We start from the raw sequence: 55,338 nt of genomic DNA on the forward strand, positions 1-55,338 counted from the left end.
GCAACACGGAAGAGGCCTTCAAGCGCAACCGCCGCATCGAGCTGAAGCTGACGGAGCGGTAGTGAGCGCGCTCCACATCCGCCCCTACCGCCCCGAGGACGAAGCCGCCTCGATCGACCTGTGGCATCGCACCTGGCAGCAGGCCTATCCGCAGATCGACTTTGCCGCGCGGCTGGAATGGTGGCGCGAGCGTTGGCGCAAGGATCTGGTGCCGAAGGCCCAGGTCGTGGTCGCCGAACAGGGCGGCGTGCTGACCGGCTTCGTCACCATCGACCACGAGGGTTATCTCGACCAGCTCGTGGTCGATCCCGCGCATTGGGGCTCGGATGCGGCGCGGCTGCTGGTGGACGAGGCCAAGCGGCTGTCGCCGTCGGGCGTCACGCTGCTCGTCAACAAGGACAATGCCCGTGCCATCCGCTTCTACGAGCGCAACGGCTTTGCCCATGCCGGCGACGACGTGAACCCGACCTCGGGCCGGCCGGTGCTGAAGATGATGTGGCGGGCGTGAGGCCTGTCACTTAGGGATCCCGCGGCGCCGGTTATTCGTTGTCTCAGGCACGACAAGCCGATGGAGACGATCGATGAAGCTGAACGAGCTGGCGAAGGGCTCCTCGGTGATGCTGGGCGTCATCGTCGCCGGATTTTTATCGACGACCTATGTCGACCAGCACTTTCCAACATCGAGCGCCCCTGCGCAGACGAACGGCGCGGGGACATCAGCCTGCGTGGGCGCGGACGGAAGCTGGAAGAACTGGCCGTGGCCGAACGTGCCGGCGCTGTCGCCGAAGTGCCGGTAAGCCCGCTGGGATGCTCTCCCCGCTGTGGCGCGAAGCTCTCTCCACACGTCATTGCGGGGAGCCCTTGCGACGAAGCAATCAGAATCCCTCCGCAGAGGCATTCTGGATTGCTTCGCTTCGCTCGCAATGACGAGATTGTGGGACGCGCTCGGAACACTCTTACTGTCGCGAGTGCGGTTCCGTTTTGAAGCGCCTCACGCCCCCTCGAACTGCAGCCTCGCCAGCCTCGCATAGAGCCCGTTCGCAGCCACGAGCTCGGCATGCGTGCCCTGCTCGACGATCTTGCCGTGGTCCATCACCAGGATGCGGTCGCAGGACAGGACGGTGGCGAGGCGATGGGCGATCACCAGCGTGGTACGGTGGCGCATCAACTCTTCCAGCGCGGTCTGCACCAGCGTCTCGCTTTCGGCATCGAGCGCGGAGGTGGCTTCATCGAGCAGCAGGAGCGGCGCGTCGCGCAGGATGGCGCGGGCGATCGCGATGCGCTGACGCTGGCCGCCTGACAGCGTCACGCCGCGCTCGCCGAGCGGGGTGTCGAAGCCTTCGGGCAGGCGGCGGATGAATTCGGCGGCGTGCGCGAGTTCGGCGGCGCGCTCGACCTCGGCGTCGGTCGCATCGGGCCGGCCGAAGCGGATGTTCTCGCGGGCGCTTGCGGCGAACACGTTGGATTCCTGCGGCACCAGCGCGATGCGCGAGCGGAAATCGCGGGGATCGGCGGACTTCACCGGCACGCCGTCGAGCGAGATCGCGCCATTGCGCGGATCGTAGAAGCGCAGCAGCAGATGGAAGATCGTGCTCTTGCCGGCGCCGGAGGGACCGACGATCGCGACCTTCTCGCCCGGCCGCACGGTGAACGACACCGCGTCGAGCACGTTGACTTCGGGCCGCGCGGGGTAAGCAAAGCTGACGCGGTCGAAGCCGACCTCGCCGCGCGGCGGCACCGGCAAAGCGCGCGGTGCAGCGGGCGCTGCGATCTCGGGCTGCACGTGCAAGATCTCGAACAGGCGCTCGGCCGCGCCCGAGGCGGCCGACACCTCGCCCCAGACCTCGCTGAGCTGGCCGAGGCCCGCGGCGGCAAAGGCCGCATAGAGCACGAACTGGCCGAGCCGGCCGGGCGTGATGGTCCCGGTGAGCACATCATGCGAGCCGATCCAGAGGATCGCGACCACGCTCGCAAACACGATGAAGATGATGATCGCGGTGAGCACGGCGCGGGCCTGGGTCGAGGTGCGGGCGGCCTCATAGGCCTGCTCGACCTCGCCGCCGAAACGCTTCTCGGCAAAATTCTCGCTGGTATAGGCCTGCACGGTGCGGATCGCGCCGACCAGCTCGCCCGCATAGGCGGAGGCATCAGCGAGCGTGTCCTGCGCATTCCGCGAGAGCCGGCGCACCCAGCGGCCGAAGGCGACCAGCGGCAGCACGATCAGCGGAATGGCGAGCAGCACGAAGCCAGACAGCTTGGGACTGGTGATCACCATCATCGCGGCGGCGCCGAAGAACATCATCAGGTTGCGCAGCGCGATCGACACGGAGGCGCCGACGGCGGACTTGATCTGGGTGGTGTCGGCGGTCAGGCGCGAGATCAATTCGCCGCTGCGCGCGGAATCGAAAAAGGAGGGCGACAGCGACAACAGATGCGCGAACACGTCACGCCTGAGATCGGCGACGATGCGCTCGCCGATCGTCATCACGAGGTAGTAGCGCGCCGCGCTCGCCAGCGCGAGCACGGCGACGACGGCGATCATCACCGAGAAGTAGCTGTTGATCAGCTCGATGCCCTCGGGCGTCAGGCCGAAATCGATCATCCGGCGCACCGCCACCGGCACCAGCAGCGTCGTCAGCGCCGCGATCGTGAGCGCGACAAAGGCGAGCGCGGCCCGGCCGCGATAGCGGCTCACATAGGGCGCGAGCGCCAGCAGCGGCCGCAGCTTCGCGCGCCCCTTGGCGGGCTGCTCGATCAGCTCGACCTCGATCGACGTGGTATCTGCCGGCGCGGCGTCGCGCCCGTCGCGGTACTGGTCGTCAAGCCGTTCCACTGCGCTCATGCGATCGGACCCAAGGAGACAATTCTCCCCACATAGGCCGGAGCAGGAGGAGTGGCAAATCCGGGATGTCCCTTAGGGACCGGCCCGGTTCTCCAGTCTCCACAATGGCTTGTTTTAGAGGGACCTGTGGGGTATAGAGCCGCCCAAATCCGTCATCGATCATCACTCTAGCGATAGGCGCAGGGCGCCGAGGAATTGCCATGAAAGCCGAAATTCACCCGAATTATCATACGATTACGGTCGTGATGACCGACGGAACCGAGTACCAGACCCGCTCGACCTGGGGCAAGGAAGGCGACAAGCTGCACCTCGACATCGACCCGAAGTCGCACCCGGCCTGGACCGGCGGCTCCGCCCAGATCATGGACCGCGGCGGCCGCGTCTCGCGCTTCCAGAAGAAGTTTTCGGGCTTTCTCAAAAAGGATTGATCCGGCCCACAAGGCCGGAGACGAAAAACGCCCCCGGAAAGCCGGGGGCGTTTTTGTTTCGGGGTTGCCGTCATTGCGAGGAGCGCTTGCGAGGAAGCAAATTCAGACTGCCTCTGCGGAGAGATTCTGGATCGCTGCGCTTCGCTCGCAATGACGGCAGGTAGACCTTACCGCTCGAACGCGGCCTTGAGCGCGTTGAGGTGCGGGACCAGCGGGTTGCCGATGGCGACGTGTTCGGCCGGCGGGGTGTGGATCGAGGTATCGAGGCGGCGCACGCGGGTCTGCAGGCTCATCGAGCGATGAATCAACTCCTGGAGCTGCGAGGGCAGCTTCTCGATGGTGTCGGCCGGGCCCGGATCGGCGGCAGTGAGCTTGACCTTGGTTTTCTCGCGATTGGCCTGCACCAGCGTCATCTCGCCTTCCTTCACCGCGCGGTGCAGCAGCAGCCAGGAGGCGAGCTGCATCAGGCGAGTGGTCAGGCGCATGCTCTCGGTTGCGTAGGTGAGGCTGACGGCACGATCGAGCGCCTTGGCCTCGACGCGGCCGGCGCCGTCGAGATAGGCCGCGGTCTCCTCGACGAGATCCATACCCTCGCGGAACAGGGCGCCGAACGCCGCAGAATTGGTGAACCGCTCACTGAGTTGAACGAGAGCACCTTCGGCTTGCAAACGTTCCATGGTTAACGCCCCTTACGCAACTGTTTACCCGTCCGGTTTTGGCGCCGGATCATGATGAACAAATCATTGCGCGGGCGAGACGCGGAGTCCAGCGACAAGCGCGGATATGGTTTCCGCGGGTCATTCCTCGGAATTCAGCCGAAGGGAGGCGCAAAAAAAGAGCCGCCGGAGACCGGCGGCTTTGAAAGTTGATAACAGGGAGGCGTCAAACAGAGTGGACAGGAGCCACTCGGTGTCCAAACAAGGACAGTTGCAGTCATAAACCCGAAAGCTTAATCGACGGTAAACGAGCTAATTTTTTCGGATTTCGTTAGCCATGTCAGCCAGTGGCCGAGTGCGGTGCGGAACAAAACTCGCCGCGTCGCACCGAGCCCGCGACACGTTCCGCTCTCGTCTAGACCCTCATGGTGAGGAACGCGCTCTTCGCGCGCGTCTCGAACCATGCAGGGCCTCAGGATTAGGACTGCACGTCTGGTGGCGACTTACGACTTGAAGAAACTGTTCGCCGCATCGCGCGAGGCGCGCTTCTTGGTGGCGGCTTCTTCCAGTCTGGCGATCTCGGTCTTCAGGAGAGCGACGCGCTCGGTCAGTTCCTCCACGGACAAGAGTGAGAGATCCTGTCCGATTTCGTGCGTGACCTTCTTGCGCGGGCGGTCGTCGTCTTCGATCGGCATCGTCGTTCCTCCTGCGTTCGCGTCGCACAGCGCTGAGGCGGTTGCCAGCTTGGGCCGCGCTGGCTAAGCAAGGGCCTCGTTCCTCCCGCACTTTTGCCCAAGGACACATCATGGACAAGCTGCCCGCGCAAATGACCGTGGTCGCCATCTCCACACCGGGCGGACCGGAGGTGCTGGTGCCGGAACAACGCAGCATTCCGCAGCCTGGTCCGGACGAGATCCTGGTCAAGGTGATGGCTGCCGGGGTCAACCGGCCCGACGTGGCGCAGCGCTCCGGCGCCTATCCGCCACCGCCCGGCGCCAGCGACCTGCCCGGCCTGGAAATCGCAGGCGAAGTGGTCGCGGTCGGCAGCAACGCCAAGCGGCACAAGATCGGCGACAAGGTGATGTCCCTCGTCGCCGGTGGCGGCTATGCGCAGTACTGCATCGCCCAGGACGCCCAGGCAATGAGCGTGCCGCCTTCCCTGTCGATCAAGGAGGCTGGCGCGCTGCCGGAAACCCTGATGACGGTCTGGCACAACGTGTTCGAGCGCGGCGGGCTCAAAGCGGGCGAGACGCTGCTGATTCATGGCGGCTCCTCCGGCATCGGCACCATGGCGATCAAGCTCGCGAAGGCGTTCGGCGCGAAGGTGTTCGTCACCGTGGGATCGCAAGACAAGATCGAGGCCTGCCTCAAGCTCGGCGCCGACCGTGCCATCAACTACAAGACCGAAGACTTCGTCACCGTCGTGAAGGAAGAGACCAACAAGCTCGGCGTCAACCTGATCCTCGACATGGTCGCCGGCGACTACGTCGACCGCAACTATGATGCCGCCGCGATTGACGGCCGCATCGTGCAGATCGCGACCCTCAACGGCCCCAAGATCACAGCCAACATCGCCAAGGTGATGGTCAAGCGCCTGACCCATACCGGCTCGACGCTGCGCCCCCGTAGTAATGCGGACAAGGCGGCGATGGTGGCCGCAATCGAACAGAAAGTGATGCCGCTTCTGCGCGAAGGCCGCGTCAAACCGCTGATGGACAGCACTTTCCCGCTGGAAAAGGCAGCCGACGCGCACCGGCGCATGGAGACAAGCGCACATATTGGCAAAATTGTGTTGGAGGTCTAGGCCAGCGGCCCACAGGACACGCCGGAAACCCTTTGATTTTCCTCGCTTTCGTGGCATCTATCGCGACGCACCGAACCAATTCCGTCCGGTGTGAAATCGTCTTCCACCGAAGAGTTGCGTCGAACGCGGAGAACTGACCTTGCGTCTGATCAGGTGCCTCGCGCCCATCGCGCTGGGCCTCATGATTCTTGTCGCCGCGTACCCTGCGCGCGCGCTCGACGCCGTCAGCGTCCGCGGTGACGCGCCCGCGATCGACCTCACCGGCGTGCTCGAGCATCAGCGCAGCGATGCCGACCGCATCCAGGTGTCGACCGCGCCCGGCACCGACGGCATCGTCCGCCGCATCGAGGTACGCGCCCGCGAGGGCGGCCAGAACTGGGTGGTGTTCGCGCTCGCCAACAACACCGACGACCAGCTCGACCGCCTGATCGTCGCGCCGCATTACCGCATCGTCTCCTCGGGATTGCTCTGGCCCGACCTCGGCCTGTCGCGCATCGCGACCATCACGCCTTCGATCGGCGACCGGCCCGAACGTCAGGAAAGCGCAACCGCGGACGTCTTCCGCATCACGCTCGATCCCGGCGCCGTCGTCACCTTCGTCGCGGAGTTGCGCACCGACAAGCTGCCGCAGCTCTATCTGTGGGAGCCCGAGTCCTACAAGGACAAGGTCAACTCGTTCACGCTGTACCAGGGCATTGTGATCGGCATCTCCGGCCTGCTGGCGCTGGTGCTGACCATCCTGTTCGTTGTGAAGGGCAGCATCATGTTCCCGGCCGCCGCGGCGCTGGCCTGGGCGGTGCTGGTCTATATCGGCGTCGATTTCGGCTTCTGGGGCAAGGTGCTCGACATGTCGAACAACGCCGAGCGCATCTGGCGCGCGGCGGGCGAAGCGATCCTCGCGGCAACGCTGCTGGTGTTCCTGTTCGCCTATCTGAACCTCAGCCGCTGGCATGTGCGCTATTCGCACATCACGGTGGGCTGGCTCGCGTTCCTCGGATCTCTCGTCGCGCTCGCCTTGTTCGATCCCGCGGTCGCCTCCGGCATCGCCCGCATATCGCTGGTGCTGATCGCCTTCGCCGGCTTCGCGCTGATCGTCTATCTCTCGACCCACGGTTTCGACCGCGCCGTGCTGCTGATCCCGACCTGGTTCCTCCTCGTGGTCTGGGTGGTCGCGGCCGGCATGACGGTCGCGGGCTCCGTCACCAACGACATCGTCGGCCCGGCCCTGCTCGGGGGCCTCGTGCTGATCGTGATGCTGATCGGCTTCACCGTGATGCAGCACGCCTTTGCCGGCGGCGGCGCCACCACCGGCGTCGTCTCCGACATCGAGCGGCGCGCCCTGGCGCTGGCCGGCTCCGGCGATCTGATCTGGGACTGGGACGTCTCCGCCGACAAGGTCTTCACCAGCCCGGAGACCGAAGCCCTGCTCGGCCTCAAGCGCGGCACGCTGGAAGGCCCGGCCGCCTCTTGGCTGGAGGTGCTGCATCCGCTCGACCAGGACCGCTTCCGCGCCGCGCTCGACAGCGTGCTCGACCAGCGCCGCGGCCGCCTGGTGCAGGATTTCCGCCTGCGCACCCCCGACGGCCATTTCATGTGGTTCGCGCTGAAGGCGCGCCCGGTGGTCGGCTCCGACGGCGAGGTCTCGCGCGTGGTCGGCACCCTCACCGACGTCACCGAGCTGCGCAACGCCGAGGAGCGCCTGCTGCACGATTCCGTGCATGACAATCTCACCGGCCTGCCCAACCGCAAGCTTTTCATGGACCGGCTCGGGGCGGTCGCAAACTTCGCAAAGACCATGCCGACGCTACGGCCGACGCTGATGGTGATCGACCTCGACCGCTTCAAGCAGGTCAACGATTCCGTCGGCATCGCCGTCGGCGATTCCATCCTGCTGACGCTCGCCCGCCGCCTCACCCGCATCCTGAAGCCGCAGGACACGCTGGCGCGGCTTGCCGGCGACCAGTTCGGCCTGATCCTGCTGTCGGAGCAGGATCCGGCGCGGATCACCAATTTCGCCGAGACCATCCGCAAGACCATCCGCGCGCCGATCGCCTTCAACGACCGCGAGATCTTCCTGACCGCCTCGATCGGCCTTGCGCTGTCCGATCCGCAAACGCAGCTGACCGACGAGATCATCAAGGACGCCGAGCTTGCGATGTATCATTCCAAGCGCATCGGCGGCGACCGCATCGACGTCTACAAGCCGGCGATGCGCGCGCGAAAGACCGACCGTCTGACGCTGGAAAGCGAACTGCGCCGCGCCATCGAGCGGCAGGAGATCACGATCCTGTACCAGCCGATCGTGCAGCTGGAGGACCGCTCCGTCGCCGGCTTCGAGGCGCTGGCGCGCTGGGATCATCCCAAGCTCGGACGCATGGCGCCGTCGGAGTTCATCTCGATCGCGGAAGAGACCGGGCTGATCGTCGACCTCGGCATGTTCGTGCTCGACCAGACCGCGAAGCAGCTTTCGGTGTGGCAGCGCGCGATGCGCTCGCGCGAGCCGATCTTCGCCTCCGTCAACGTCTCCTCACGGCAGCTGCTGCGCCACGACCTGATCCACGACATCCGCACCGTGCTGTCGCGCTCCTCGGTGGCGCGCGGCACGCTCAAGCTCGAACTGACGGAATCGCTGGTGATGGAGAACCCGGAGCACGCCGCGCAGATGCTGACGCGCATCCGCGAGCTCGGCACCGGCCTGTCGCTGGACGATTTCGGCACCGGCCATTCCTCGCTGGCCTATCTGCAGCGCTTCCCGTTCGACACCATCAAGATCGACCAGTCCTTCGTGCGCACCACCAACCGCGGCACCCGGCCGGTGATCCTGAAGTCGATCATCGCGCTCGCGCACGATCTCGGCATGGACGTCGTCGCCGAAGGCGCCGAGACCGATTCCGATGCGGTCGAGCTCTACCAGATGGGCTGCGAATACGCGCAAGGCTTTGCCTTCGGCGAGCCGATGGACGCTGATGCGGCGATGCGCCTGCTGACCGAGGTCCGGCTGGAAGCGGCGAGCTAAGCAGCCTCCCTCTCCCCTGGGGGGCTGCCCGCGAAGCCACGGGGTGAGGCGCCGATGAGGCCGGGCTTGATCCAGATCAATGGACCGCTGCCCAACCGCCGCGAAAAATGGCGCGCAGCATTCGATCCAGAACGGCTTTCGTCATCGAGGTCGTTGGGCTCGCCACCGTCGTTCTCGGCGTTCCTACACCTCAAGCGCAACGGCTGGCATGAGCAGACCAAGCGCGTCCTTCTCAGGAGTTACGGATGACCCGGCACCTTCTCCACGCGATCACCCTCATAGGCACCGCTATGTTCCTCGTCCCCTCGGCCGAAGCAGTGACGGCTGCACGATGCGAGGATCGAGGCGCAAACTGCATCGGCACGTGTGCCGACTACACCGGCGGGGCCGGTGACGTTCGGGGCCGCCAGAACGTGTGCATGCGCGCCTGCGACCGCCGGACAACCAGCTGTCTGATACGAGCACACGCCACCGACGAACGCTGGCTCCGTGAGCGCCAATGAAGGCCTCAATGAAGGCCTCGGCACGACACCTCGGCTAGTCTAGTCTAGCGGCAACCGTTCTCGCGTTCGCGGTGGACCGCACGACTTGATCTCGTGCCGCAGGGTGGGCAAAGGCGCATTTGCGCCGTGCCCGCCCAGGATACTTGTCATACCCTCCCCTGGAGGAGGGTGGACAGCGGGCCGCTCACACTATCGCCGCCGCTCGCTCTTCTGCTTCCTGAACCGCACGCTCTGGCCGTCCGGCATCCGTGTCGCCACGAATCCGGCGGCGAGGCAGGCCTCGCGTTGCGGCATCTGGATGTCGGGGCTGCGCAGGCTGTCCCACCATGAGGCACGATTGGCCGCGCGCGGCAGCGCCGCACCGATGATCTCCTCGATCTGCTCGAAGGTCAGCACGAATTCCGCCTGCTTCTGCCGGAGCAGATAATCGCGCAACGCGTCGTAGTCGTTCACACTCGTCCTCTCGTCCGAAGTCCGGATCTCTTCACATGAGGCCCGCCGAAAATCGTTAGCCGCATCAACCGATTCTTAACTCATTGAGGCGGCGCCATACCAGATTAAACACTGCTCAAGGTTTGGGGCGCATCCATCAGGGTCGGGAGCAAACGATGCCGTCTGGATGGCGCGAAGTCATGGCCCGCCGGCCGTGGCGGATTTCGGCGAAGCTGCTGATCATCTCGTCCGTGGTGACGGTGATCGGCTTTTCCGCGATTTGCGTCAACGTCATGCTCGACATGCGCCGCGGCGAGGAGGCGCTGGCCCGCCAGACGCTGGAAAACCTCGCCACGAGCATCGAGTCCGACATCGGCCGCAACATCGAGATCTACGATTTGTCGCTGAGGGCGGTCGCCAGCAACATGCTGCTGCCGGAGCTCGCCACGGCCTCGAAGCCGGTCCGGCACCTGATCCTGTTCGATCACGCGACGACGGCCAGGCATTTCGGCGCCATCCAGGTCTATGACGCCGAGGGCCGGCTGACCATCGACGCCTCCACGCTCGATCCCTTGCCGGAAAACCGCGGCGAGGAGGATTATTTCAGGGTTCACCGCGACGATCCCGGCGCCGGCCTCTTCATCAGCCGCCCGATGCTGTTTCGCGGCGCCTATTCGATCGTGCTGAGCCGGCGCATCAGCGACACCGACGGCGGCTTCCTCGGGGTCGTCGCCGGCTCGATCCGCTTCAGCTATTTCCACGAATTGTTCGAGCGCCTGAGCCTCGATCCCGAAGACACCATCACGGTGCTCAACCACGACCGCACCATCATGATGCGGCGGCCGTTCGACCTCGACGTGATCGGCAGGAACCTGAACGACCGTCAGAGCTGGAAGGCCGACAATCTCCGCGCCGGAGCTTCCTATGCGGGGCAAGGCCCCGTCGACACCACGCCGCGGCTCTATGTTCGCAGCAACGGCGAGGGCCCGCTATTCGTCGTGGCAGGCAAGCCCCTGAGCGCGGTATTCAAGCTGTGGCGGAAGGAGGCCTATCGAATCGGCGCCGTCGTGCTGGCGCTGATCGTGTTCATGCTGGCATCGAGCCTCGTGCTCGCGCGCGAGATCGGCCGACGTGCCGAGGCCGAGCGCAAGCTCGAGGAGCTGGCGACGACGGACGCGCTCACCGGCCTGAAGAACCGCCGCAAGTTCGACACCGTCATCGACGTCGAATGGCGGCGCGCCATGCGCCAGAAGACGCCGGTCGCGCTGCTGATGATCGATGCCGATCACTTCAAGGCCTACAACGACACGTTCGGCCACCAGGCCGGCGACCAGGTGCTGGTCGGCATCGCCATCTGCATTTCCGACTCGGTGCGGCGCGCCGGCGATTGCGCCGCGCGCTATGGCGGGGAGGAATTCGCGGTGCTGCTGCCGGACACCCCGGCCACCGAGGCGTTCAAGATCGCCGAGACGATCCGCCTCAAGGTGCAGGGCTGGTCCGACGACCAGGCCACGTCGACGGTGTCCTGCGGCATCGCCAGTCTCGTCCCCACCGCCGGCATGGACTGGGCGGTCCTGGTCGCCGCCGCCGACAAGGCGCTCTACGCCGCCAAAGCCGGCGGCCGCAACCAGTCCCTGGTCGCGAGCCTGCCGAAGCTTTCGCTGGTGGCGTGAGGGGTTCTCTCCCCGTCGTTGCGAGGAGCTCCTGCGACGAAGTCCAGACTTTCTGACGGAAAGATTCTGGTTTGCTTCGCTTCGCTCGCAATGATGACGGGAGCTACTGCCCCAGATATTTTTTCATCTCCGCGATCAGCCCGTCGCGCAGCTCGGGGCGCTTCAGGCCGTAGGCGATGTTGGCGCGGAGGAAGCCGGGCTTGGAGCCGCAATCATGGCGCTCGCCCTCGAACTCGACGCCGTAGAATTTCTGCGATTTGGCGAGGCCGATCATGGCGTCGGTGAGCTGGATCTCCCCGCCGGCGCCGCGCTCCTGCGTTTCCAGGATCTTGAAGATCTCGGGCTGCAGGATGTAGCGGCCGGTGATCGAGAGATTGGAGGGCGCGGTGCCCTTGGCCGGCTTCTCGACCATGCCGTCGACCTCGAACATCTTGCCGGTGCGTTTTCCGACACCGCAGATGCCGTATTGATGGGTGAGATGGTCGGGCACCGCCTCGACCGCGATCAGATTGGATTTCTCGCCGAGCGTTGCCGCGGTCTCGATCATCTGCTTCAGGCAGCCGGGCGTGTTGAGCACGAGCTCGTCCGGCAGCAGGACCGCGAACGGCTCGTTGCCGACGATGTCGCGTGCACACCAGACCGCGTGGCCGAGGCCGAGCGGCGCCTGCTGGCGGGTGAAGCTGACGGCGCCGGCATCCGGCTGGTTCTGTGCCAGGATCTCCTGCTCGGCCTTCTTGCCGCGCGCCGCCAGCGTGGCGTCGAGCTCGAACATCCTGTCGAAATGATCTTCGATGACGTTTTTGTTGCGGCCGGTGACGAAGATGAAATGCTCGATGCCGGCCTCCCTCGCCTCGTCATACACGTACTGGATCAGCGGCTTGTCGACGATGGTCAGCATCTCCTTCGGCATCGCCTTGGTGGCGGGCAGGACGCGGGTGCCGAGGCCGGCGACGGGGAATACAGCTTTTCGAATTTTCATGGGGCTGATCGAGTACCTGACGGCGTGAAGGGAGCAATGGTGACTTGCTAGACTGTTTGCAGCCGCTAACAAAGGCGGATGTGGGGCCTCGCGATCACAGAGTTACGAAAAAAGCAGCCACTAAAATTTCACCTTTGTTAAGCTATTGGCAACCGGTGCCGGGCCTGCTGATGGCGGATTTTTGGCCGGACAGGTGGGACATGATGCAATCGATGGCAGGGCTGGCAAAACGTGCTAGATCCGTGACCGGTGGAGCTATGATTGCCGCCGCGTTGTTACTGCCGGCTTGCGCACAGGCGCAGGCGCAGAACGGGCTGTCGAACCTGTTCGGCGGCATTTTCTCCGGCGGCAATCCCGCGCCCTCGCAAGGCGCACCAAGCCCCGGAGGCGCGCAGCCCTGGAGCGGCGAGGACGGCGCCTCCGGCCATCCGCTGATGACGGCCGCCGCGATCCGCGAAGCCGCCGGCAATTTCGACAATTGCGTTGCCGGGATGTGGCCCGATGCCGCACGGCGCGGCATCAGCCAGGACAACTTCCATCGCTTCACCGCTGGGCTCAGCCCCGATCTGCGCATCATGGACCTGATGGACTCGCAGCCGGAGTTCACCAAGTCGATCTGGGATTATCTCGACATCCTCGTGAATGACAACCGCCTCGCCAAGGGCCGCGAGGTGCTCGCCAAATACAAGGCGCAGTTCGACGCCACCGAAAAGGCCACCGGCGTCGATCGCTACATCATCGCCGCGATCTGGGGTATCGAGTCCAATTACTCGACGCAGATGGGCGACCGCAGCGTGCTGCAATCGACCGCGACGCTCGCCTGCATCGGCCGCCGCCAGGCCTATTTCAAGGACGAGTTCCTATCCGCATTGGAGATCCTCAACCGCGGCGATCTGCGCCCGGAGCAGATGCGCGGCTCCTGGGCCGGCGCCTTCGGCCCGACCCAGTTCATGCCAACCGCGTTCAAGCGCTTTGCCGTCGATGGCGACGGCGACGGACGGCGCGACGTCGTCGACAATCCCACCGACTTGATTGCCTCGACCGCCAACAACCTGAAGAAGGACGGCTGGCAGCCCGGCCAGACCTGGGGCTTCGAGGTCGTGGTGCCGCAGGGGTTCAACTACATGCTGGCCGACCGGGCCAAGGCGATGACGATTGCGCAGTGGGAGAAGCTCGGGCTGAAGCGGGCGACCAATCAGCCCTTCCCGCACCCGGCGGAGAAAGCCTATCTGCTGGCCCCGGCGGGCGCGCAGGGCCCCGGCTTCCTGATGCTGCAGAACTACCGGGTCATCATGAAGTACAACCCGGCCGAGGCTTATGCGCTGGCGATCGGCCATTTCGCCGACCGCTTGCGTGGGGGGCAGCCCTTCGTGCAGCCCTGGCCGCGCCAGGAGCGTGAGCTGTCCCGCACCGAGCGACTGGAACTGCAGCAGCTTCTGGCCCAGCGCGGCTTCTACAAGGGCACTCCGGACGGCCAGTTCGGCGGCCAGACGAGGGAAGCGCTGCGCAATTTCCAGGCCTCGATTGGGATCCCCGCCGACGGATTTGCCTCCTCCGACGTGCTGGACCGGCTGCGCGGGCGGTAAAATCGCGCCAAAAGTAACCCTGAACAGGGATTTTGCCCCCCGGCCTTGACGGGAGCGGCCGTTCCCCGGTGTATGGCGCGAAAATCTGCAGAAAATCTGCAATGGAATCTGCCCGTTTGGCGCCCGATTCCGTTATTATATCGAGCTTCCAGACCCCCTTGCGCGCGGCCGAGATCGCATGTCTAAGAAGTCCCTGTTCAAGGCGCTGACCGAGACCGGCCTGCTGATCGCGCTGGGAACGGCGCTTGCGATGTTGGTCTCGATCGCGGGACCCGCCTCCGCACAGTTCTTCAACTTCCCCGGCTTCGGCGGCCCGCCGCAGCGCTCGGCCCCGCCGCCGCGCCAGGGTGGCGGCGGCTGGTTCGGCGGCGACTTCTTCCAGCCGTTCCAGCAGCAGCAGCAGCAGCAGCAGCCACAGGCGCCGCGCCAGGATTTTTCGCGCGCACCGGCGCCAGCCAAGCGCGAGACCACGCCCGACAAGAACGTGCTGGTGATCGGCGACGGCATGGCCGACTGGCTCGCCTACGGCCTCGAGGACGCCTACACCGAGCAGCCCGACTTGGGCGTCATCCGCAAGCACAAGACCTCGTCCGGCCTGATCAAGTACCAGCCGAAGGGCGACCCGTCGGACTGGACCGCGGCGGCGAAGGGAATCCTGGAGACCGAGAAGCCCGACGTGATCGTCGTCATGCTCGGCCTCAACGACCGCATCGCGATCCGCGAGCCCACGGCCGACAAGTCGGACAAAGACAAGGACAAGAAGAACGACAAGGGCGCGCGCGCCAAGCAGCCGGCGAAGCCCGGCGACGCCAAGCCCGGCGACACCGCCGCCAAGCCGGACGACAAGCCTGCCGATGCCGACCTGCCGCAGGATGACGCCGACAATGCCGACGCGCCCGCGGCCGCGCCGGAAAAGACGGCACGCAATCCGAACGGCCTCTATGAATTCCGCGACGAGCGCTGGGTCGAGCTCTACACCAAGAAGGTCGAGGAACTGGCCAATTTGCTCAAGGCCAAGGGTGTGCCGGTACTCTGGGTCGGCCTGCCCGCGATCCGGGGACAGAAGGGAACGGCTGACATGCTGTTCCTGGATTCGCTCTACCGCGAGGGCGCGGCCAAGGCCGGCATCACCTATGTCGACGTCTGGGACGGTTTTGTCGACGAAGCCGGCCGCTTCCTGCAGAAGGGCCCCGACTTCGAAGGCCAGATCCGCCAGCTCCGCAGCTCCGACGGCGTCTACTTCACCAAGCCGGGCGCACGAAAACTCGCTCACTATGTCGAGCGAGAGATCACGCGCCTGCTGGCCGGGCGCTCCGGCCCGATCGCGCTGCCGAGCGAGCCTGCGACCCCCGACACCAGCGCCGAGCCCGGCAAGCCGGCGCCGCGGCCGCTGGCCGGCCCCATCGTGCCGCTGGTCGCGGCCTCGATCTCGACCGAGCAATTGCTGGGTGGCCCTGGCTCGCGTCCCGCCGCCGTCGATGCGCTCGCCGCGAAGACGATGGTGAAGGGCGAGCCCCTGACGGCCCCCGCCGGACGCGCCGACGATTATGCCTGGCCGCGCGGCGAGGTCGGCCGCGAGCAGGCCAAGGGCGATACGCCGATGGCCGCGACGACGCCCGACGGCGCCACCGCCTCTCCCAGTGCATCATCGGGAGCGGCCGCGGCGATCGCCCCGCCCAAGCTCGCGCCGAGGAAGCCGTCCGTCGCGCCACAGCGGCAGCCGGCGCAGGCCACGCCGTCGTTCGGGGATTTCTTCGGCTTCGGCTTTGGCTCGCCACCGGCCCCTCGGCAAATGACGCCGGCACCCGGGCCGCGCAATCCGGCGCAGAACCCTGCGTTCCCGCGCCCGCCCGGCAATGTCGGGCGCGCGGCGGAAGTCCGATAATCGAGCTCTGTTGATTTGAGATGTCATTCCGGGGCGCGCGAAGCGCGAACCCGGAATGACGTGGCAGGTCGCTCAGCCGTAATAACGCCAGCGCGGCGGCTGACGCCGGGCGGGGCGCGACATCAGAAGCGCGAGCGCAAAGCCGATGCCGCCGGCAACGAGCAGTGCGCCGAGCGGATTGTCCTGCACTTTCTTCGACAGCGCCTGCGTGCCATCGCGGAAACTGTCGCCGCTGTTCTCATAGGCGTCCTTGGCGTAGCTCGTCGCGGTATCCGCGGCATCACGCACTGCATCCTTGGCCTGGCCGTAGAGGTTCTGCACCGTGCCTGCGGCTTCCCGCGCCTTGCCCGACGCCTGCGTCTTGGCGTCGCCCGCCAGGTCTCCGACCGCGCCTTCGGCGCGTCCGGCGTATTCCTTGGTTGATCCGACAATACGATCCGTGTCCATGATGCTCCTCCTCGGGGGTCAGCCCAAGTAACCGATCAGGAGCAGCGCAGTTCCAAGCCGTGACGAAAGTGTAGTGTGTAGCCCATGGAGCGAGCGCAATCCGGGACAGCGTCAGCCGTATTGAAGGACCCCGGATTACGCTGCGCTCCATCCGGGCTACGGGATCCGCTACAAGATCAGCCCGCCATCGACGACCAGCGTCTGGCCGATGATGTAGGACGACAGCGGCGAGGCCAGAAACAAGGCTGCGCCTGCCATGTCGGCCGGCGTGCCCAATCGACGCAGCGGAATGCGCGACAACGCCGCTTCGAGCCGCTTGGGATTGTCGGTCGTCACCTTCGTCATCTTGGTATCGACGAGCCCGGGCGCGATGCCGTTGACGCGGATGCCGTCCTCGGCCCAAGCCTCGCCCAGCGTGCGCGTCAATCCGACTGCGCCGGTCTTCGAGGCGTTGTAGGCGGGATTGCCCATGGTGGAGTGATAGGCCGCGGTCGAGGACACCATGATCAGCGCGCCCTTCGCATCCCGCAACAGGGAATGAAACCGCGTCGCGCACGCCATCAGGCTCATCAGATTGACCTCGACGACCTTGCGGAAGCCCGCCATCTCGAATTCGCCGCGGCGATAGATCACCGCGCCCTGCGCAAGCACGAGAATGTCGAGGCGATCGAACGACGGCTTGAACGCGTCGATCGCCGCAGCGTTGCTGGCGTCGAGCTGCGCATAGGAAAGACCGGTGAGATCGGACCCCTCCTCGGCAGAATATTCCGTTGCATGAGCACGCGTGCCGCAGACCGAAACAGCTGCGCCCTTGCTGCGAAAGGCCTGTGCGATGCCGTTGCCGATGCCGCTGGAACCGCCGACGACCAGCACCTGCTTGCCCGAAAAATCCAGCTCGTTCGCCATCGCGGCCTCCCCTTTTGTTTTGCTTGTTTGACCTGTCTGCGGATCGATGCCAGCCTTGTCAATCATAACAACGAGCCACAGGCCGCAAGGAAACAGCATGTCCGAGTTCAAGGAACTGAGCCGGTCCGTGAAGGGCCTGATCGTTCTCGTCACGGGCGCAGGGAGCGGCATGGGCCGTGCGACTGCGCACGTGTTCGCGCGCGAGGGCGCGAAAGTCGCCGTCACTGATTACGACGAGCAAGGCGCCCATTTGGTCGCGAAAGAGATCGCGGCGAGCGGCGGCGCGGCGAAGGCGTGGAAGCTCGACGTCGCCGACGGCGGCGAGATCAAGCGCGTGGTCGGCGATGTCGCGGCGCATTTCGGCGGACTCGATATCGTCGTCAACAATGCCGGCATCTCCGTGCGTGTCGCGATCGACGAGGAAGCTTACGAAGACGCCTGGGCCAAAGGCATCGCCGTGATGCTGACGGCGCATCCGCGCATCGTCCGCGCGGCGCTGCCGCATTTGCGCCGGTCGAAGAGCCCGCGCATCGTCAACATCGCCTCCACCGAGGCGCTCGGCGCCACCGCCTTGCACAGCCCCTATTCGGCGGCGAAGGGCGGCGTCGCGAGCCTCACACGTTCGCTGGCGGTCGAGCTCGGCCGTGAAGGCATCACCGTCAACTGCATCTGCCCGGGCCCGATCCGCACCGCCATCACCGACCGCATCCCGGAAGAGCACAAGACCATCTACGCCAGGCGCCGCACCGCACTCGGCCGCTACGGCGACCCTGAAGAGGTCGCGCACATGACCTTGAGCCTGTGCCTGCCGGCGGCGTCGTTCCTCACTGGCGCGGTCATCCCGGTCGATGGCGGGCTGATGGCACGGAACGCGTGAGAGCCATGCGCGCCGCGCGTTGACAACTGCGGGTGCGGGAGTAGCTTTTTCACCGACAGAACGGGAGCAACCGTTCGCGGCACGCGGGAGAGAACGTCATGACGATCGCCATCCGGCAGCTTCAGAAACATTTTGTCGGCGAGGTGTCCGGCCTCGATCTGCGCAAGCCTCTCACAGCTGACGAGGCGCGCGAGGTCGAGGCTGCCATGGACAGGTATGCCGTGCTCGTCTTCCACGACCAGGACATCACTGACGAGCAGCAGATGGCCTTTGCCCTGAATTTCGGCCAGCGCGAGGATGCACGCGGCGGCACCGTGACCAAGGAGAAGGATTACCGGCTGCAGTCGGGGCTCAACGACGTCTCCAATCTCGGCAAGGACGGCAAGCCGCTGGCGAAGGACAGCCGCGCGCACCTGTTCAACCTCGGCAATTGCCTGTGGCATTCCGACAGCTCGTTCCGCCCGATTCCGGCGAAGTTCTCGCTGCTATCGGCCCGGGTGGTGAACCCGAAGGGCGGCAACACCGAGTTCGCCGACATGCGCGCGGCCTATGACGCGCTGGACGAGGAGACCAAGGCGGAGATCGAGGACCTCGTCTGCGAGCACTCGCTGATGTATTCGCGGGGATCGCTCGGCTTCACCGAGTATACCGATGACGAGAAGGAGATGTTCAAGCCGGTGCTGCAGCGACTGGTGCGGACGCATCCCGTGCATCGCCGCAAATCGCTGTATCTCTCATCGCATGCCGGCAAGATCGTCGGCATGAGCGTGCCGGAGGGACGCCTCTTGCTGCGCGATTTGAATGAACACGCGACGCAAGCAGAGTTCGTCTACGTCCACAAATGGAAGCTGCATGATCTCGTCATGTGGGACAACCGCCAGACCATGCACCGAGTCCGCCGCTACGACCAGTCCCAGCCCCGCGACATGCGCAGGGCGACGGTCGCAGGGACCGCGCCGACGGTGCAGCAGCAGGCGGCGGAGTAGGCGTGGGCGTCGTGTGAAGGCCGCAACGGCAAAGATGCCGACGACAGGGCGCCGGCGCGTCAACACACTCCGTCGTTACGAGCGAAGCGAAGCAGACGCCCGCTATGCGTGCCCGGCCTCGTTCGAGAGCATGCCGGGGTCGATGCCGATCTTGCGCAGGGCGCGGCCGTATTTCTCGTCGACGTCGTCGCCGAAGATCAGGTCCGCATCGGCATCGCAATGCAGCCAGCCATTGCTCTGGATCTCGGTCTCGAGCTGGCCCGGCGCCCAGCCGGCATAGCCGAGCGCGAGGATGGCGTGCTTGGGGCCGGAGCCATTGGCGATCGCGCGCAGGATGTCGACGGTCGCGGTGAGGCAGACGCCGTCGTCGATCCGCAGCGTCGCCTTCTCGATGTAGAAGTCGCTGGAATGCAGCACGAAGCCGCGGCCGGTGTCGACGGGACCGCCCTGCAGCACCTTCATGCTCTCGGCGTTCCCGGGCAGCTTGATGTGCTCGCCTTTCCTGATGATGCCGAGCTGCTGCAACAGCTCGGGGAAGTCGATGCTGCCGGCCGGGTGGTTAACGATGATGCCCATGGCGCCTTCGGCCGAGTGGGCGCAGAGATAGATCACCGAGCGCTCGAAACGGGGATCGCCCATCACGGGCATCGCGATCAGGAGCCGGCCGTCGAGATAACCGGCCGAATTGGGAAGCCCGGCGCCCGCGCCGCGGGTGCTTTCGCCCGTCCTCTTGCCAGTGGGAGCCATCGAGAAGCACTCCGGGTTCAATTCCTATCCTGATGTCGGACCTAGCCGCTGTCAAATCAAGGCTTGCAGAGACTCAATTCGAGTGCATCCATCACAAGCAATTCAATGGTTTGCCTGGGTGTCACCCTTTAAAGACGTGCCATGCTGACAAGAGTTCCCCTGCGTGCGGCGATTGGCGTCGCGACAACCCTGCTTGCCTCGGCGCTTGCCGCGCGCGCCGACGACGCCTCGCCCTGGCAGCGCGACGGGCATTCCGCAGTGCGGCTGGTGGCGGGATCACGCAGCGGCGCCGTGCTGCTCGGCGGTATCGCCTTCCAGCTCCAGCCCGGCTGGAAGACCTACTGGCGCATGCCCGGCGATTCCGGCGTTCCGCCGCGGTTCGACTTCTCAAAATCAGAAAATGTCGAAGCGGTGACGGTGATGTGGCCGGCGCCGCTGAAGTTCGACGACGGCGCGGGCGGCCATTCGATCGGCTATCACGACCAGATCGTGCTGCCGCTGCGCATCGTCGCCAAGTCCGCCGACAAGCCCGTGACGCTGCGTGCCGAGATCAACTACGCGGTGTGCGAGAAACTCTGCATTCCCGTCGAGGCCCATGCCGAGCTCGGCTTCAACAGCGTGGCCTCGACCGAAGATGCGAACCTGCGTGCCGCGCTCGACACCGTGCCGAAGCCCGCCAATATCGGCGATCCCAATCCGCTGACCATTCGCGACGTCAAACGTGACGGGGCCAAGAATGTGGTGGTCGACGTGATCGTGCCTGATGGCCGCAACGTCAATTTGTTCGTCGAAGGGCCGACGCCCGACTGGTCGTTGCCGATCCCCGCGCCGGTCGAGCCCAGCCCGCCCGGCGTGAAGCGCTTCTTATTTGAACTCGACGGGCTGCCGCCAGGCGCCAAGGCTGAGGGCGCAGCGCTGAAGTTCACGCTGGTTGGTCCGGAGAAGTCGTACGAGTTCAACACGAACCTGGAATGATGTTTCCCGATCATCCCTGCTCCGTGCATAGTTGCACACGAGAACGTGTACTCGAGAAGGCGCAGACGTCAGGCTCTGACGCTCAAGCGGAAATCTTACGATCAGTCAGAGCATTACTGTTCCCGGACCCAGAGCAGTCCCGAGTTTGGCGAAGCCGACGCAGCATGGTCAGTCTCGCAAGCGTCGTATGGTTTCCGTCAAGCGTGGCATTCAGCGCCACGTCAAACCACAAGGAGCAAGCCATGATGAATCTAAGGATTCTTGGGGCGGCCGTGGTTGCGGCATCCGCCTTGTACAGCTCTGCGGCACCAGCGCAGTGGGCCCAATCCAATCCGGACCTCTGCCAAGCTGAATTCGCCAACTGCACGGGTCTTGGAACCGGCACTACCCCAACCGGCCCTCGGTATCGGCAAGCATCTCGTCGAACGGCGTATCGACAGCCGGCGCCAGTGGCCGCTCCCGCCGCCGGCAGCTGGGGCAATCCCGGCGGCTGGGGCAATTCCTACGCCATGTATGGCGGCGGCGTCGGCGGCGGTTACGGCTGGAACGGCAACTGGTCTGCATATGCCGCTCGCAACGGCATCGTCTGCAGGCCTGGCACCTCGTACAAGGGTGCTGACGGTCTCCAGCATCTCTGCCAATAACCCGTCCGCACTTAGGCCAAGTCGGGCGGCCCCAAGGGGCCGCCTGTTTCATACCGGACCGGGGTTGTCGTCCTGAGTGGACCAACGGGGAGCCAGGACGCTTGTCTTCCAGCTGATGGTCGCTGGCCCTCTCGGCACAGCACTCACCTCATACACGGCCTGACCACCGCGCCAGTTCATGCGTACGCGCCTAGGCCGGGACAACATCATTGACCCAACCGTATCTTAACGAATGGTTGCTAGGTCAAAGGCTGCCGCAGCATGCGGAACGCTTGGTACGGGACGCTTGGGGACCTCGACGTGGCCGTCATGGATGCACAACCCGCAACAACCGGACCGGCCGGGCTGATGGCGCGGCTGCGGGAAAGGCTCACGGGCGGATCGAGCGAGGCGTCGCTGACGCGGCGACTGGCGGGCACAATCTTCATCATCCGCGTGATCAGCGCGGGCCTTGCCTATGTCTCGCAGGTGCTGCTTGCGCGCTGGATGGGCACGTCCGACTACGGCATCTACGTCTACGTCTGGACCTGGGTGCTGCTGCTCGGCAGCATGATGGATCTCGGCATCTCGGCCTCCGCGCAGAAAATCATTCCGGAGTACCGCACGAGCGGCGAGCATGCGCTGCTGCGCGGCTTCCTCTCCGGCAGCCGCTGGCTGACCTTTGCCGCCTCCACGCTGATGTCGCTCGGCCTTGCCGGCATCGTCAAACTGCTTTCGCCCTGGGTCGATGCCGGCCAGATGCTGCCGCTCTATATCGGCTGCATGACGCTGCCCGCCTTCGTCGTCGCCAACACCCAGGACGGCATCGCGCGCTCGCATGACTGGATGCAGCTCGGCCTGATGCCGCAATTCATCATCCGCCAGGCGCTGATCATCGGCATCACGGGCGCTGCGTTCCTGCTCGGCTATCATCTCGGCGCGGTCGCCGCGATGATCGCAAGCCTCGGTGCGGTGTGGATCGCGATGACCGGGCAGATGGTGGTGCTGAACCGCAAGCTCGCCGATCACATCACACCCGGGCCGAAGGCCTATGACGTGCGCGGCTGGCTCGCCGTGTCGCTGCCGATCCTGCTGGTGGAGAGCTTCTACCTGATCCTCTCCTACACCGATGTGCTGGTGCTGCAGCAGTTCCGCCCGTCCGACGAGGTCGGCGTCTATTTCGCCGTGGTGAAGACGCTGGCGCTGGTCTCGTTCATCCACTACGCGATGTCGGCGACGACGGCGCATCGCTTCGCGGAATACAACGCCAGCGGCGACAAGGGGCGTCTGTCGGCTTACGTCGCGCACGCCATCAACTGGACGTTCTGGCCGTCGCTGGCGGCGACCGTCGTGCTGCTCGCGCTCGGCAGGCCGCTGCTCCGGCTGTTCGGGCCGCAATTCGTGGTCGGCTACGACATCATGTTCGTCGCCGCGATCGGCCTCGTGGTGCGCGCCGCGATCGGCCCGGTCGAGCGCCTGCTCAACATGCTCGGCGAGCAGAAGATCTGCGCGCTCGCCTATGCGCTCGCCTTCGCGATGAACCTCGTGCTCTGCCTCATCCTGGTGCCGCGCTACGGCGGCCATGGCGCGGCGGCCGCGACCTCGATCTCGCTCACCTTCGAGACGGTGCTGCTGTTCTGGATCGTCCGGCAGCGCCTGGGACTGCACGTGCTGGCGTTTGGCAAATAGGCGCTGCGCGCCTGCCGGTGCCGGGGAACGGCCCTTTCGCCGCATGCCGCCGAATGAGGCGAAAACAGCGCGGCGCGCGTCCCCGAGACGGTGCTGCGCCTGCCCCTTGCCAGCGTGCTGTTCGTGGTCGCCGGCAAGATCATGTTCGCGGAGCTGAACTTGTCGTCCGCGATCGTGACGGCGCTGACCTGGACGCATTAGGCCAGAGACCGGGCTTCACTCTCGCTGTCATCGCCCGGCTTGACCGGGCGATCCAGTAGTCCGAGAAAGCTGTGATTGAATCGATGAGCCGGGGCCTACTGGATGCCCCGGTCAAGGCGGGGCATGACAGCGAGCTGGCTGAACCGGGGCGACCTACTCCGCCGTCCAGCCGCCGTCGATCGACAGGTTGGTGCCGGTGATCTGCGCGGCGTCGTCGCTGCACAGGAACAGCGCCAGCGCGGCGACCTGCTCGGAGGTGACGAACTCCTTGGTCGGCTGCGCGTCGAGCAGCACGTCGTTGATGACCTGCTCGCGCGTCAGGCCGCGCGCCTTCATGGTGTCGGGGATCTGCTTCTCCACCAGCGGCGTCCAGACATAGCCGGGGCTGATGCAGTTGCAGGTGATCTTGTGGGTTGCCACTTCCAGCGCCACGGTCTTGGTGAGGCCGGCGATGCCGTGCTTGGCCGACACATAGGCCGACTTGAAGGGCGAGGCGACCAGCGAGTGCGCCGACGCCGTGTTGATGATGCGGCCCCAGCCCTTCTTCTTCATGCCGGGCACCGCGGCGCGAATGGCATGAAAAGCCGAGGACAGGTTGATTGCGATGATCTGGTCCCATTTCTCCGGCGGGAACTCCTCGATCGGCGAGACGAACTGGATGCCGGCATTGTTGACGAGGATGTCGACCGAGCCGAACGACTTCTCGCCGAGTGCGATCATGCCGGCGATCTCGGCGGGCTTGCTCATGTCGGCGGGTGAGTAGACGGCCTTCACGCCGAAGTCGGACTCGATCTTGGTGCGCTCCTTCTCGATGTCTTCCGGCGAGCCAAAGCCGTTGATGACGACGTTGGCGCCGGCGCCAGCGAAGGCGCGCGCGTAGGCGAGCCCGATGCCGCTGGTCGAACCGGTCACGACGGCGTTCTTGCCTGACAGAGTACCCATGTTATTCGCTCCTTTTTGGCGGGGGCGCGGTGACGTCCCCCGTGAGATCGTAGGCCACCATGGTCTCGCCGGACTGCGGCTTCTCGAGCCAGTCCTTGTGCCGCATCGACAGGTGAACGTCGCGCACGCCGGCCTCCCAATGCTCGACCATGGCGACATGCGAGAAGTCGTAGTCCTTGGACGAGGATTCGTAGTTCTTGCTGCGATAGATCAAATGAACCACCGTGACAGTGCTCTCACGTGCTGCCTTGGCAAGGAATTCGACGGAAGGGTCGTTCTTGAGATAATCGGGCAATTTGGAAATCAAGTCCCGCACGGCCCGGCGGGCATTGTGGATCTGCTTGTTCTTGTCCGTATTCATGCGCGTGCGGCTGGAATAGCGGATGTCCTTCTCCCGCTCGGCGGCCTCCAGCAGCGAATTCGGCAGGTCGCCGCGCGCGGAAAACAGATCGACCTGGAAGATCAGCATGTCGCGCGCGACCTCGGCGTCGAGCACGTAATCGAGCGGGGTGTTGGAGGCGATGCCGCCGTCCCAGTAATGCTCACCGTCGATGATCACGGACGGAAAGCCCGGCGGCAGCGCGCCGGAGGCCATGATGTGCTCGGGACCGATCTTCTTGCCGAGCTTCTTGAACTCGTAATTGTCGAAATACCTGAAGTTGCCCGAGGTGACGCCGACCGCGCCGACGGAGAAGCGCGTCTTGAGGTCGTTGATGCGGTCGAAATCGACCAGCCGCTCCAGCGTCTTCTTCAGCGGCGCGGTATCGTAATAGCTCTCGGCCTCGGGATGGCCAGGCGGCCACATCGGCGCGGGCGGGACGCGCGGCACGAAGAAGCCGGGCACGCCGAAGGTGGCGATCAGCGCCGCGCTCGTCGAGTTGAACAGCTCGCGGCTGTGATCGCTCTTGCCGACCGGTTTCCACGGCACCGGCGCCGAGACCATTTCCCAGAATTCCTTCAGCCGCGCGACGCGGGAGTGGCCCTCATTGCCGGCGATGATGGCGGCGTTGATCGCGCCGATGGAGATGCCGGCGACCCACTCCGGCTCGAAGCCATAGCCGCAGAGCGCCTGATAGGCGCCGGCCTGATAGGAGCCGAGCGCGCCGCCGCCCTGCAGGACCAGGACGCGTTGCGCATTGGCGGGGACGCTGGCGGATTCCGGTCTATGATCGGTCATAAGAGAACAATAGCATAAGGGAGCAACAGCAAATGGCGCGCCACCGTGACGACAGTCCGCCGCGGCGTCAATGCATCCCGGGATCAAGTCTGGCTTATCGGGGCTCTGTCGAGGCCAGGATCATGGTCCAGAACACCTTGTATTTGGTGCCAGGAGCATAGCTCGCGGCAATGCCCAATTTTGTGACACCACTCTTGAGCATGTTGGCGCGGTGCGGAGGCGAGTCGCGCCAGCCGGAAAACGCTTCCGCCAGCGTATGATAGCCGGCCGAGACGTTCTCGACGGCAACCGTGGCCGGATAGCCGCCGGTAGCAAGGCGCTTGGCCAGCGGCGCGCGGACATCGTGGTCCATCTTGTTGGCGGCCGCCATGGCCTGCGACTGGGATTCGGCGAGCCGCATCAGATCAGGGTCGATCACGACCGTGCCGAGCATGTTGTTCTGGCGGTATTGCGAGATCATCACAGCCGCGGCCTGCGGGTCGAGCTGGGCTCCGGGGACCGCCATGTCGGTATACATCGACGGCTGCTGGACCGGTGCTTCGTTGCCCGCACAGCCGGCGAGCAGCAAAAGGATGAGAATTGCGGCCGCAGCGCGCATGAATCGAGGCCCCCAAATGAGGGGCCGTTGTTGCATACCAACCGTGGCTGAAAGGTGAATTTTGAGGAAAATCGTAGCTGTCGTTCCGGGGGCGGCGGCCTCAGCCCGCAAAGATCCGGTAGCGGCGGGGATTGAGGCCTATGGTGTCGCCGGCGCGGAGTTCCTTGTCGCGGGGGGCATCGATCTCGATGGTTTCACCGCCTGACAGCGCGATCTCGGCCCGCTGCACGGGACCGAAATTGCGGACATGCTGGATCGCGCCCTCGAAAGCGCCGGTGCCCGGCGGCCCGACCAGCATGTCATGTCGCCGTACGAACAGCTTTGACGCGCCAGGCGCAAGCCCGTCCGCGGCGAGCTGAAGCGGCCGCTCGCCGAGCCTGATCACGCCGCCATCGACCTGGACCGGCAGCTCGATGGACTCGCCGATGAAGCCGTGGACGAACGCCGTCGCCGGGCTCTCATAGACATCGTCGGGCGAGCCGATCTGCTCGATCCGACCCTTGTCCATCACCACGACGCGGTTGGCGACTTCGAGCGCCTCCTCCTGGTCGTGAGTCACGAAGATCGAGGTGACGTTGATCTCGTGATGCAGCGAGCGCAGCCATTTGCGCAGCTCTTTCCGCACCTTCGCATCGAGCGCACCAAAGGGCTCGTCGAGCAGGAGGATGCGCGGCTCGATCGCGAGCGCCCGGGCAAGCGCGATGCGCTGGCGCTGACCGCCGGAGAGCTGGCTCGGATAGCGGTCGGCAAGCCAATCGAGCTGCACGAGGTCGAGCAGTTCCTTGACCCGCGCTCGGATGGTGGCTTCGTCCTTGCGGACCGCGCGCGGCTGCACCCGCAGGCCGAAGGCGACGTTCTCGAACACCGTCATATGCCGGAACAGGGCGTAGTGCTGGAACACGAAGCCGACATGGCGCTCGCGCGCACCCTGCGCCAGTGCGTCCTCGCCGTTGAAGGAGACCTCACCGGAGTCAGGCCAGTCGAGACCAGCGATGATCCGCAGCAAGGTGGTCTTGCCGGAGCCGGAAGGCCCGAGCAGCGCCAGCAATTCGCCGTTGTCGACCTTGAGGTCGACGCCGTCGAGGGCGGCAAAGCTGCCGAACTTCTTGACGAGATTCCTGACTTCAATAGTCACTTGCGTCTTCTCCTTCGTCGAGATGACGTTCGAGAACGGATTTTGCGATCAGCGTGATCAGCGCCAGCATCGCCAGCAACGAGGCGATGGCGAAGGCGGCGACGAACTGGTACTCGTTGTAGAGGATCTCGACCAGGAGCGGCATGGTGTTGGTCTCGCCGCGAATGTGGCCGGAGACGACCGAGACCGCGCCGAACTCGCCCATCGCGCGGGCATTGCAGAGCAGGACGCCATAGAGCACTCCCCATTTGATGTTGGGCAGCGTGACGCGGAAGAAGGTCTGCAGGCCGGAGGCGCCGAGCGAGATCGCGGCCTCCTCCTCCTGCGTGCCCTGTTCCTGCATCAAGGGGATCAACGCGCGCGCCACGAAGGGAAACGTCACGAAAGTGGTTGCGAGCGCGATGCCGGGCACCGCGAACAGGATCTGGACGTCGTGGTCGCGCAGCCAGCCGCCGAAATAGCCCTGCGCGCCGAACAGCAGCACGAAGACGAGGCCCGAGATCACCGGGCTGACGGAGAACGGCAGGTCGATCAGCGTGATCAGGAACGTCTTGCCCTTGAACTCGAACTTGGCGATCGCCCAGGCGGCGACGAGACCGAACACCAGATTGAGGCCGACCGAGATCGCCGCGACGATCAACGTCAGCCTGATCGCCGCCATCGCCTCCGGCTCGGCGAGCGCAGCGAGATAGGCAAGGATGCCGCGTGAAAACGCCTGCGCGAACACGACCACCAGCGGCAGCACGACGAAGACGGTGAGGAACAGCACCGCCAGCGTGATGATGGCGATGCGCACCGCACGCGGCTCGGTACGAAGGTTGTCGCGCGCGGCTGCCGCATGCGCGCGCGCCTTTTCACGTGCATTGGCATCGGAGGCCGAGAGCGACACGGTATCTGCGATCTGCATCGTCATGGCATCCCCCTCAGCGCGCCGGAATCCGGCTCTGCGCCCAGCGCTGGAGCCGGTTGACCGCGAAGATGATGACGAAGGACACGACGAGCATGACCACCGCAATGGCGGTCGCATCCGCATAGCGGAATTCGGAGAGCCGGATCACGATCAGGAGCGGCGCGATCTCGGAGACGTTCGGCAGATTGCCGGCGATGAAGATCACCGAGCCGTATTCGCCGACGGCGCGGGCGAAGGCCAGCGCGAGGCCCGTGAGCAACGCCGGCGCGAGCGAGGGCAGGATCACGCGGATGATGGTCTGCCAGCGGCTGGCCCCCAGGCTGCCCGCGGCCTCCTCGATCTCGGGGTCGAGATCCTGCAGCACCGGCTGCACCGTGCGCACCACGAAGGGGATACCGATGAAGATCATGGCGACGAAGATGCCGACCGGCGTGAACGCCACCTTGATGCCGAGCGCGGCGAGCGGCGCGCCCAGCCAGCCCTTCTCGGCGAACAGCGCGGTCAGCGCGACGCCGGCCACCGCCGTCGGCAACGCGAACGGCACGTCGACGATGGCGTCGAAGATGCGTCGGCCGGGAAAGCGGTAGCGCACCAGCGCCCAGACGATGATGCTGCCCATCACGAGATTGACGCAGGCCGCCGCGAAGGCGAGGCCGAAGGAGACCCGAAGCGCGTTCAGGGTGCGGCGGCTGGAGAGGATGGCCCAGAACTGCTCGGGGCTCAGTTCCAGCGTGCGCAGGAACAGGCCGGCGAGCGGAATCAGGATGATGATTGACAGCCAGGAAAGCGTCAGTCCCATCGTGAGACCGAAGCCCGGCAATGTCCGGCGTCGTGCTGCGAGTGCGCTCACCAGGCCCCCTGCTAAAGCCTTTTATGACGGCGCCCGATCAGTTCTTGTAGATCTGATCAAAGACGCCGCCATCGGCAAAATGTTCCTTCTGCGCCTTGGTCCAGCCGCCAAAAACATCGTCGATCGTGAACAGCTCGACCTTGGCAAAGGAGTTTTCATACTTTTTGGCGATCTCGGCGTCGCGTGGACGATAGAAGTTGCGCGCAGCGATCTCCTGCCCTTCCTTGGTATACCAGAACTGGAGATAGGCTTCAGCCACGCCGCGGGTGCCCTTCTTCTCGACGACCTTGTCGACCACCGCGACCGGCGGCTCCGCCAGGATGGATTGGCGCGGCGCGACGATCTCGAACTTCTGCGGGCCAAATTCCTTCAAGGCGAGGTAAGCCTCGTTCTCCCAGGCGAGCAGCACGTCGCCGACGCCGCGCTCGACGAAAGTCACGGTCGAACCGCGTGCGCCGGTATCGAGTACCGGTACCTGCTGGTAGAGTTTGGCGATGAAGTCCTTTGCCTTGTCGGCCGAGCCGAACTTCTTCTCGGCGTAGCCCCAGGCCGCCAGATAATTCCAACGCGCGCCACCGGACGTCTTCGGGTTCGGCGTGATTACGGCGACGCCCGGCTTGATCAGGTCATCCCAGTCCTTGATGCCTTTCGGATTACCCTTGCGTACCAGGAACACGATGGTCGACGTATAGGGCGACGAATTCTGCGGGAGCCGCTTCTGCCAGTCGGCCGCGGTCAATCCCTTGGCCGCAATCGCGTCGATGTCGTAAGCGAGCGCGAGCGTCACCACGTCCGCAGGCAGGCCGTCGATGACGCTGCGCGAGGACGCGCCCGAACCGTTATGCGACTGCTTGATCTCGACGCTCTTGCCGGTTTCCTTCTGATAGGCGGTCGCGAACGCCTTGTTGAAGTCGACATAGAGCTCGCGCGTCGGATCGTACGACACGTTCAGAAGATTGATGTCGGCAGCGAGAGCCGAGCTTGCCCAAAGCAGTCCTGCCGCGAGCGGGACGATACGGCGCATCATGTCCATCTCCATTCACCTCGACGACATCGGCGTCATCGATGGCAGGCATAACTCAGGGTGAAACGCTCTTAAGTCAACGGAACCGGATTTTCTTGTTCGCAGCGTGACAGCCTGACTGTGCTACGAAGTCTTCATCGTGTGGATGCCGCATTCTGTCTTGGCCCGGCCGCGCCAGCGACCGGCGCGCGCATCCTCGCCCTCGGCCGTTCTGCTGGTGCAAGGCATACACCCAACCGACAGGAAACCGGAGACAGCCAGAGGATGACGCGGCAATTTGGCGCGGACGAAGATCGCCTCGAGTTCCTCGCGCGACACGTTGGCGAAGGGATTGAACTTCAACCGCGCGCCGTCTTCCTCGACGACGGGAATATCGGCGCGTGCATTGCCCTGGAAGCGCTTGCGGCCGTTGAGCCAGGCGTCGAACGGCTTCAGCGCGCGCGCCAGCGGCTCGACCTTGCGGATGCGGCAGCAGGCATCGGGATCGGAGAACCAGAGGTCGCGGTCGGGATCCTCGCGCGACAGCGTCTCCTCGGCCGGCTTGATCGAGCGCACGTCCTTCAGACCCAGCGCCGCGATCAGCGTGTCGCGATAGGCCAGCGTCTCCTCGAACAGCCATCCGGTATCGAGGAAGATCACGGGGATCGCGGGATCGACATCCGCCATCACCTTCAACAGCGTCGCCGATTCCGTGCCGAAGGACGACACCAGCGCAAGCTTCTCGCGCCCGACGGTCTCCAGCGCCGCGGCAATGATCTGCGCGGGCGCCGCATCGCGCAGGGCGCGATCGAGCTCTTCCGCCGAAGGCAGCGCAGCGACGGACGAAACCTGGGGCGCGATCGCGTTCACGTGCCGACACCTTCGGAATGACGCAGCTGCATGCGCCGGTGCAGCGCCGTGATCCGGCCGTCGCCGGTCGGCTGGTAGAACACCGAATAGCGCTTGGCGGTCTGCATGAAGGCTTCCGCGTCGGCCTGCTTCTTGACGTCGAAGGAGTCGAAGCCGGCCCGCAGCATGAAGACGAACTGGTCGCGCAGCACCTGTCCCGTCGCGCGCAGTTCGCCGCGATAGTTGTATCGCTCGCGCAGCAGCCGCGCCTGGCTGTAGGCGCGCCCGTCGCGGAAGGTCGGGAACACCAGTGCGACCGCGGCGATCTTGCCGAGATAGGGCACGAGCTCGGCAATGTCGCGATTGTTCGGCCAGATCACGCCGACCTTGCCCGAAGGCCTGAGCAACGCGTCGGCCTCGCCGAGGAAGCGCTCGGCCGGCACCAGGATGTCGCCGCCCTCGGGCAGCGGGGTGTCGACGGCGAGCTTGACGAAGCTATCGTCGGCGATCTTTCCGCCGTTAACGAGTGGCATAGACGCGCTCCTTGAAGGGCTCGACGCCGAGGCGCTTCACCGTATCCATGAACAACTCTTCCGGGCGCTCGCGCAGCGCCAGATAAGCTTCCACGATGTCCTCGACGACATCAGCGACCTCGTCGAACTTCACGCCAGGACCGATCAGGGTGCCGAGCGCGGCGTTCTCGTCGGCGCGGCCGCCGATGGTGATCTGGTAGACCTCCTCGCCGTTCTTCTCGACGCCGAGAATGCCGATATGGCCGACATGGTGATGGCCGCACGCATTGATGCAGCCGGAGATGTTGATGTGGAGACGGCCGATCAGATTGGCGAGCTCGTGATTGGCGAAGCGCCGCGTCAGTTCCTGCGCGATCGGGATCGAGCGCGCATTCGCCAGCGAGCAATAGTCCAGACCCGGGCAGGCGATGATGTCGGTGATCAGGTTGACGTTGGGCGTTGCGAGGCCGAGCTTGTCGAGCGCCTTCCACAGCGCCGGCAGGTCGCGCTTGGCGACGTGCGGCAGCGCCAGGTTCTGCTCGTGGCCGACCCGGATCTCGCCGAAGGAATATTTGTCGGCGAGATCGGCCAGCGCATCCATCTGCTCGGCCGTGGCGTCGCCCGGAGGCCCGCCGGTCGGCTTCAGCGAGATGGTGACGATCGAATAGCCCTGCACCTTGTGCGGAGCCACCGAGTTCTTGCGCCAGGCCTCGAACTCGGGATCGGCCGCGGCCTGGCGCAGCTCGTCCGGCATGTGCGGCAGCTTCTCGTACGCCGGATAGGTGAAGCGCGAACGGATGTCCTCGATCACCTCGTCGTCGATCTGGAGCGAGGAGTTGCGGATCTGCTGCCACTCCTCCTCGACCTCGCGCGAGAACTTCTCGATACCGAGCTCGTGCACCAGGATCTTGATGCGCGCCTTGTAGATGTTGTCGCGGCGACCGTACTGGTTGTAGACGCGCAGGATCGCCTCGATGTAGCTGAGGATATCGCGGCCGTGCACGAAGTGCTTGATGGTCTTGGCGATGAACGGGGTGCGGCCGAGGCCGCCGCCGACCAGCACCTCGAAGCCGGTCTCGCCCTTCTCGTTCTTGATCAGCCGCAGGCCGATATCGTGGATCTTGATCGCGGCTCGGTCATGGTCCGACGCGGTGATCGCGATCTTGAACTTGCGCGGCAGGAACGAGAATTCCGGATGCAGCGTGGTGTGCTGGCGGATCAGCTCCGACCAGATGCGCGGGTCCTCGATCTCGCCCGGGGCGACACCGGCCCACTGGTCCGAGGTGACGTTGCGCATGTTGTTGCCGGAGGTCTGCATCGCATGGATGCCGACCTCGGCGAGATCAGCCAGCGCGTCCGGCAGCTCTGCGAGCTTGATCCAGTTGAACTGGATGTTCTGTCGCGTGGTGAAATGGCCATAGCCGCGATCGTATTTGCGCGCAACATGCGCCAGCGCCCGCAACTGGTTCGTTGCCAGCGTTCCGTAGGGGATCGCGACGCGGAACATATAGGCGTGCAGCTGCAGATAGACGCCGTTCTGCAAGCGCAGGATCTTGAACTCGTCCTCGGTGAGCTCGCCGGAGAGGCGCCGCTTCACCTGGTCGCGGAACTCCGAGACGCGCTCGTTGACGAGCGTGCGGTCGATTTCGTCGTAAGCGTACATAAGCGATGCCTTAAGCCTGGACCGGCTGTCCGATTGTCACACCGGTGCGGCGGATCTGTTCGCGCAGATTGCCGGGCAGGATCTTGCCGTCGTCGCCGACCTGCACCGGGGCGATATAGGGGCCGATGGCACCGACGTCATCGGCCACGGCTTCCGCAAGCAACGCTTTCGCCTCGTCGGAGTTGCGCACGATCGCGGCTTCCGAGAGGTCCGCGGACCAGCTCTTGGCAGCGGTGCGGTAGACCACGATGCCGTCCCAGGTGCGGTTGGCCGTCACCACCGAGGGGCCGGAGATCCTGATCTTCTTCTGTTCGAGCGGGGAGGTCATTCGGCTGCATCCAATAGGTCAGAGATGATTTGCTTTGGGGTTTGACGACGAAGCGAGCCGGCATGCCGGACCACGTCGCCGATGATGAGGATGGCGGGACCGCCATGGATCCGCCGCACGAGTTCGGGGAGGTCGCGCAACGTACCAACGGCGCCCTGCGCATCGGGCCGCGTGACGCGGGCGAACACGCCGACCGGCGTCTCCGGCGAACGCCCGGCCGCGAACAGGCCGGCGCGCACGGCGGGTGCCGCAGTCATGCCCATGTAGACCACGACCGTCATTCTGGTGTCGGTCAGCGTCGACCAGTCCACGGCTTCGGCATCGCGCGCCTTGTGCGCCGTGAGGAAGGTGATGCGGGTCGCCTCGCGGCGGTAGGTGAGCGGCACCTCGAAATCGGCGGCCCCGCCGAGGCCTGCGGTGATGCCGGGGATGATCGAATAGGCAACGCCCGCGGCACGCAGCGCCTCGATCTCTTCGCCGCCGCGGCCGAACACGAAGGGATCGCCGCCCTTGAGCCGGACCACGCGCTGGCCTGATTGCGCGGCCTCGATCATGCGCTTGTTGATGGCGTCCTGACCGATGCCGGGTTTGCCGACGCGGCGGCCGACCGGCACGCGCGAGGTGTCGCGGCGGATGCGGTCGAGAATCTCGGGTGAAACCAGCTCGTCGTGGAAGACGATGTCGGCGTCCTGAAGTGCGCGCAGCGCCTTGATGGTGAGCAGATCGGGATCGCCGGGGCCGGCGCCGACCAGCGTGACCGAGCCTTCCGGCTTGTCGGCTCGCGCGAAATCCGAGGGATCGGCAATGGCCTTGAGCGATGCGTCGGCTTCGTCCTTGCGGCCGGCGAGCACGGCGGCGCCGATCGGGCCGTCGATGACGCGTTCCCAGAAGCGCCGGCGCAACGGAAACTCGGCGATGCGCTCGTTGATGGACTTGCGGAAGGTGCCGATGAACTCGGCGAGCTCGCCGACGCGCGCCGGCAGCAGCGCCTCGATCTTCTCGCGCACACGCCGCGCCACCACCGGTGAAGTGCCGCCGGTGCCGACCGCGACCACGACATCGCCGCGATCGACGATGGCCGGGAAGATGAAGCTGGAATTCTCGAGATCGTCCATGACGTTGACGGGCAGGCCGAGCGCCTTCGCCCGGGCCGACATCGCCACACCGACATGGCCTGCGCCCGCGCAAACGACGGCGATAACGCCGGCGAGATCGGCGGTCAGCGGATCGCCGGTGGCGATTTCGACGCGCGAAGCGTCCTCGGAATTGACACTGAGGTCTTGATTGCCGTCGATCGCATGCACGCGGAGGCGCGCGCCGGCAGCGGCGAGCACGCGCAGCTTGGCGCGCAAAAGCTCACCCGCGCCGATAAGGATCACCGGACCGGCCTTCAGATCGAGGAACACCGGCAAGAACCGCATGCGATACTCGCTTCCCCTACATCCGGGGTTGACTGGAATTATTTTCTATATATGTGTCGTTTCGAGCGCGCAAAGAGAAAATTTTTTCTTCTCTTCTGCAGCGCAACTATAGAATTTTCGCCTCCAAACGCAAAGTGGCAGAGATGCATCTTCTCAAGGACGATTCCGGTGTTGTCGGAGTCAGCAGCCCGGCCCCCGTCGGACGCTCGGGCTCGCAAGAATTTTCTGCTGATGTTGCCCCCCGCATGGACCATCTCGACCAGCTCGAGGCGCAGAGCATCTACATCTTCCGCGAGGCCTTTGCCCGGCTGAAGAAGATTGCCCTGCTGTGGTCGCTCGGCAAGGACTCCAACGTCATGATCTGGCTGGCGCGCAAGGCGTTCTTCGGCCGCATGCCGTTCCCGGCGCTCCATGTCGACACCGGCAAGAAGTTTCCGGAGATGTATCGCTTCCGCGACCATTACGGGAAGGAGTGGGGTCTCGATCTGCGTGTCGAGCCCTGCCCGCCGATCGATGCCGTCGACCCAACGCTGCCGCCGGCCGCCCGATCGGCCGCGCGCAAGACCGAGGGCCTCAAGATGGCGCTCGCAAAGTACGGCTTCGACGGCCTGATCGCCGGCATCCGCCGCGACGAGGAAGCGACCCGCGCCAAGGAGCGCGTGTTCTCGCCGCGCGGGCTCGAAGGCAATTGGGACGTCCGCGACCAGCCGCCGGAGTTCTGGGACCATTTCAACGCATCGCCGCCGCAGGGCGCGCATTTGCGCATCCATCCGATCCTGCATTGGACCGAGGCGGACATCTGGGCCTACACCAAGCGCGAGAACATCCCGATCATCCCGCTGTATCTCGCCAAGGACGGCAAGCGCTATCGCTCGCTGGGCGATCAAGACATCACCAACCCCGTGAATTCGACAGCGTCCAGCATCGACGAGATCCTGATCGAGCTCGAGCAGACCAAGGTGCCGGAGCGCGCCGGACGCGCGCTCGACCACGAGACCGAGGACGCCTTCGAGCGCCTTCGTGTCGCCGGCTATCTCTGATCAAGGACGCTCTGCGGCTATGAACATGATCGTCACCCCCGCTTCGCCTGCGACCCCGAACGGCACCACGCGTCCGCAAGTGCGCATCGTCATTGTCGGCCATGTCGACCACGGCAAGTCGACGCTGGTCGGGCGCCTGTTGCACGAGACCGGCAGCCTGCCCGACGGCAAGCTCGAAATGCTCAAGGCCGTCAGCGCGCGGCGCGGCATGCCGTTCGAATGGTCGTTCCTGCTCGATGCGCTGCAGACCGAGCGGGACCAGGGCATCACCATCGATACCACGCAGATCCGCTTCCGCACCAATTCGCGCGACATCGTCCTGATCGACGCGCCCGGCCACGCCGAATTCCTGCGCAACATGATCACCGGCGCTTCGCAGGCCGACGGTGCGGTGCTGATCATCGACGCGCTCGAAGGCGTACGCGACCAGACACGGCGGCACGGGTATCTGCTGCATCTGCTCGGCGTGAAGCAGGTCGCTGTCGTCGTCAACAAGATGGACCGTGTCGACTTCTCCGCTGACCGCTTCAAGGAGATCAGCGACGAGATCTCCGCGCATCTCAATGGCCTCGGCGTAACCCCGACCGCGGTGATCCCGATCTCGGCGCGAGATGGCGACGGCGTTGCGATGCGCACCGACCGCATCGGCTGGTACAAGGGACCGACCGTGGTCGAGGCGCTCGACCGACTCGAGCCGGCACGGCCGCTGGAAGCGCTGGCGCTGCGCCTGCCGGTGCAGGCGATCTACAAGTTCGACGACCGCCGCATCGTGGCGGGCCGCATCGAATCCGGCAGCCTCAAAGCCGGCGACGAGATCGTGATCATGCCGGCCGGCAAGATCGCCAAGATCAAGACGGTCGAGAGCTGGCCGGTGACGCCGGTCGCGGGACGGCAAGGCGCCGGCCGCTCGGTCGGCATCACGCTCGACCGCGAGCTGTTCATCGAGCGCGGCGACATCGTCGCGCATGCGGGCATTCCGCCGCGCGAGACACGCCGCCTGCGCGCGCGCATCTTCTGGCTGCACGACAAGCCGCTCGCCAAGGGCGACCAGCTGCTGGTGCGCTGCGGACCGAAGGAAAGCCGCGCCACCGTGGTGGCGATCGAGAAGGCGGTCGATCCCGGCGAGCTCTCCAGCAGCGAGAACAAGGCGATCGGCCGTAACCATGTCGGCGAGATCGACATTTCTCTTTCGAATCCGATTGCCACCGATCCCTACACCGAGAACCCGCGCACCGGCCGGCTCGTGATCGAGGTCTCCGGGCGCATCGCCGGCGGCGGCCTCGTGCTGTCGGTCGATGCCGGCCAGCGTGCCGTGCCGGTCGACATCGTGCCGGTGGAATCGGCGCTGCGGCCGGACGAGCGTTCGGCGCGCTATCGCCACAACGGCGCCGTGGTCTGGCTCACCGGCCTGCCGGCCTCCGGCAAGTCGACGCTGGCGCGGGCGCTGGAGCGGCGTCTCTTCACCAATGGCGGCTCGCCGATCCTGCTCGACGGCGACACGCTGCGCGCCGGCCTCAACAGCGATCTCGGCTTCTCCATTGCTGATCGCAGCGAGAACATCCGCCGCCTCGCCGAAGTGGCGACGCATCTGGCCCGCAACGGCCACATCGCGATCGTCGCGGCCGTCTCGCCGGCCCGCGAGGACCGCGCCGCCGCGCGCCGCATCGCCGACACCGCGTTCCGCGAAATCCATGTCGCGACGCCGGCCGGCATCTGCGAGGAGCGCGACCCCAAGGGCCACTACAAGAAAGCCCGCGCTGGCGCGCTGGCCTCGTTCACCGGCATCGGCAACGACTACGAGGCGCCGCAGGCCGCCGAGCTCGTGATCGACACGTCGAAGCGGACGGTTGCGGAGGCGGCGGACGAGATCGAGCAAATGCTGAAGACATCCGGCGTGCTGTTCGACGAAATCGTGGACCTCGCCGCGAATATTTGAAGCGCACTCTCGTTGGTGCACGCGCAACCACCACACAGTTAGTGCGTTCCCGTCCCCTTGTGGGGCAGGGCTATCGCATTTGAAAACTTTTCCGGCCATCCTTCGAGACGCCTGCTTCAGGCGGGCTGCTCAGGATGAGGACGGAGTGCGCGGCAGCAGTTTCAACGGGCACTGACGCTGATCAGCCTCATCCTGAGGAGGCGCATAAGCGCCGTCTCGAAGGACGAGGCGTGCGCCCAGGCCGCCGCAACGAGTCATATGCGATAGCCCTGCCCTTGTGGGGGAGGGTTCGGGAGAGGGGTCCACACGGGACTCTCTCCATCAGCAAGAGCATTCCGCTCCGTCGATCTCCGACACGCCTTTTGCCGGGCCACCCCTCTCCCCCGCTCTCCCCCACAAGGGGGTAGGGAGCGTAGTTGTGCGCGTGGCAGGGAGCCGGGCTCAAGCCTCTGCTGCCTTCCCCACCTCTTCTTGACATTTTGACAGACCCTCGGGGGTCTTCTCACCGCCCCGATTTTGGGGCTAATAGGTCCCGAAAGCCGCTCCTCGTGGGCGCATTTTGCTGCAGTCGGGTCAAAAGCAGCCAAAAACAGCCATTTCCAACAAGAAAGCCCATCATGAAACGCGTCGACGCCCACGGATTGAAGATCGCTCCCGTCCTGTTTGACTTCATCGCCAAGGAAGCGGCCCCGAAAACGGGGATCGCGCCGGATGCGTTCTGGGCCGGGGTTGCCGCCATCATCAAGGAGCTGGGACCGAAGAACCGCGCGTTGCTGGCGGTGCGTGACACGCTGCAGGCCAAGATCGACGACTGGCATCGCGCCAACAAAGGCAAGGCGTTCGACCTCGACGCCTATACCGCCTTCCTGAAGGAGATCGGCTATCTCGTCCCCGAGCCCGCGACGCAGAAGGTCGAGACCGCCAATGTCGACGAGGAGATCGGCAAGATCTGCGGCCCGCAGCTCGTCGTGCCCCTCACCAACGCGCGCTACGCGCTGAACGCGGCGAATGCGCGCTGGGGCTCGCTCTACGATGCCTTCTACGGCACCGACGCGATCCCGCACGATCCCTCAGAGAGCGGGAAGGGCTACAACAAGGCACGCGGCGACAAGGTGATCGCGAAAGCCAAGGCGTTCCTCGATAGCGCGGTGCCGCTTGCGACCGGCAGCCACACCGACGTCACCGCCTACAGCGTCGTCGCGGGCCAGCTCGCGGTGAAGCTGAAGAGCGGCAATGCGACCGCGCTCAAGAACGCCGCTCAGTTCGCGGGCTTCCAGGGCGACGCCGCCGCGCCGAGTGCGGTGCTGCTCGTCAACAACGGCCTGCATGTCGAGGTGAAGATCGATCGTGGCAGCACGATCGGCAAGGACGATCCGGCCGGCGTCGCCGACATGATCATGGAAGCGGCCGTCTCGACCATCCTGGACATGGAGGACTCGGTCGCCGCGGTCGACGCCGAAGACAAGGTGCTGGTCTACCGCAACACGCTCGGCCTGATGAACGGCACGCTGTCGGCCGACTTCGAGAAGGGTGGCAAGACGCTGACGCGTTCGCTCAACGCCGACCGCGTCTACAAGACGCCCGACGGCAAGGGCGAAGTGAAGCTGCACGGCCGCAGCCTGCTGCTCATGCGCAATTGCGGTCACCACATGTTCACCGACGCGGTGCTGGACGAGAAGGGCGAGGAAGTGCCGGAAGGCCTGCTCGATGCCGCCGTCTCCGGCCTGCTCGCGATCCACGACCTCAAGGGCAACTCCACGGTCAAAAACAGCCGCACGGGATCGGCCTATATCGTCAAGCCGAAGATGCACGGCCCCGACGAGGTCTCGTTCACCTGCGAGATCTTCGATCGCGTCGAGAAGATGCTGGGCCTGCCCGAGAACACCCTCAAGGTCGGCATCATGGACGAGGAGCGGCGCACCACCGTCAACCTCAAGGCCTGCATCCAGCGCGCCTCCAAGCGCATCATGTTCATCAACACCGGCTTCCTCGACCGCACCGGCGACGAGATCCACACCTCGATGGAAGCGGGCCCGATGATCCGCAAGAACGAGATGAAGGCGCAGGCCTGGATCAAGGCCTACGAGGACTGGAACGTCGACATGGGCCTGACCTGTGGCCTGCCCGGCCACGCCCAGATCGGCAAGGGCATGTGGGCCGCGCCCGACAAGATGGCGGACATGCTGGCCCAGAAGCTTGGCCATCCGCAGGCCGGTGCCACCACGGCCTGGGTGCCCTCGCCGACAGCAGCGACGCTGCACGCGCTGCACTATCACCAGGTCAACGTGATCGCGCGCCAGCAGGAGCTGACCAAGGGCGGTCCGCGCGCCAAGCTCTCCGACATCCTCACCATTCCGGTGTCGAAGTCGAACTGGGCGCCCGATGACGTCAAGCAGGAGATCGACAACAACTGCCAGGGCATCCTCGGCTATGTCGTGCGCTGGATCGACCAGGGCGTCGGCTGCTCCAAGGTGCCCGACATCCACGATGTCGGCCTGATGGAAGACCGCGCGACGTTACGCATCTCCAGCCAGCATCTCGCCAACTGGCTGCACCAGGGCGTGATCACCGAGGCGCAGGTGATGGAGTCGCTCAAGCGCATGGCCGTCGTCGTCGACAAGCAGAACGCCGCCGATCCGATCTACAAGCCGATGGCGCCGGCCTTCGACGGCGTCGCCTTCAAGGCCGCGTGCGACCTGATCTTCAGGGGACGCGAGCAGCCGAACGGTTACACCGAATACATCCTCACCGCGCGCCGCCGCGAGGCGAAGGCGCAGGGTTGAACCAGGTCACGCCAGTGTCAAAAGCCCCGGCGCGAGCCGGGGCTTTTTTGTTGGACGAAACGTCGCGACAGCTTGCCGGAACGGCTGCACGCGCCTTTGCGTTGTACGGCCAGCAACCCATGGGAGATGGTCATGGACTGGAATCGGATCGAAGGAAACTGGAAGCAGTTCAAGGGATCGGCCAAGGAGAAATGGGGCAGGCTTACTGACGACGATCTCCAACTGATCGAGGGCCGCCGCGAGCAGCTCGAAGGCCGGCTCCAGGAACGCTACGGCAAGGCCAAGGACCAGGTTCGCCAAGACGTCGACGACTGGCTGAAGTCTCTGCACTAGCACAGCATCAATGAAGCCCCGGCTCAGGCCGGGGCTTTTTGTTGAAAACGGTCGCACGCGTGGCCCGGACGGAGCGTAGCGGAATCCGACCTACGCCCGCGATACCCTCGCTAGAACACCGCGAGATATTTCAGCAAGGACACAATGCCGATGATGATGACGATGACGCGCGCGATCTGCTTGGCGCGGCCGTCCATCGGAAGCATGTTGATGAGATAGAGTACGAGGATGACGACGAGAAAGGTGACGAGGACGCCGATCAGCATTGCAGGGACCCCCCTTCTGGCAAATTGCTAACGGTATCCCAACGCACGTCTCGCGCGCCGGTTCCATCGGTGCAACCCTTTGCAACTTCTAGTAAATGCGTATTTCTACCAGCAGGCCGGCTGCCTAAAACTCTACCCTTTTCCCTTCACTTGCAGAGACCGTCTGGCCTCGCGGCGCCAACGGCATGTGATCGACGATTCTGCTCCGCAACACCGCGGGTGAGATCGCGCCAGACCAACGACCGCCTGCAGGTCGCCGGCAGGGCCTCCCACTACGCCTCCACGACTGTCGACAGCGTCGAGGGTACCAAGAACGTCTCGGACAATATCAACGGCGTGAAGGCCGACGCCGACACCGCTGCCGGCGCGGCGGACAACGTCAAGCAGGCCTCCGAAACGCTGGAGACGCAGAGCCGCCAACTCGGCCAGCAGGTCAGCGACTTCCTCGGGAAGATCCGCGCGGCGTAGGACACGCCGGCGTAACACGATCGGTGTCGTCCCGGACAAGCGAGCAAAGCGAGCCCATACTCCCGGCGGACAATTGTCGCGCGGTCTGGCAACTCCGGTCTTCGCCAAACCACGCCCAGTGTCTATGGATCCCGGATGCGCGCGCGTTGGGCGCGCTTGTCCGGGATGACATTGGAGGTCGAGGCACGCGCATCGCATCACACGTGATGCCGGCCTACTCCTTCGCCACCACCGGCACCTGACGAAACCTCGCCCGCACCGAATCCGGCAGCGGCGAGAAATTCATCGCGACGCCGCGACGGTCATTGGCGTTGCGGTTCGCAACGACCAAACCGCCCGTACCCGCAACGATGTCACCTTTGCGCAAGGTAGGATCGTCCTGGACCTTGACCTGGGCGAGCCCGACCGGATCCTTGCCGTTGCAGGTACAGCCCGCGACGATCTCGTTGCGGTAGCGGAACGCGTTCGGCAGGTCGGAGTAGGATTTCCCGCTCTCGGTCGCGGCGTCGTCGATATTATTGCCATAGACCAGCGAGGTCTCCGACGTCGGACAGAAGCTTTTGCAGGATTGCGCCTTGCTCAGGGCGTCTGCTCCCTGCGCCGGAAAATACCGGCCATCGCAGCCGCGCACGCAATAGGCCGTGCCGCCGCCATAGGCGGCACGCTGGCGCGGCGCGTCGTAGCGCGGCGGCATGTCGTCGTTCGGGAAGGGAGTGCGGATCTCCGGTGGCGGCCGCATCCGGAAGCCGCCGAACAATGCCGAAAAGAAATCCTCCGCATGCGCCGACGGCGCCAATCCCAGACCGGCGGAGACAGCGACCAGACCTGCTGCAGCGCCAGCCAGTTTGCCCATCAGGCGTCTCTTCATATCACCTCACTCGAACTCTTCAGTTCACGGCCGACGTCGAGATGTTCAGCGCCTGCCGGCCCGACGGCAGCGTCGTCGCCGCGGGGCGCTTGTGCCAGGAATCACTCCCCTTGTCGCCGCCCTTCGCCATCAGCGGGGCGTTCTTCGGCAGCACGACCACCTTGGCGCCGACATTGACGCGGCTGAACAGGTCGGTGACGTCCTCGTTGGTCATGCGGATGCAGCCGGACGAGACGAACTTGCCGATGGTGCTGGGATCGTTGGTGCCGTGGATGCGATACTGACTCGATCCCAGATACATCGCGCGCGCACCGAGCGGATTGCCGGGACCGCCGGCGACGAAGCGCGGCAGGTAGGGCTGGCGCGCGATCATCTCGGCGGGCGGGTGCCAGTCCGGCCATTCCGCCTTGCGGCTGATGCTCTGGACGCCCGACCAGGTAAAGCCGTCGCGGCCGACGCCGACGCCGTAGCGAATAGCCCGGCCATTGCCGAGCACGTAGTAGAGGTATGTATTGCCGGTATCAATCACGATGGTGCCGGCCGGCTCGCTGCGGTCGAAACTGACGATCTGCCTGCGCAGGCGGTCGGGCAGCCGGGCATCCTCATCGCTCGCCTGTGCCTCGGCGCTCACATAGCCGTGCGAATAGGTCTGACCCTGCGGATAGGCTTGCGGCTGCATCGGGACATAGCCGAGCGTTTGCGCGCCGGCGGCTCCGAAGGGCACGACAAGCAGAGCGGTCGCGAAGGCAAAAGCGGTGGTGCCGCGCGGCGAGAAGCGGCGGGCTGGAGAGACCATTGTCATGTGCTGCCCCGTTGGATGTGCGCATCAGGGTGATGCGGCTTGCCAACAAACGCAGCCGGAGCGACTCAAGTTCCGCGCCGCAGTGCTGCGGCGACGTCACAGTCAAGCGAGCGCAACCTCACGAAAGCGCGACGGAACCTCGCCGCCGCTTCCGACGTTGTGAGATCATCAATGGGCGCGCGGAAGCTTTCCGTGCGGGAGAGATATTGTGCGCGTCCTTCCCAGTGAACGTCTGATTCCCGGCAGCGGTGAAGGTGACCCGCTCCCCGGCAGCCATGCCGACCTGCCGCCGATCATCCGGCGCACCGAGTTCGTCGCCTTTGCGCTGGCCGGCCTGCTACTGATCGCAGTGGTCGCGGTGCTCTACGTTGCCAGGGCGTTCTTCCTCCCCGTGGTGATGGCCTTTGTCGTCGGCACGATGCTGTCTCCGGCAGCGACCTTCCTGGAGAACCGCAAGGTGCCGCGCGGACTGGGCGCCGTCCTGATCGTGATTGCCGTGAGCGCGCTGGTCGCCTTCGTCGTCGCGCTGATCGCCTCGCCCGTGATGGAGTGGAGCTCGCGCCTGCCGGAGCTCGGCGCGCAGTTGAGGGACAAGCTGCAAGTGTTCGACCGGCCGCTGGCGCTGTGGCGCGAGCTGCAAGCCATGGTCGGCGGCTCGGAGGGACTGCCGAGCTTCCAGCTGCCGAAATTCGATTGGGTGCAGCCGACGCTGGAATTCCTCTCGCCCACCTTTACCGAATTCCTGCTGTTCTTCGTCACGTTGATCCTGTTCATCGCGAGCTGGCGCGACCTGCGGCGCGCACTGATCATGACGTTCAGCGACCGCGACGCGCGGCTGCGCACGCTGCGCATCCTCAACGAGATCGAGGTCCATCTCGGCAACTACCTGCTGACCGTCACGGTCATCAATATCGGCGTCGGGATTGCCACCGGCCTCGTCTGCGCCGTGACCAGCATGCCCAACCCGGCCGGCCTCGGCGCACTTGCAGCAACCCTCAACTTCATCCCGATCATCGGACCGATCGCGATGTTCGCCATATTGGTCGTGGTGGGGCTCGTCGCCTTCCCGACCATCGGCGGCGGCCTGGCTGCGGCCATCGCCTTCGGCGGCATCACGTTCCTGGAGGGACATTTCGTCACGCCGACCATCATCGGTCGTCGCCTGGCGCTGAATGCGCTGGCGGTGCTGCTGGCGCTGGCGTTCTGGACCTGGCTGTGGGGGCCGATGGGCGCCTTCCTGTCGTCGCCGCTGCTGATCGTCGGGCTGATCCTGAAGGAACACCTGCTGCCGGAGGATGCGCCGCAACTGCCGCAGGAGTAACCGGTTTCCGCGATCGGAACTTACCCGCCGACGAAACGTTTTCCGGCTATCTCAGCCGCAAACAGTTCGGAGCTTCCTGATGTCAACGACCACTGCCGAAGCCGGGATGAGCGACTGGACCGACAAAGCCTCCAGAGAACGCCTCGAGAAGGATGTAGCAGCCGTGAAAAGCGATATCGCCGCCCTCACCGACCAGATCACCGACGCGCTCAATACCTTTGCCAACTCCACCAGCAAGCAGGCCAGGCGAGGCTATCGCCAGGCGCGCGAGAACATGGATTCCGCGATCGACGACATGTCCGAGCGCGGCAGCGCCATGATGGACGCGGCGCAGGACGCCTATGGATCCATCGAGGAGACGCTGGAAGAGGCGATCACGCAGCGGCCGCTGGCGACCGTCGGGCTCGCGCTCGGCATCGGCTTCCTGATCGGCGTCGCCTGGCGCCGGTAAGGTCAGGATGCCCAGCGAACGTTGAGGCGGCGCCACGGCGCCGCCAAGGTCGGCGTGTGACGACCAGGCTTGTGGGGGATCCGAGGAGCAAGGCCATGTTTCAGCGCATCATCGACGGCATCAGTGCCTCAACCGGCACGACGGTCCGGCTAACGTCGCTTGCCGCGGGCGCTGCGTTCGCGCTGTTCATCACGACATGCTTCCTCTGCGCTGCCGCCTTCATTTCGGTCCTCGAAAAATATGGCCCGGTGCAGGCTTGCCTCGCCGGCGCGGGCGTCTTCTTTCTGCTGACGCTGACCGCGGCGGTGAGCTACTGGGCCTACAAGCGGCAATTGCGCAAGGAGGCCCACATCGCCGCCGAGCGCGCCGCAAAGTCCGCAGCGAACAGCATGCTCGCCGACCCCATGCTGCTTGCCACCGGGCTGCAGATTGTCCGTGCCATAGGGGTCAAGCGGCTGTTGCCGATCCTGGCCATCGGCGGCGTCGCGCTGGGGATCATGGCGAGCCGCGCCGGCGTCCCCGACGATGCATCGGCCGAACCCGCCGAGTAAAGGCGCGGTACGTTAGATAATTTCGTCGCAAGTCGCTCAAACGCATCTATTGGAAATCAATAGATCGTAGCTTTGTGTTTTTCCGCGCTATTCAGGACAAACCGATCCTGCTCACGCAAACGCTACTCGGATAGGCAGGCGGTTGCCGGTAAAAGCATCACCCTGATTCCCAAAGCTATTTTGCTCAATGAAACCGTCCGTCAAGGCGAACCTCGCCGCATTTCAGCACGACGCCAGGCTCTATCTGACGCTGGGCATCGCCAATTGGTCCGTGTTCGTCGACCATATTCCGAACAACGTGGTCAACCTGCTGACCCTGCGGAATTTCGGCTTCAGCGGCGCGGCCGATCTGTTCGTGTTCGTGGTGGGCTACGGCGTCGCCATCATCCATGGCCGGATGGCGCTGGAGCGGGGCTACGTGGTCGCGGCGACGCGAATCTTTCGCCGCGTCTGGCGGCTCTATGCCGCCTATGTCGTGCTGTTCGTGATCTATATCGATGCGATCGCCTACGTCGCCTCGCAATCGATGGCGCCGGAGATCATCTACGAATACAACATTTCCGGGATTCTCGAGCACCCGCTGCGCATCCTGATCCGCGGCCTCGTTCTCCAGGAAGAGCCGTTGAACCTCGACCTGCTGCAGCTGATGATCCCGCTGATGGCGTTCTTTCCGTTCGTACTGTGGGGGCTGCTGCGCCGGCCGAACCTGACGCTCGCCGCATCGGTCGCGCTGTACGTCGCCGCGCGCTGGTTCGACTGGAATTTCCGGGTCTACCCGGACCAGGAATGGACCTTCAATCCGCTGTGCTGGCAGATGCTGATGGTGCTGGGCGGCTGGTTCGCCGTCACCGGCGCGCCGGGCCGTGCGCTGCGCGGCATGTCCTGGCTGCGGATCCTCGCGGGCGCCTACCTGATCTTCGCGATGGCCGTCACCCTGATGCGCCATTCGCCGGCGCTGTCCGCCCACCTGCCCGATCTGCTCCTCAACAGCTTCGCTCCGACCGACAAGGAAAACCTCGCGCCCTATCGCGTGCTCCACTTCCTGGCCCTCGCGCTGATTGCGACCCATCTCATCCCGGCTGATCATCCCGGCCTGACATGGAGGCCGCTGCAGGCCGTGATCGCATGCGGCGAGGAATGGCTCGCGGTGTTCTGCGTCGCCGTGTTCCTGTCCTTCGCCGGCCACCTCATCCTGATCACCGGGCCGAACCTGGTGCTGATGCAGGTCGCGGTGAGCATCACCGGCTTCGGCGCGATGACCGGGCTCGCCTATTACATCGCCTGGTCGAAACGGCAGGATCTGCCGGCAGCCCTGCGGCGGCAGGCTCAGAGCTGAATCGCTCCGGCCACAAAATCGTGCGATTCTGCTATGCCGAAAGCGGCCGCTGCGCTATGCCGGGGCTCTGCGTGAGGAGACCGGGCGTGGCGATGGCGAAAGGCGGGGGTGAAGAGGCGGAGAGCGCGCCCCGGCGCGGCCGGCCAAGGTCGATCGAGACCACCAACGCCATCCTCGAAAGCGCCTATGCGCTGATGGCGGCCACCGACCTCGCCGCCACCACGATCGATGCGATCGCACGCCACTCCAGCGTGTCCAAGATGACGATCTACAAATGGTGGCCGTCGCGGGAAGCGCTGCTGATCGACGCCTTCCTCCACCATGCCGCGCAGATGCTGCCGCTGCCGCCCGCAAGCGCCGGAACGCCCGCGGTGCGCGCGCGGCGCCATGCCACCGCCTATGCCGAGGCGCTCCAGGGCGAGTTCGGCAAGGTCCAGCTCGCCGTCATCTCCGAATGCATCTCCAAGACCGGCTCGGCGGAGCTGTTCTACGCGCGGTACTTGCAATTCCGCCGCGACGCGCTGGTGGACATGATCGCCGCGGGCCAGAAGGACGGCAGCATTCTGGCCGAGGGGCTCCCCGAGGATCTCTACGACGCGATCTATGGCAGCCTGTTCTACCGCTACATCTTCGGCATCGCGCCGATCACGCCGAGCTACGCGCGCAATCTGGTCGATCTGGTATTGCGGCCGAAAGACTGATCAGCGCACGGGGCGCACCGGCGCCGAGAGCTTGTCCGTGCGATCGCGCTCGGTCATGTCGACCACCGTCTCCATCGGCGCAGTCAGTTCATAGACGTAAGAGACGTCGGTGAAGAAGCGCTTGGCGGTACCGCCCAGCGCCTCTGGCGCGACGCGGTCGAGCAGGATCAGGCCGAAATCGGAGTCGGGCCGGCGCGTCGCCTCGCTGGTGTTGAACTCCTCCCAGCGGAAATGAAAAACCTCCTCGGGCGCCTCGCCCGTCACCGTCCAGTTGGCGGTGATGTGCGGATGCTTGCCGACCAGGGACAGGCCCTCGTCCGAATGCGAGGCGAGCTCGAAGAACAGCAGCGACAGGCTCTGCGCGGCGCGCGCGCTGACCGCGATGTCGGGACCGGTGACGGCGATGCGATCGGCATGCGGGATCGCGCGCGCCTCGAACAGGCCCTTCAGCTTGACGCCCTGCCACTGGCTCTCACTGAGCAGCGAGACCACGTTGGACATGGCGTGGATACGGCCGATCAGGAGATCGCGCGCGACGTCGATGTCCGAACCGTGGCGCAGCGTACGCGTCACGATCGACTGGATCACGGCCAGGATGTTCTTCACCCGATGATTCAGCTCGTCGATGACGGCGGTCAGGCGGCGCTCGAAGCCGATCCGCACCTGGATCTCCCGGCTGAGCCGCAGATTGTTGTAGGCGACATATCCGAACAGGCCGCACACCATCGCGGTGATGGCAAAACCGATCGCCGCCACGATGATGGCGGTCTGCTCGGCGCGGCGCGCCGAATTGGTCTTCGCGTAATAGCTGAGCTGCCAGTCGCGACCGCCGAAGCTGACCGTACGTGTCGCCGACGGCGCCGGCGCCTCTGCCGCCGTTGCACGCGTGGAAACCACACCCTGCTCATTGGCGACGAGCTCGCCGCCGTCCTTGCGTGGATCCCTGAGTGCGACCGAGAACAACGACATGTCGTCATTGGTCAACATCAGCGTGGCAAGCTCGTACGAGAACGTGACGAAACCGGCCGGCTCCGTGGCCCCCTCGGGAATCACGGGAGCAGCCACGATGATGCCGATCGGGCCGTTCGCGCGCAGCAGCGGCACCGGATCGGAAGCAACCGATCGTTTCTCGATCCTGGCCCGGGCGAGCATTGCGCTGCGCACCGGATCCTGGTCATAGCTGCGGCCGGGCAACGCCTTGGTCTCGTCACTGCGCGGCTCGAGGTCCATCAGCACGTCGATCGGATGGGTCAGGGTGGCGGCGGCGATGGGCTTGTCACTGTAGTCACGGATCTCCGGCTTCGGGAAGCCGGCCGCCGCGATCGCCGCCTGCGCCGCTGCGAGCTCGTTCGGCTGAAGCCGGGCAACCCAGCCGGCCACCACGAAGTCCGTCTTGAACGCGTAGATCGCCGAGCGCAGCGGCTCCAGCATGTTGGGCTTCAGCACCGATGGCGCGCGGAACAGGCCTGAGGCGACGCGCGCGAGCAGCTCGCGCTCGGTGAGCCGGTCCTGAACCAGGCTGGCATGGACGTCGATCGCACGGGCGAGCGCGATGCGGTCCAGCGCCAGCTCCTGGTCGTGGACGCGATAGGCCGCAAGCCCGGAAAGCAAGGCTCCGAGCAGAGCGATGAAGCCGATGATGAAACCCAGCCGGACCACGCGACTACTCAGACGGAAGCGGGAGGTCGGCAATAAACACGGAGCATATGAACGCCGCTCGAACGGCCATGTGCCGAAACAGGGTGAACCCCAATGGCGCAGATAATGGAGGAGGAGGCATCAGTACGCAACTTGGGTCGCCTGGAAAGCTTAATTCGCCCGGCCGAGGGTCCGGCCGGGGTGGAGTTGCCCCGGGCACCGGAGGTATTCAATCGCCGTGTCCGAAATTTGTTCCGCAAGCCGCGGCCCCGCCCCAGGCGTTAACGGCGAAAACCGCCTGCGCCAAGTCGTCGCGTCGGTCAGCCTGCCCGTTTCAGCCCGCCTTTGGCCTCGATGAAGCCGACGATGCGGTCGAGCCCCTCGCTCTTCTTCAGGTTGGTCATGACAAAGGGGCGCTCACCGCGCATGCGCCTCGCGTCCGTCTCCATCTTCTCCAGCGAGGCGCCGACATGGGGTGCAAGATCGATCTTGTTGATCACCAGCAGGTCGGACCGGGTGATGCCGGGACCGCCCTTGGACGGGATCTTGTCGCCGGCGGCGACGTCGATGACGTAGATGGTGAGGTCGGCAAGCTCCGGGGAAAAAGTGGCAGCGAGATTGTCGCCACCGGACTCGATCAGCACGAGGTCGAGGCCCGGGAATTTCGCGCGCATGTCCGCGACCGCGGCGAGGTTCATCGAGGCGTCCTCGCGGATCGCCGTGTGCGGGCAGCCGCCAGTCTCGACGCCGGCGATGCGATCCGGCGTCAGCGAACCCGAACGCACCAGGAATTCCGCATCCCATTTGGTGTAGATGTCGTTGGTGATCGCGGCGATGTCATAGTGCTCGCGCATGGTCTTGCAGAGCAGGTCCATCAGCGCGGTCTTGCCTGATCCGACCGGGCCGCCAACGCCGACACGCAAGGGGCCGTGAGAAGTCGCCATTCTCTCTCCTTTTAATGTCGTCGCGGCCTAGTGCGCGGTGCGCACGGGGGCCGGGACCCAGAGCCACCGAATTCGATTGTCGCGGCAAGCTGTGGCCCCTGCCGTCCATAATCACAGGCATTCCTGGTTATGGGTCGTCGCCGGGACGACACTGAGAGCCTCGCATTCATGACCTGAACAGCCGCGTATATTGCGTCTCATGCCGCAGGCTGGCGAGATCGGCGCGGAACGTGGCGCTGCCGAGATCGTCCAATGTCGCGTTCAGCGCACGATTGGCGGTGGCGGCCACCGCCGCTTCCAGCCGCACCAGCACGCGCTGGCTGTCGGTCTGGCCGAGCGGAATGAGGCGGCTCGCCGCCGAGATCCAGTTCGAGACCAGCGCATGCAGAAAGGCGTGCAGCGTCGGCGCCAGCGGCACGCCGTGCTTGGCTGCGACCAGGCCGACGGCGACGGGATAGACCAGTGGCGTGCCGCATGCCGCGACCATCGCATCCAGGCCTTCCGCATCCCACGCGGCGCGGGAGATGTCGATGAAGGCGCGTCCCTGCGAGGCCGTCTCCAGCTGACGCTCGCGCGACGGCACGAAGGCGCTCGCGAGTTCCGCGATGTCGCGCAAGGAGGCCTGCTCGCCCGACTCGGTGGCGCGATAGGCATGGACCAGGAAGATCGCATCGCAGAAGCCCGAGCCGTCGCCGAGCATCGCATCGAGCCAGTCGGCGAGCGTCGCGATGTCCAGGATGTCGCCCGCCTCGACCGCCCATTCGATGCCGCTGGAATAGGAGAAACCACCGACGGGGAACGCCGGGGACAGCCAGGTCATCAGCCGGTACAGCGACGCCGCCTCGCGCTCGGCGAGGCCTCCGGCACCGACAGGCTCATTTGTGGTCATGAGCATGCTTGTGGCCGTGGTGATGGTCCGGATGGTCGCAATGCTCGTCGTGGTGATGGTGGTGCTCGTGGCCATGGTCATGCGCGGCGTGATCATGATGATGGTCATGGCCGTGATGATCATGGTGATCGTGACTATGATGATGGCCATGATCGTGATGTGCATGACCATGATGCGCATGGTCGTCGTGTCCATGCGCGTGCCCGGCATCGGCGTAGGCGCCGCCTTCGGGATCGAACGGCGCCTCGATCTCGATCACACGCGCACCGAGGCCTTTCACCATGGCCTCGATGACGTGGTCGCGGCGGATGCGCAGGCTCTTGGCCATGATCTGCGTCGGCAGATGACGGTTGCCGAGATGCCAGCCGACGCGGATGAGGTGATGCGGATCGCGGCCGCGGATCTCGAGCAGCGGCTCCGGCGCCGCGACCACTTCGACCAGCCTTCCGTCCTCGAGCACCAGCGCATCGCCGCCGCGGAGCGCGACGGCGTTCTCCAGGTCGAGCAGGAATTCGAGGCCACGCGTCCCCGTCATTGCCATGCGGCGGCGGTGCCGATCGTCGAAATCGAGCACGACCGTGTCCACCGGCGCTTCCGTGAAGCGGTGTTGTCCCCTGACCTGCGTCGCCCGGATCATGCGTTTGACCTCTTTACCGTGTCTCGACCTTCTCGGGCGTAATGATCTCGATCTTCGGCGGCGCCGCGAAACACTTCACAGCGATGCGGCCGAACGTCTTCATGTGCTCCATGGCGCGATGGGGCACCAGCGCCTCGGCATTCTCCCACTGCTCGACGAACACCATCTTGCTGGGATCGGTGACGCTCTCATGCAGATCATAGGCGATGTTGCCGGGCTCCTTCCGCGTCTCCTTGATGCAGGCGGTGGCACCTGCAATGAATTCGGCGCGCGTCTCGGGCTTGATGGTCAGGGTTGCAACGACGTAAATCACGAGAAATCCTCCCGGCTTTTCTTCTCAGGGTTCGATACCGGGCGGGACATTAGACCAGGCGGGACCGAACGCAACACCGGAAAAGCCGTCGCCGGACGCGCACTCAAGCCATATTCCCGGGACATGCGTCGAGGCGCTATTTCAGTACATGAAATATCGCTGCGCCATCGGCAACACCTCCGCCGGCGCGCAGGTCAACAGCTCGCCCTCGGCGCGGACCTCATAGGTTTCCGGATCGACCTCGATATTGGGCGTGGCGTCATTGTGGATCATGCTCTTCTTGGAGATTTTTCCGCGGGTGTTCTGGACCGCATAGAGTTTCTTCTCGATGCCGAGCTTTCGCGCGAGGCCACCAGTCACCGCCGCCTTCGAGGTGAAGACGACCGAGGACGCGGTCCTCGCCTTGCCGAAGGCGCCGAACATCGGCTGGTAGTGCACCGGCTGCGGCGTCGGGATCGAGGCGTTGGGATCGCCCATGGGCGCCGCGACAATGGTGCCGCCCTTGACGATGCAGTCCGGCTTGACGCCGAAGAAGGCCGGCGACCACAGCACGAGATCGGCGAGCTTGCCCTTCTCTACCGAGCCGATCAGCTTCGACACGCCATGCGCGATCGCGGGGTTGATCGTGTATTTGGCGATGTAGCGCTTGACGCGGAAATTGTCGTTGTCCTTGCCCTTGTCCTGCGGCAGCGAGCCCCGCTGCTTCTTCATCTTGTCCGCGGTCTGCCAGGTCCGGATAATGACCTCGCCGAGGCGCCCCATGGCCTGCGAGTCCGACGACATCATCGAAAGCGCGCCGAGATCGTGCAGGATGTCTTCTGCGGCGATCGTCTCCTTGCGGATGCGGCTTTCGGCGAAGGCCAGGTCTTCCGCGATCGAAGGATCGAGGTGGTGGCACACCATCAGCATGTCCAGATGCTCGTCGATGGTGTTGCGCGTGAAGGGGCGCGTCGGATTGGTCGAGGACGGCAGCACGTTCTTCAGCCCGGCAACCTTGATGATGTCAGGCGCGTGGCCGCCGCCGGCGCCTTCGGTGTGGAAGGCGTGGATGGTGCGACCCTTGAACGCCTTGATCGTGTCCTCGACAAATCCGGATTCGTTCAGCGTGTCGGAATGCAGCATGACCTGAATGTCGTAGTCATCAGCCACCGACAGGCAGTTGTCGATCGCGGCCGGCGTCGTGCCCCAGTCCTCGTGCAGCTTCAGCGCACAGGCGCCGGCCTTGATCATCTCGACCAGCGCGGCGGGCCGCGAGGCGTTGCCCTTGCCGGAAATGCCGAGATTGACCGGGAAGGCGTCGAACGACTGAATCATCCGCCCAATGTGCCACGGCCCCGGCGTGCAGGTGGTGGCGAAGGTGCCGTGCGACGGGCCGGTGCCGCCACCCAGCATCGAGGTGACGCCACTCATCAGCGCGTGCTCGATCTGCTGCGGACAGATGAAATGGATGTGGCTGTCGAAGCCGCCGGCCGTGAGGATCTTGCCCTCACCCGCGATCACATCGGTGCCGGGCCCGATGACGATGGTGACGCCCGGCTGGATGTCCGGATTGCCGGCCTTGCCGATTGCCGAAATCATGCCGTCCTTGATCGCGACGTCGGCCTTCACGATGCCCCAGTGATCGACGATCAGCGCATTGGTGATGACGGTGTCGGCCGCGCCCTGCTTATTGGTGACCTGCGACTGCCCCATGCCGTCGCGGATCACCTTGCCGCCACCGAACTTCACCTCCTCGCCATGGGTGGTGAAATCCTTCTCGACCTCTATGATGAGGTCGGTGTCGGCGAGCCGCACCTTGTCGCCGGTGGTCGGGCCGAACATGTCGGCATAGACGGAACGCTTTATTTTGACGGACATCACAAGCCCCGTTTGCGATTGAACTGTTGGCTGCTCACAGCAAGGCCCTCGCTGCTTTCACGGCATCGTCGAATTTCGTATCGAGCCACGCATTGCCGCCGCGGCAACCCGCCACGACCCGCGTGGCCCAGTCGCTGTAGTCGGCGAGATCGTCGCGCTCTTCAGCGGTCGGATCGGTTTGAATGCGCGCGCCGATGTTGCTGATCTTGTCGGCTATCTTGATCAGCTTGGCGCCGGGGGATTTGTGCGGCGCGTCCTCGATCTGCTTCCGCCGCCGCTCCGCCTTCGGCAGGCTCATGTCGTCGGTGCATTCGACGACGAGGGACGCGACACGCTCGGAGAATGTCTGCGCGAGCTCCTCGCGCGTGGTGTCGGTATCCTCGATCGAATCGTGCAGCCAGCCGGCCGCGACCAGCTCGGCATCGGCACCATCGGTCGCGGTTGCAAGCAAGTTCGCGACCTCGGCGAGGTGATTGATATAGGGCTCGTTGCCCCGCCCCTTGCGCGCCATGCCGTTGTGGCGGCGCGCGGCGAGGTCGGCGGCTTCGGAGACGAGGCGGATTGGGGACAGCATGGCAAATACCTCCGTTTCCGCCTCAACGGTGCCGCGCCGTGCTCGTTCCTGTGGAGGTCACAGCTTCCCCATGACGCCGCCGCGGAAGCCGTAGATCGTCTTCTTGCCGGCGAGCGCGACGAGCTGGACCTCGCGGGTCTGGCCGGGCTCGAAACGGACGGCGGTGCCGGCGGCGATGTCGAGGCGCATGCCGCGCGATTTCTTGCGATCGAACTTCAGCGCGGGGTTGGTCTCGAAGAAATGGTAGTGCGAGCCGACCTGGATCGGCCGGTCGCCGCTGTTGGCGACCGTCAGCGTCACGGTCTTGCGGCCGGGATTGAGCTCGATCTCGCCGTCCTGGATGAAGAGTTCGCCGGGGATCATGCTCTCGCTCCTACCTGATCGGGTCGTGCACGGTGACGAGCTTGGTGCCGTCGGGAAAGGTGGCCTCGACCTGGATGTCGTGGATCATCTCGGGAATGCCCGGCATCACCTGGTCGCGGGTCAAGACCTGCGCGCCGGATTGCATCAGCTCGGCGACGGTGCGGCCGTCGCGCGCGCCTTCGAGGATGAAATCGGAGATGATCGCGATCGCCTCGGGATGGTTGAGCTTGACACCGCGGTCCAGCCGGCGGCGCGCCACGATCGCCGCCATCGAGACCAGAAGCTTGTCCTTTTCGCGGGGAGACAGGTTCATGCGAAATCTCTTCCGTTCAACACGTCAATTCAGCCAGTCATCAGTTCAGCCAGAGCCGCGGCAGGGCCGCGCCGGTGCGCGCCAGCACGGTCATCATGTCGGCGCGCAAACGCGCCGCATCTTGGGCACAGAACCGCGCGATTGCAAAGCCATTCCATGCCGAGATTCCGACCTCGCCGGAGAAGGACTCCGACGCCTCCCGGATGCGCTCGACCAGGGCCTCGTCAGCGGGCACGATCAGGGCCGTGCCGATCGCCGCACCGCCCTTTGCCACGGCCGATCGCGCGAGCTTGGCGCCGATATCACCGTCG

The 55,338-nt window shown here is 65.1% G+C and carries 57 protein-coding genes (2 of these 57 only partly in view); 24 read left to right on the top strand and 33 right to left on the bottom strand.

Going from position 1 to position 55,338, the window contains the following annotated elements:
• The 3 genes from ACNJYB_RS32140 to ACNJYB_RS32150 all read left to right on the top strand — a co-directional run.
• Positions 1 to 62, top strand: the 3' end of a protein-coding gene (locus tag ACNJYB_RS32140) for a peptidoglycan -binding protein (protein WP_439370523.1). Its footprint begins 967 nt before the window's first position; the window shows 62 of its 1,029 coding nt (coding positions 968–1,029); the start codon falls outside the window, past its left edge; its stop codon occupies positions 60 to 62.
• Positions 62 to 508, top strand: coding sequence for a GNAT family N-acetyltransferase (locus ACNJYB_RS32145; protein ID WP_439370524.1), 447 nt, complete (start codon positions 62 to 64; stop codon positions 506 to 508). Before ACNJYB_RS32140 ends, ACNJYB_RS32145 begins: the two co-directional genes overlap by 1 nt.
• Before the next feature lie 73 nt (positions 509 to 581).
• Positions 582 to 797, top strand: a complete 216-nt coding sequence (locus tag ACNJYB_RS32150) for a hypothetical protein (RefSeq protein ID WP_439370525.1) — start codon at positions 582 to 584, stop codon at positions 795 to 797.
• A 194-nt stretch (positions 798 to 991) separates the two neighbouring features.
• Here ACNJYB_RS32150 and ACNJYB_RS32155 read toward each other — a convergent pair whose 3' ends face one another.
• Entirely contained in the window at positions 992 to 2,842 is a 1,851-nt protein-coding gene (locus ACNJYB_RS32155; protein WP_439370526.1) for an ABC transporter ATP-binding protein/permease, read from the bottom strand.
• Between the two features lie 200 nt (positions 2,843 to 3,042).
• On the opposite strand from ACNJYB_RS32155, the gene rpmE reads away from it, so the two are divergent.
• Complete coding sequence (rpmE, locus tag ACNJYB_RS32160) at positions 3,043 to 3,270, top strand: 50S ribosomal protein L31 (RefSeq protein WP_027553890.1); 228 nt, start codon at positions 3,043 to 3,045, stop codon at positions 3,268 to 3,270.
• 167 nt (positions 3,271 to 3,437) lie between these two features.
• Here the strand turns inward: rpmE and rcdA are convergent, their stop codons facing one another.
• Together rcdA and ACNJYB_RS32170 are read right to left on the bottom strand one after the other, a co-directional pair.
• On the bottom strand, positions 3,438 to 3,947 hold the full coding sequence (rcdA, locus tag ACNJYB_RS32165; RefSeq protein WP_439370527.1) for a protease adaptor protein RcdA: 510 nt from the start codon (positions 3,945 to 3,947) through the stop codon (positions 3,438 to 3,440).
• Between the two features lie 482 nt (positions 3,948 to 4,429).
• The gene (locus tag ACNJYB_RS32170) at positions 4,430 to 4,621 is read right to left on the bottom strand and encodes a DUF1192 domain-containing protein (RefSeq protein WP_018646675.1); all 192 of its coding nucleotides are present in this window, start codon (positions 4,619 to 4,621) and stop codon (positions 4,430 to 4,432) included.
• 110 nt (positions 4,622 to 4,731) lie between these two features.
• Between ACNJYB_RS32170 and ACNJYB_RS32175 the strand changes: the two genes are divergently transcribed.
• Positions 4,732 to 5,730 carry an NAD(P)H-quinone oxidoreductase gene (locus ACNJYB_RS32175; RefSeq protein ID WP_439370528.1) on the top strand — a complete coding sequence of 333 codons (999 nt, stop codon included), beginning with the start codon at positions 4,732 to 4,734 and terminating at the stop codon, positions 5,728 to 5,730.
• Between the two features lie 139 nt (positions 5,731 to 5,869).
• Positions 5,870 to 8,746, top strand: a complete 2,877-nt coding sequence (locus ACNJYB_RS32180) for an EAL domain-containing protein (RefSeq protein ID WP_439370529.1) — start codon at positions 5,870 to 5,872, stop codon at positions 8,744 to 8,746.
• Positions 8,747 to 9,438: 692 nt separating this feature from the next.
• On the opposite strand, the gene ACNJYB_RS32185 is transcribed toward ACNJYB_RS32180, so the two are convergent.
• Positions 9,439 to 9,702 carry a DUF7662 domain-containing protein gene (locus ACNJYB_RS32185; RefSeq protein ID WP_439370530.1) on the bottom strand — a complete coding sequence of 88 codons (264 nt, stop codon included), beginning with the start codon at positions 9,700 to 9,702 and terminating at the stop codon, positions 9,439 to 9,441.
• A gap of 155 nt (positions 9,703 to 9,857) precedes the next feature.
• On the opposite strand from ACNJYB_RS32185, the gene ACNJYB_RS32190 reads away from it, so the two are divergent.
• Entirely contained in the window at positions 9,858 to 11,354 is a 1,497-nt protein-coding gene (locus tag ACNJYB_RS32190) for a sensor domain-containing diguanylate cyclase (protein ID WP_439370531.1), read from the top strand.
• Positions 11,355 to 11,457: 103 nt separating this feature from the next.
• Here the strand turns inward: ACNJYB_RS32190 and ACNJYB_RS32195 are convergent, their stop codons facing one another.
• The gene (locus ACNJYB_RS32195; protein WP_439370532.1) at positions 11,458 to 12,333 is read right to left on the bottom strand and encodes a UTP--glucose-1-phosphate uridylyltransferase; all 876 of its coding nucleotides are present in this window, start codon (positions 12,331 to 12,333) and stop codon (positions 11,458 to 11,460) included.
• 200 nt (positions 12,334 to 12,533) lie between these two features.
• On the opposite strand from ACNJYB_RS32195, the gene ACNJYB_RS32200 reads away from it, so the two are divergent.
• Positions 12,534 to 13,919, top strand: a complete 1,386-nt coding sequence (locus ACNJYB_RS32200) for a lytic murein transglycosylase (RefSeq protein ID WP_439370533.1) — start codon at positions 12,534 to 12,536, stop codon at positions 13,917 to 13,919.
• Positions 13,920 to 14,097: 178 nt separating this feature from the next.
• Positions 14,098 to 15,804, top strand: a complete 1,707-nt coding sequence (locus tag ACNJYB_RS32205; RefSeq protein WP_439370534.1) for an SGNH/GDSL hydrolase family protein — start codon at positions 14,098 to 14,100, stop codon at positions 15,802 to 15,804.
• Positions 15,805 to 15,876: 72 nt separating this feature from the next.
• Here the strand turns inward: ACNJYB_RS32205 and ACNJYB_RS32210 are convergent, their stop codons facing one another.
• Both ACNJYB_RS32210 and ACNJYB_RS32215 read right to left on the bottom strand, forming a co-directional pair.
• A complete protein-coding gene (locus tag ACNJYB_RS32210; protein WP_439370535.1) occupies positions 15,877 to 16,251 on the bottom strand; it encodes a CsbD family protein in 375 nt (124 codons plus the stop codon).
• 168 nt (positions 16,252 to 16,419) lie between these two features.
• Positions 16,420 to 17,157, bottom strand: coding sequence for an SDR family NAD(P)-dependent oxidoreductase (locus ACNJYB_RS32215; protein ID WP_439370536.1), 738 nt, complete (start codon positions 17,155 to 17,157; stop codon positions 16,420 to 16,422).
• A 97-nt stretch (positions 17,158 to 17,254) separates the two neighbouring features.
• Here ACNJYB_RS32215 and ACNJYB_RS32220 point away from each other — a divergent pair, with 97 nt between their 5' ends.
• Together ACNJYB_RS32220 and ACNJYB_RS32225 are read left to right on the top strand one after the other, a co-directional pair.
• Positions 17,255 to 18,034: an SDR family NAD(P)-dependent oxidoreductase gene (locus ACNJYB_RS32220; RefSeq protein WP_439370537.1), complete on the top strand. Its 780-nt coding sequence runs from the start codon at positions 17,255 to 17,257 to the stop codon at positions 18,032 to 18,034.
• A gap of 98 nt (positions 18,035 to 18,132) precedes the next feature.
• Positions 18,133 to 19,020 carry a TauD/TfdA dioxygenase family protein gene (locus tag ACNJYB_RS32225; protein WP_439370538.1) on the top strand — a complete coding sequence of 296 codons (888 nt, stop codon included), beginning with the start codon at positions 18,133 to 18,135 and terminating at the stop codon, positions 19,018 to 19,020.
• 102 nt (positions 19,021 to 19,122) lie between these two features.
• Here ACNJYB_RS32225 and ACNJYB_RS32230 read toward each other — a convergent pair whose 3' ends face one another.
• The gene (locus ACNJYB_RS32230) at positions 19,123 to 19,767 is read right to left on the bottom strand and encodes a YqgE/AlgH family protein (protein WP_439370539.1); all 645 of its coding nucleotides are present in this window, start codon (positions 19,765 to 19,767) and stop codon (positions 19,123 to 19,125) included.
• A 141-nt stretch (positions 19,768 to 19,908) separates the two neighbouring features.
• On the opposite strand from ACNJYB_RS32230, the gene ACNJYB_RS32235 reads away from it, so the two are divergent.
• The 3 genes from ACNJYB_RS32235 to ACNJYB_RS32245 all read left to right on the top strand — a co-directional run bounded on the left by ACNJYB_RS32235 (position 19,909) and on the right by ACNJYB_RS32245 (position 23,054).
• On the top strand, positions 19,909 to 20,742 hold the full coding sequence (locus tag ACNJYB_RS32235; protein WP_439370540.1) for a protein-disulfide reductase DsbD domain-containing protein: 834 nt from the start codon (positions 19,909 to 19,911) through the stop codon (positions 20,740 to 20,742).
• Between the two features lie 449 nt (positions 20,743 to 21,191).
• A complete protein-coding gene (locus ACNJYB_RS32240; protein WP_439370541.1) occupies positions 21,192 to 21,386 on the top strand; it encodes a hypothetical protein in 195 nt (64 codons plus the stop codon).
• Positions 21,387 to 21,686: 300 nt separating this feature from the next.
• Positions 21,687 to 23,054, top strand: a complete 1,368-nt coding sequence (locus ACNJYB_RS32245; protein ID WP_439375698.1) for a flippase — start codon at positions 21,687 to 21,689, stop codon at positions 23,052 to 23,054.
• Between the two features lie 354 nt (positions 23,055 to 23,408).
• On the opposite strand, the gene ACNJYB_RS32250 is transcribed toward ACNJYB_RS32245, so the two are convergent.
• The 12 genes from ACNJYB_RS32250 to cysG form a co-directional block, all read right to left on the bottom strand.
• Positions 23,409 to 24,197: a 3-hydroxybutyrate dehydrogenase gene (locus ACNJYB_RS32250; protein ID WP_439370542.1), complete on the bottom strand. Its 789-nt coding sequence runs from the start codon at positions 24,195 to 24,197 to the stop codon at positions 23,409 to 23,411.
• Position 24,198: 1 nt separating this feature from the next.
• A complete protein-coding gene (locus ACNJYB_RS32255; protein ID WP_439370543.1) occupies positions 24,199 to 25,374 on the bottom strand; it encodes a DUF3734 domain-containing protein in 1,176 nt (391 codons plus the stop codon).
• Positions 25,375 to 25,468: 94 nt separating this feature from the next.
• Positions 25,469 to 25,972, bottom strand: a complete 504-nt coding sequence (locus tag ACNJYB_RS32260; protein WP_439370544.1) for a CAP domain-containing protein — start codon at positions 25,970 to 25,972, stop codon at positions 25,469 to 25,471.
• Between the two features lie 100 nt (positions 25,973 to 26,072).
• Positions 26,073 to 27,107: a sulfate/molybdate ABC transporter ATP-binding protein gene (locus tag ACNJYB_RS32265; protein WP_439370545.1), complete on the bottom strand. Its 1,035-nt coding sequence runs from the start codon at positions 27,105 to 27,107 to the stop codon at positions 26,073 to 26,075.
• The gene (cysW, locus tag ACNJYB_RS32270) at positions 27,097 to 28,020 is read right to left on the bottom strand and encodes a sulfate ABC transporter permease subunit CysW (RefSeq protein WP_439370546.1); all 924 of its coding nucleotides are present in this window, start codon (positions 28,018 to 28,020) and stop codon (positions 27,097 to 27,099) included. The genes ACNJYB_RS32265 and cysW overlap by 11 nt, the downstream gene beginning before the upstream one ends.
• 10 nt (positions 28,021 to 28,030) lie before the next feature.
• Positions 28,031 to 28,816 (bottom strand): sulfate ABC transporter permease subunit CysT, encoded by a 786-nt coding sequence (cysT, locus tag ACNJYB_RS32275; protein ID WP_439375699.1) that lies wholly within the window; start codon positions 28,814 to 28,816, stop codon positions 28,031 to 28,033.
• Positions 28,817 to 28,904: 88 nt separating this feature from the next.
• On the bottom strand, positions 28,905 to 29,894 hold the full coding sequence (locus ACNJYB_RS32280; protein WP_439370547.1) for a sulfate ABC transporter substrate-binding protein: 990 nt from the start codon (positions 29,892 to 29,894) through the stop codon (positions 28,905 to 28,907).
• A gap of 120 nt (positions 29,895 to 30,014) precedes the next feature.
• Complete coding sequence (locus ACNJYB_RS32285) at positions 30,015 to 30,740, bottom strand: phosphoadenylyl-sulfate reductase (protein ID WP_439370548.1); 726 nt, start codon at positions 30,738 to 30,740, stop codon at positions 30,015 to 30,017.
• Positions 30,737 to 31,252 carry a DUF934 domain-containing protein gene (locus ACNJYB_RS32290; RefSeq protein WP_439370549.1) on the bottom strand — a complete coding sequence of 172 codons (516 nt, stop codon included), beginning with the start codon at positions 31,250 to 31,252 and terminating at the stop codon, positions 30,737 to 30,739. Before ACNJYB_RS32290 ends, ACNJYB_RS32285 begins: the two co-directional genes overlap by 4 nt.
• Positions 31,239 to 32,894: a nitrite/sulfite reductase gene (locus ACNJYB_RS32295; RefSeq protein ID WP_439370550.1), complete on the bottom strand. Its 1,656-nt coding sequence runs from the start codon at positions 32,892 to 32,894 to the stop codon at positions 31,239 to 31,241. Before ACNJYB_RS32295 ends, ACNJYB_RS32290 begins: the two co-directional genes overlap by 14 nt.
• Positions 32,895 to 32,904: 10 nt before the next feature.
• Entirely contained in the window at positions 32,905 to 33,222 is a 318-nt protein-coding gene (locus tag ACNJYB_RS32300; protein WP_439370551.1) for a DUF2849 domain-containing protein, read from the bottom strand.
• Positions 33,219 to 34,643, bottom strand: coding sequence for a siroheme synthase CysG (cysG, locus tag ACNJYB_RS32305; protein WP_439370552.1), 1,425 nt, complete (start codon positions 34,641 to 34,643; stop codon positions 33,219 to 33,221). Before cysG ends, ACNJYB_RS32300 begins: the two co-directional genes overlap by 4 nt.
• 245 nt (positions 34,644 to 34,888) lie before the next feature.
• On the opposite strand from cysG, the gene cysD reads away from it, so the two are divergent.
• From cysD to ACNJYB_RS32325, 4 genes are all read left to right on the top strand, one after another.
• On the top strand, positions 34,889 to 35,683 hold the full coding sequence (cysD, locus tag ACNJYB_RS32310; protein ID WP_439370553.1) for a sulfate adenylyltransferase subunit CysD: 795 nt from the start codon (positions 34,889 to 34,891) through the stop codon (positions 35,681 to 35,683).
• Positions 35,684 to 35,702: 19 nt separating this feature from the next.
• Positions 35,703 to 37,619, top strand: a complete 1,917-nt coding sequence (gene cysC / locus ACNJYB_RS32315; RefSeq protein ID WP_439370554.1) for an adenylyl-sulfate kinase — start codon at positions 35,703 to 35,705, stop codon at positions 37,617 to 37,619.
• A 617-nt stretch (positions 37,620 to 38,236) separates the two neighbouring features.
• Positions 38,237 to 40,402, top strand: coding sequence for a malate synthase G (locus ACNJYB_RS32320; protein WP_439370555.1), 2,166 nt, complete (start codon positions 38,237 to 38,239; stop codon positions 40,400 to 40,402).
• Between the two features lie 132 nt (positions 40,403 to 40,534).
• Positions 40,535 to 40,735, top strand: a complete 201-nt coding sequence (locus ACNJYB_RS32325) for a CsbD family protein (protein WP_439370556.1) — start codon at positions 40,535 to 40,537, stop codon at positions 40,733 to 40,735.
• Positions 40,736 to 40,845: 110 nt separating this feature from the next.
• Here ACNJYB_RS32325 and ACNJYB_RS32330 read toward each other — a convergent pair whose 3' ends face one another.
• Positions 40,846 to 41,001: a Thivi_2564 family membrane protein gene (locus tag ACNJYB_RS32330; protein WP_018646636.1), complete on the bottom strand. Its 156-nt coding sequence runs from the start codon at positions 40,999 to 41,001 to the stop codon at positions 40,846 to 40,848.
• Between the two features lie 219 nt (positions 41,002 to 41,220).
• On the opposite strand from ACNJYB_RS32330, the gene ACNJYB_RS32335 reads away from it, so the two are divergent.
• A complete protein-coding gene (locus tag ACNJYB_RS32335; protein WP_439375803.1) occupies positions 41,221 to 41,469 on the top strand; it encodes a hypothetical protein in 249 nt (82 codons plus the stop codon).
• Between the two features lie 214 nt (positions 41,470 to 41,683).
• Here the strand turns inward: ACNJYB_RS32335 and ACNJYB_RS32340 are convergent, their stop codons facing one another.
• Positions 41,684 to 42,337: a DUF2865 domain-containing protein gene (locus tag ACNJYB_RS32340; RefSeq protein WP_439370557.1), complete on the bottom strand. Its 654-nt coding sequence runs from the start codon at positions 42,335 to 42,337 to the stop codon at positions 41,684 to 41,686.
• 19 nt (positions 42,338 to 42,356) lie between these two features.
• Positions 42,357 to 43,139, bottom strand: a complete 783-nt coding sequence (locus ACNJYB_RS32345; protein WP_439370558.1) for a L,D-transpeptidase — start codon at positions 43,137 to 43,139, stop codon at positions 42,357 to 42,359.
• A gap of 208 nt (positions 43,140 to 43,347) precedes the next feature.
• Here ACNJYB_RS32345 and ACNJYB_RS32350 point away from each other — a divergent pair, with 208 nt between their 5' ends.
• The 5 genes from ACNJYB_RS32350 to ACNJYB_RS32370 all read left to right on the top strand — a co-directional run bounded on the left by ACNJYB_RS32350 (position 43,348) and on the right by ACNJYB_RS32370 (position 47,499).
• The gene (locus ACNJYB_RS32350) at positions 43,348 to 44,460 is read left to right on the top strand and encodes an AI-2E family transporter (protein ID WP_439370559.1); all 1,113 of its coding nucleotides are present in this window, start codon (positions 43,348 to 43,350) and stop codon (positions 44,458 to 44,460) included.
• A gap of 79 nt (positions 44,461 to 44,539) precedes the next feature.
• Positions 44,540 to 44,911: a DUF883 family protein gene (locus ACNJYB_RS32355; protein WP_439370560.1), complete on the top strand. Its 372-nt coding sequence runs from the start codon at positions 44,540 to 44,542 to the stop codon at positions 44,909 to 44,911.
• Positions 44,912 to 45,006: 95 nt separating this feature from the next.
• Positions 45,007 to 45,462, top strand: a complete 456-nt coding sequence (locus ACNJYB_RS32360) for a hypothetical protein (protein ID WP_439370561.1) — start codon at positions 45,007 to 45,009, stop codon at positions 45,460 to 45,462.
• Positions 45,463 to 45,649: 187 nt separating this feature from the next.
• Positions 45,650 to 46,798 carry an OpgC domain-containing protein gene (locus ACNJYB_RS32365; RefSeq protein WP_439370562.1) on the top strand — a complete coding sequence of 383 codons (1,149 nt, stop codon included), beginning with the start codon at positions 45,650 to 45,652 and terminating at the stop codon, positions 46,796 to 46,798.
• A gap of 92 nt (positions 46,799 to 46,890) precedes the next feature.
• Positions 46,891 to 47,499 (top strand): TetR/AcrR family transcriptional regulator, encoded by a 609-nt coding sequence (locus tag ACNJYB_RS32370; protein WP_439375700.1) that lies wholly within the window; start codon positions 46,891 to 46,893, stop codon positions 47,497 to 47,499.
• Here ACNJYB_RS32370 and ACNJYB_RS32375 read toward each other — a convergent pair whose 3' ends face one another.
• From ACNJYB_RS32375 to ACNJYB_RS32420, 10 genes are all read right to left on the bottom strand, one after another.
• Complete coding sequence (locus ACNJYB_RS32375) at positions 47,500 to 49,158, bottom strand: CHASE domain-containing protein (protein ID WP_439370563.1); 1,659 nt, start codon at positions 49,156 to 49,158, stop codon at positions 47,500 to 47,502.
• 299 nt (positions 49,159 to 49,457) lie between these two features.
• Complete coding sequence (gene ureG / locus ACNJYB_RS32380; RefSeq protein WP_211413678.1) at positions 49,458 to 50,081, bottom strand: urease accessory protein UreG; 624 nt, start codon at positions 50,079 to 50,081, stop codon at positions 49,458 to 49,460.
• A 166-nt stretch (positions 50,082 to 50,247) separates the two neighbouring features.
• Positions 50,248 to 50,976, bottom strand: a complete 729-nt coding sequence (locus tag ACNJYB_RS32385) for an urease accessory protein UreF (RefSeq protein ID WP_439375701.1) — start codon at positions 50,974 to 50,976, stop codon at positions 50,248 to 50,250.
• Positions 50,957 to 51,607 (bottom strand): urease accessory protein UreE, encoded by a 651-nt coding sequence (ureE, locus tag ACNJYB_RS32390; protein ID WP_439370564.1) that lies wholly within the window; start codon positions 51,605 to 51,607, stop codon positions 50,957 to 50,959. The genes ACNJYB_RS32385 and ureE overlap by 20 nt, the downstream gene beginning before the upstream one ends.
• A gap of 13 nt (positions 51,608 to 51,620) precedes the next feature.
• The gene (locus ACNJYB_RS32395) at positions 51,621 to 51,920 is read right to left on the bottom strand and encodes a putative quinol monooxygenase (RefSeq protein WP_439370565.1); all 300 of its coding nucleotides are present in this window, start codon (positions 51,918 to 51,920) and stop codon (positions 51,621 to 51,623) included.
• Between the two features lie 141 nt (positions 51,921 to 52,061).
• On the bottom strand, positions 52,062 to 53,777 hold the full coding sequence (gene ureC, locus ACNJYB_RS32400; RefSeq protein ID WP_439370566.1) for an urease subunit alpha: 1,716 nt from the start codon (positions 53,775 to 53,777) through the stop codon (positions 52,062 to 52,064).
• Between the two features lie 34 nt (positions 53,778 to 53,811).
• Positions 53,812 to 54,351 carry an HD domain-containing protein gene (locus tag ACNJYB_RS32405; RefSeq protein WP_439370567.1) on the bottom strand — a complete coding sequence of 180 codons (540 nt, stop codon included), beginning with the start codon at positions 54,349 to 54,351 and terminating at the stop codon, positions 53,812 to 53,814.
• 57 nt (positions 54,352 to 54,408) lie between these two features.
• Positions 54,409 to 54,714 carry an urease subunit beta gene (locus ACNJYB_RS32410; RefSeq protein ID WP_439370568.1) on the bottom strand — a complete coding sequence of 102 codons (306 nt, stop codon included), beginning with the start codon at positions 54,712 to 54,714 and terminating at the stop codon, positions 54,409 to 54,411.
• A gap of 10 nt (positions 54,715 to 54,724) precedes the next feature.
• On the bottom strand, positions 54,725 to 55,027 hold the full coding sequence (locus ACNJYB_RS32415; protein WP_439370569.1) for an urease subunit gamma: 303 nt from the start codon (positions 55,025 to 55,027) through the stop codon (positions 54,725 to 54,727).
• Positions 55,028 to 55,067: 40 nt separating this feature from the next.
• Positions 55,068 to 55,338: the final stretch of an urease accessory protein UreD gene (locus tag ACNJYB_RS32420; protein ID WP_439370570.1), read on the bottom strand. It continues 560 nt past the right edge of the window; the window shows 271 of its 831 coding nt (coding positions 561–831); its start codon lies off the right edge, out of view; its stop codon occupies positions 55,068 to 55,070.

Origin of the sequence: Bradyrhizobium sp. SMVTL-02, from assembly GCF_051853005.1 — a bacterium.
Classification (GTDB): Bacteria; Pseudomonadota; Alphaproteobacteria; order Rhizobiales; family Xanthobacteraceae; genus Bradyrhizobium.

Coding starts and splice junctions, on each gene's coding strand:
- ACNJYB_RS32150 (WP_439370525.1), top strand. CDS start 582: ATGAAGCTGAACGAGCTGGCGAAGGGCTCCTCGGTGATGCTGGGCGTC.
- ACNJYB_RS32155 (WP_439370526.1), bottom strand. CDS start 2,842: ATGAGCGCAGTGGAACGGCTTGACGACCAGTACCGCGACGGGCGCGAC.
- rpmE (WP_027553890.1), top strand. CDS start 3,043: ATGAAAGCCGAAATTCACCCGAATTATCATACGATTACGGTCGTGATG.
- rcdA (WP_439370527.1), bottom strand. CDS start 3,947: ATGGAACGTTTGCAAGCCGAAGGTGCTCTCGTTCAACTCAGTGAGCGG.
- ACNJYB_RS32170 (WP_018646675.1), bottom strand. CDS start 4,621: ATGCCGATCGAAGACGACGACCGCCCGCGCAAGAAGGTCACGCACGAA.
- ACNJYB_RS32175 (WP_439370528.1), top strand. CDS start 4,732: ATGGACAAGCTGCCCGCGCAAATGACCGTGGTCGCCATCTCCACACCG.
- ACNJYB_RS32190 (WP_439370531.1), top strand. CDS start 9,858: ATGCCGTCTGGATGGCGCGAAGTCATGGCCCGCCGGCCGTGGCGGATT.
- ACNJYB_RS32195 (WP_439370532.1), bottom strand. CDS start 12,333: ATGAAAATTCGAAAAGCTGTATTCCCCGTCGCCGGCCTCGGCACCCGC.
- ACNJYB_RS32200 (WP_439370533.1), top strand. CDS start 12,534: ATGATGCAATCGATGGCAGGGCTGGCAAAACGTGCTAGATCCGTGACC.
- ACNJYB_RS32205 (WP_439370534.1), top strand. CDS start 14,098: ATGTCTAAGAAGTCCCTGTTCAAGGCGCTGACCGAGACCGGCCTGCTG.
- ACNJYB_RS32210 (WP_439370535.1), bottom strand. CDS start 16,251: ATGGACACGGATCGTATTGTCGGATCAACCAAGGAATACGCCGGACGC.
- ACNJYB_RS32215 (WP_439370536.1), bottom strand. CDS start 17,157: ATGGCGAACGAGCTGGATTTTTCGGGCAAGCAGGTGCTGGTCGTCGGC.
- ACNJYB_RS32220 (WP_439370537.1), top strand. CDS start 17,255: ATGTCCGAGTTCAAGGAACTGAGCCGGTCCGTGAAGGGCCTGATCGTT.
- ACNJYB_RS32225 (WP_439370538.1), top strand. CDS start 18,133: ATGACGATCGCCATCCGGCAGCTTCAGAAACATTTTGTCGGCGAGGTG.
- ACNJYB_RS32230 (WP_439370539.1), bottom strand. CDS start 19,767: ATGGCTCCCACTGGCAAGAGGACGGGCGAAAGCACCCGCGGCGCGGGC.
- ACNJYB_RS32235 (WP_439370540.1), top strand. CDS start 19,909: ATGCTGACAAGAGTTCCCCTGCGTGCGGCGATTGGCGTCGCGACAACC.
- ACNJYB_RS32250 (WP_439370542.1), bottom strand. CDS start 24,197: ATGGGTACTCTGTCAGGCAAGAACGCCGTCGTGACCGGTTCGACCAGC.
- ACNJYB_RS32255 (WP_439370543.1), bottom strand. CDS start 25,374: ATGACCGATCATAGACCGGAATCCGCCAGCGTCCCCGCCAATGCGCAA.
- ACNJYB_RS32260 (WP_439370544.1), bottom strand. CDS start 25,972: ATGCGCGCTGCGGCCGCAATTCTCATCCTTTTGCTGCTCGCCGGCTGT.
- cysW (WP_439370546.1), bottom strand. CDS start 28,020: ATGACGATGCAGATCGCAGATACCGTGTCGCTCTCGGCCTCCGATGCC.
- cysT (WP_439375699.1), bottom strand. CDS start 28,816: ATGGGACTGACGCTTTCCTGGCTGTCAATCATCATCCTGATTCCGCTC.
- ACNJYB_RS32280 (WP_439370547.1), bottom strand. CDS start 29,894: ATGATGCGCCGTATCGTCCCGCTCGCGGCAGGACTGCTTTGGGCAAGC.
- ACNJYB_RS32290 (WP_439370549.1), bottom strand. CDS start 31,252: ATGCCACTCGTTAACGGCGGAAAGATCGCCGACGATAGCTTCGTCAAG.
- ACNJYB_RS32295 (WP_439370550.1), bottom strand. CDS start 32,894: ATGTACGCTTACGACGAAATCGACCGCACGCTCGTCAACGAGCGCGTC.
- ACNJYB_RS32300 (WP_439370551.1), bottom strand. CDS start 33,222: ATGACCTCCCCGCTCGAACAGAAGAAGATCAGGATCTCCGGCCCCTCG.
- cysG (WP_439370552.1), bottom strand. CDS start 34,643: ATGCGGTTCTTGCCGGTGTTCCTCGATCTGAAGGCCGGTCCGGTGATC.
- cysD (WP_439370553.1), top strand. CDS start 34,889: ATGGACCATCTCGACCAGCTCGAGGCGCAGAGCATCTACATCTTCCGC.
- cysC (WP_439370554.1), top strand. CDS start 35,703: ATGAACATGATCGTCACCCCCGCTTCGCCTGCGACCCCGAACGGCACC.
- ACNJYB_RS32320 (WP_439370555.1), top strand. CDS start 38,237: ATGAAACGCGTCGACGCCCACGGATTGAAGATCGCTCCCGTCCTGTTT.
- ACNJYB_RS32325 (WP_439370556.1), top strand. CDS start 40,535: ATGGACTGGAATCGGATCGAAGGAAACTGGAAGCAGTTCAAGGGATCG.
- ACNJYB_RS32330 (WP_018646636.1), bottom strand. CDS start 41,001: ATGCTGATCGGCGTCCTCGTCACCTTTCTCGTCGTCATCCTCGTACTC.
- ACNJYB_RS32340 (WP_439370557.1), bottom strand. CDS start 42,337: ATGAAGAGACGCCTGATGGGCAAACTGGCTGGCGCTGCAGCAGGTCTG.
- ACNJYB_RS32345 (WP_439370558.1), bottom strand. CDS start 43,139: ATGACAATGGTCTCTCCAGCCCGCCGCTTCTCGCCGCGCGGCACCACC.
- ACNJYB_RS32355 (WP_439370560.1), top strand. CDS start 44,540: ATGTCAACGACCACTGCCGAAGCCGGGATGAGCGACTGGACCGACAAA.
- ACNJYB_RS32360 (WP_439370561.1), top strand. CDS start 45,007: ATGTTTCAGCGCATCATCGACGGCATCAGTGCCTCAACCGGCACGACG.
- ACNJYB_RS32365 (WP_439370562.1), top strand. CDS start 45,650: ATGAAACCGTCCGTCAAGGCGAACCTCGCCGCATTTCAGCACGACGCC.
- ACNJYB_RS32370 (WP_439375700.1), top strand. CDS start 46,891: ATGGCGAAAGGCGGGGGTGAAGAGGCGGAGAGCGCGCCCCGGCGCGGC.
- ureG (WP_211413678.1), bottom strand. CDS start 50,081: ATGGCGACTTCTCACGGCCCCTTGCGTGTCGGCGTTGGCGGCCCGGTC.
- ACNJYB_RS32385 (WP_439375701.1), bottom strand. CDS start 50,976: ATGCTCATGACCACAAATGAGCCTGTCGGTGCCGGAGGCCTCGCCGAG.
- ureE (WP_439370564.1), bottom strand. CDS start 51,607: ATGATCCGGGCGACGCAGGTCAGGGGACAACACCGCTTCACGGAAGCG.
- ureC (WP_439370566.1), bottom strand. CDS start 53,777: ATGTCCGTCAAAATAAAGCGTTCCGTCTATGCCGACATGTTCGGCCCG.
- ACNJYB_RS32405 (WP_439370567.1), bottom strand. CDS start 54,351: ATGCTGTCCCCAATCCGCCTCGTCTCCGAAGCCGCCGACCTCGCCGCG.
- ACNJYB_RS32410 (WP_439370568.1), bottom strand. CDS start 54,714: ATGATCCCCGGCGAACTCTTCATCCAGGACGGCGAGATCGAGCTCAAT.
- ACNJYB_RS32415 (WP_439370569.1), bottom strand. CDS start 55,027: ATGAACCTGTCTCCCCGCGAAAAGGACAAGCTTCTGGTCTCGATGGCG.